This is a genomic window from Pseudomonas sp. PDM17, from assembly GCF_014851985.1.
Classification (GTDB): Bacteria; Pseudomonadota; Gammaproteobacteria; order Pseudomonadales; family Pseudomonadaceae; genus Pseudomonas.
Genome location: NZ_JACVAT010000004.1, coordinates 168,435 through 224,334 on the forward strand (window position 1 = coordinate 168,435; position 55,900 = coordinate 224,334).

Consider the following 55,900-nt stretch of genomic DNA (forward strand, 5'->3'; position numbering starts at 1 on the left):
GAGCTGGCGCGCCTGGGCAACGAGCTGCAACTGCAGGTGGGCCGCTTCCGTCTGTAAAGCGCCAGTCGCTCGGTGCGCCCGCGCCGACCGACAACGGCAGGACAGTTGTCATGCGCATGGCGTAGGATCGGTCACTCGCCAACCAGGGAGAGTGACCATGCGCCCGCTGACCATCGATATCGACGAACTGGCCTTCGCGCTCGATACCCAGGGTATCGATCACTACCTCGATCTGTTCAGTGGCCAGGTGCTGCTGATCCCCGAAGAAGACCCCGACCCGGAGCTGGCCGAGTTGCTGCACCGCGAGCCGGAGCGCCTGCTGCCCATCGAACCGCTGAGCAGTGGCCAGTCGCTGGAGCTGATGCGCGACTTCCTCCGCGAAGTGCCCGAACCCCACGCCTACTCCGCCCTGGCCAACGCTATCGAGGGGCGCAAGCCGTTCAAGGCCTTCCGCCATGTGCTGATGGGTTACCCGGAATTGCTGCAGGCCTGGTACGTCTACCAGGGCGAGCGCCTGCGCGAATGCGCGCTGGACTGGCTCGCCGACAACCAGATCCAGCCGGCGGGGCGCAGCTCCGGCGCTTACCTGTAGAGCCGCCTCAACCACCGGCGCAACCTGTAGGGCGCATAACGCCCAAGGCGTTATCCACCGTCAACACGGCGGATAACCCGTGCCGGGTTATCCGCCCTACGCGAACCACCAACAAAAACGCCGCCCCGAAGGGCGGCGTTCTCGTTTCCAGCCAGTAAGGATCAGCCTTTCGGCGCCTCGCTGGAGATCGGCCTGGCTTGCGCCGCCGTCGCCTGCCAGCCGCCGCCGAGGGCCTTGTACAGGTTGACCTCGCTGGTCAGCTGGTTGAGGCGGTCGGTGATCAGCTGCTGCTGGGCACTGAACAGCGAGCGCTGCGCGTCGAGCACGGTGAGGTAGTTGTCCACACCGGTGCGGTAGCGCTTGTCGGCCAGGCGGTAGTACTCGCTGGTGGCGTCCACCAGCGAGCGCTGCGCCTGCAGTTGCTCGTTGAAGGTGCCGCGCGCGGCGAGGCCGTCGGCGACCTCGGAGAAGGCCGTCTGAATGGCTTTCTCGTACTGCGCCACGTTGATGTCCTTCTGCACCTTGGCCAGGTCCAGGCTCGCCTGCAGGCTGCCGGCGTTGAAGATCGGCAAGGTGATCGAGGGCTTGAACAGCCAGCTGCCGGAGCCGCCGTCGAACAGGCCGGACAGGTCCGGGCTGAGGCTGCCGGCGTTGGCGGTGAGGCTGATGTTCGGGAAGAACGCCGCCCGCGCCGCGCCGATATTGGCGTTGGCCGCCTTGAGCTGGTGCTCCGCCTGGAGGATGTCCGGGCGGCGCTGCAGCAGGTCGGAAGGCAGGCCCGCCGGCACGGTGGCCAGCAGCTCGTCGGACAGCTGGCGGCCCTGGGGCAGGTCGCCCGGCAGACCGGAACCCAGCAGCAGGACCAGCGCGTTCTGGTCCTGCGCGACCAGACGGGTGTACTGCGCCAGGGTCGCCCGCGCGCTTTCCACCGAGGTCTGCGACTGGCGCAGGTCCAGGGCCGAGGCGACGCCCACTTCGTAGCTGCGCTTGGTCAGGTCGTAGCTCTTCTGGTAGGTGGCCAGGGTGTTGCGGGTCAGCTCCAGCTGGGCCTGGTCGGCGCGCAGCGTCAGGTAGGCGTTGGCAACGTTGGCCACCAGGCTGGTCTGGGTGCTGCGGCGGGCCTCTTCGCTGGCGAAGTAGGTTTCCAGCGCCTGGTCACGCAGGGCGCGCAGGCGGCCGAACAGGTCGAGCTCCCAGGAAGTCACGCCCAGGGTCGCGCCGTACTGGCTGCTGATCATCGAGCTGCCGGTGGTCGACAGGTCGGCCGGCAGGCGCTGGCGCGAGCCGGTGATGCCGGCGTCCACCGCCGGGAACAGGTCGGCCCGCTGGATGCGGTACTGCGCCCGGTAGGCTTCGATGTTCAGCGCGGCGACGCGCAGGTCACGGTTGTTTTCCAGCGACACTTCGACCAGTCGCTGCAGTTGCGGGTCCTTGAAGAACTCGCGCCAGCCGATGTCGGCGCCGGCGGTAGCCGGCTGCCCCGCATCGTAGGCATCGCCCTGCGGATAAGCCGCGGCCACGGGCGCCTCGGGGCGCTCGTAGTCGGGGATCAGCGAGCAGCCGGACAACACGCCGGCTGCTATGGCGAGGGACAGTAAGGACTTTCTCATATCAATGCCCCTTCTCGGTGGATTCCTGTTCCTTGGACGCGGCGTCCTTGAACAGGGTACTGACCACCACGTAGAACAACGGCACCCAGAAGATCGCGAGGACGGTCGCGGTGACCATGCCGCCGATCACGCCGGTACCGATCGCATGCTGGCTGCCGGAGCCGGCGCCAGTGGAAATCGCCAGCGGCACCACGCCGAGGATGAACGCCAGGGAGGTCATGACGATCGGGCGCAGACGCATCCGGCAGGCCTCGATGGCCGCCTCGACGATGCCCTTGCCCTGCTCGTGCAGCTCCTTGGCGAACTCGACGATCAGGATCGCGTTCTTCGCCGACAGGCCGATGGTCGTCAACAGACCCACCTGGAAGAACACATCGTTGGACAAGCCGCGCATGGACGTCGCCAGCAGCGCACCGATGACGCCCAGCGGCACCACCAGCATCACCGAGAACGGAATCGACCAGCTCTCGTACAGCGCCGCCAGGCAGAGGAACACCACGATCAGCGACAGGGCATAGAGCGCGGGAGCCTGCGAGCCGGACAGGCGTTCCTCGTAGGACAGACCGGTCCAGGCATAGCCGACGCCCTTGGGCAGTTGCTTGACGATGTCCTCGACCGCCGCCATGGCCTCACCGGTGGAACGGCCCGGGGCCGGTTCACCGAGGACTTCCATGGCCGGCACGCCGTTGTAGCGCGCCAGCTTCGGCGAGCCATAGCTCCACTCGCCGGTAGCGAAGGCGCTGAACGGCACCATCTCGCCGGAGCTGTTGCGCACGTACCACTTGTCCAGGTCTTCCGGGCTCATCCGCGCGTTCGGGCGGCCTTGCAGGTAGACCTTCTTCACCCGACCACGGTCGATGAAGTCGTTGACGTAGTTCGAACCCCAGGCGATGGAGATGGTGCTGTTGATGTCCGCCAGGGAGACGCCCAGCGCACTGGCCTTCTCGTCGTCGATCAGCAGCTTGTACTGCGGCTCGTCGTTCAGGCCGTTGGGACGCACGCGCTGCAGTACCGGGTTCTGTGCGGCAAGACCAAGGAACTGGTTGCGCGCCTGCATCAGCACTTCGTGGCCGACGCCGGCCTGGTCCTGGAGGAAGATGTCGAAGCCCACGGCGTTACCCAGTTCGAGTACTGCCGGCGGGGCGAAGGCGAACACCATCGCGTCCTTGAAGCTGAAGAAGTGCTGCTGCGCGCGCTGGGCCAGCGCGAACACGCTGTTCTCCGCGCCCGGACGCTCTTCCCAGGGCTTGAGCATGATGAACGCCATGCCCGAGCTCTGGCCACGGCCGGCGAAGTTGAAGCCGGTCACGGTGAACACCGAGTTCACCGAGCTGCTTTCCTTGTCCAGCAGGTACTCGCGCATGGAGTCCACCACCACCTGGGTACGCTCGGCGGACGAACCGGCCGGGGTCTGCACCTGGGCGAACAGCACGCCCTGGTCCTCGTCGGGGAGGAACGCAGTGGGGATGCGGGTGAACAGGAAGACCATGCCGCCGAGGATCAGCACGTACATCAGCAGGTACGGCACGCGGTGCTTGAGGATCGAGGTGACGCCACGCTCGTAGCCGTGGGTGGTGGAGAGGAACGCACGGTTGAACCAGCCGAAGAAGCCGCGCTTGTGCTCGCCGTGGTCGCCCTTCTCGATGGGCTTGAGCATGGTGGCGCAGAGCGCCGGGGTCAGCACCAGGGCCACCAGCACCGACAGGGCCATGGCCGAGACGATGGTGATGGAGAACTGGCGGTAGATCACCCCGGTGGAACCGCCGAAGAAGGCCATCGGCAGGAATACCGCCGAGAGCACCAGGGCAATACCCACCAGCGCGCCCTGGATCTGGCCCATGGACTTGCGCGCCGCCTCGCGGGGCGACAGGCCTTCCTCGGCCATCACCCGCTCGACGTTTTCCACCACCACGATGGCGTCGTCCACCAACAGGCCGATCGCCAGCACCATGCCGAACATGGTCAGGGTGTTGATCGAGAAGCCGAAGGCGGCGAGTACGCCGAAGGTGCCCAGCAGGACCACCGGCACGGCGATCGTCGGGATCAGCGTGGCGCGGAAGTTCTGCAGGAACAGGTACATCACCAGGAACACCAGCAGGATCGCTTCGCCCAGGGTCTTCACCACCTCATGGATCGAGGCGGAAACCACCGGGGTGGTGTCGTACGGGTAGACGATCTTCATGCCCTGCGGGAAGAACGGCTCCAGCGTGGCCAGGGTGGCGCGGATCGACTTGGCGGTGTCCAGCGCGTTGGCGCCGGTGGCCAGCTTGATCGCGATACCCGAGGCCGGCTTGCCGTTGAACTGAGCATTGATGCTGTAGTCCTGGCCGCCCAGGGCGACATCGGCGACGTCCTTCAGGCGAACCTGGGAGCCGTCGGCGTTGACCTTGAGCAGGATGTCCTTGAACTGCTCGGCGCTCTGCAGGCGGGTCTTGCCGATGATCGTGGCGTTGAGCTGCTGCCCCTTCACCGCAGGCAGGCCGCCGAGCTGGCCGGAGGAGATCTGCACGTTCTGCGCCTGGATCGCCGTTTTCACGTCGCCTGGGGTCATCTGGAAGCTGTTGAGCTTCGCCGGGTCCAGCCAGATGCGCATGGCGTACTGCGAACCGAACACCTGGAAGTCGCCCACGCCAGCGGTCCGCGACAGCGGGTCCTGGATGTTGGAGACGATGTAGTTCGACAGGTCTTCCTTGGTCATGCTGCCGTCTTCGGAGACAACGCCGACCACCATCAGGAAGTTCTTCACCGCCTTGGTCACGCGGATGCCCTGCTGCTGCACTTCCTGCGGCAGGAGCGGCGTGGCCAGCTGCAGCTTGTTCTGCACCTGAACCTGGGCGATGTCAGGGCTGGTGCCCTGGTCGAAGGTCACGGTGATGGTCATGCTGCCATCGGAGTTGGACTCCGAGGAGATGTAGCGCAGATGGTCGAGACCGTTCATCTGCTGCTCGATGACCTGCACCACGGTGTCCTGCACCGTTTCGGCGGAGGCGCCCGGGTAGCTCACCTGGATGGCGATGGCCGGTGGCGCAATGGCCGGGTACTGGTTCACCGGCAACTTGAGGATCGACAGACCGCCCGCCAGCATGATCACCAGGGCGATCACCCAGGCGAAGATGGGCCGGTCAATGAAAAACTTCGACATTACGAATCCCCTTGATTAACCCTGCTTGGCCGGTTGAGCGGCGGCGGGCTTGTCGGCGGCACCAGCGGTGGGCGCCACGTTCTTCGCGGGTACGGCCTTGGCCTGGGCGCCCGGCTGGACATACTGCAGGCCTTCGGTGATCAGGCGGTCGCCGGCCTTCAGGCCATCGCTGACCAGCCAGTAGGCACCGACGGTGCGGTCGGCCTTGATGGTGCGCAGCTCGACCTTGTCCTGGGCATTGAGCACCAGCGCGGTCGCCATGCCACGGAAGTCACGGGTCACGCCTTGCTGCGGCGCCAGGATGGCCTGCTTCTTGATGCCCTCTTCCAGCTGCGCATGGACGAACATGCCCGGCAGCAGCTCCTTGTTCGGGTTGGGGAAGATGGCGCGCACGGTCACCGAGCCGGTGCCCTGGTCAACCGAGACCTCGGAGAACTCCAGCTTGCCCTCGACGGGGTATTCGGAACCGTCTTCCAGGTACAGCTTGACCTTGGCGGCGTTGTCACCGGCCTTCTCCAGCTGCCCGGCGGCCAGCTCGCGGCGCAGGCGGATCAGCGAAGTGGAGGACTGGGTGACGTCGACATAGATTGGGTCCAGCTGCTGCACGGTGGCCAGTGCGGTGCTCTGGCCGTTCTGCACCAAGGCGCCTTCGGTCACGCTGGAGCGGCCGATACGGCCGGAGATCGGCGAGTAGACCTTGGTGTAGCGCACGTTGATCTGGGCGCTGTCGACGGTGGCCTTGGCCTGCAGGTAGGCGGCCTGAGCGTCGGCATACTGCTGCTTGCTCACCGCCTCGTCCTTGACCAGCTCCTTGTAGCGTTCGGCCTGCTGCTGGGTGGATACCAGGTTGGCCTGGGCGCTCTGCAGCGTCGCCTGATAGGTGGCCGGGTCGATCTGGTACAGCTGCTGGCCTTCCTTGACGTCGCTACCTTCCTTGAACAGACGCTTGAGGATGATGCCGTTCACCTGCGGGCGAACTTCGGCAATGCGATACGCGGTAGTACGGCCCGGCAGTTCGGTGCTCAGGGTGACTTCCTGCGGCTGCAGGGTCACTACACCGACCTCGGGGATCTGCTTCTCCTGCGGGGCCTGGGCTTTGTCGCAGCCGGCAAGAGTGGCCATGGCGACGAGCAGGGCCGGGACCAGGGCGCGCATGGCTGGCTTTCGTTGCATATCGTTGTCCTCGTGAGCAAAGCATCCGGTTTGGCTGTGGGCTTGCCGGTCCGGAAAAGCTGGCAAAAATACTTACATTCAGCTGTGTTTGTAAACGTCCGAAAGCCCTGAGGGAAACCTACTGAAACGTTTTAGCCTTTGGCTGATAACGCAGTAGGTTTCCCGCAAGGCAGTCGCGGCGATGAACAAAGTTGATAACATCAACTAAAATACGAAAAAATGGTTGAGCCGATCAACCTGATTTACACAAGACTTACCGTGACCGAGCCGATGACCCACAACGTGAATCCCGACCTGCCACAGACCCTGATGAAAGTCCTCGACCACCTGCGCGAGAGCCTCCAGGACCAACTGTGCGCGGAGGGCATCGACCTCACGCCGCCGGACATCCGCCTGCTCGAGCTGATCGGCGCCGATGCTGGCCAGAGCCTGCAGAGCCTCGGCCGCAAGATGTGCCGCGACAAGGCACTGGTGACCCGCAAGATCCGTGAGATGGAGACGCTGGGTCTGGTGCGTCGCGAGCGCAACCCGGGTGACCAGCGCAGCTTCCAGCTGTTCCTGACCGAGGCCGGGAGCCGTGTCGACGAGCGCACCCAGGCCATCCTCGCACGGACCCATGACAGTCTGTTCGCGCCGCTGGACGACGAGGAGCAACGCACCCTCACCCAGCTCCTGCGGCAATGCCTGCAGGGTCACGCGGACTGACAGCACAAACGAAAACGCCGGCAATCGCCGGCGTTTTCGCAATCCTGCGTCTTACTGACGCACCCCTTCTACCGACAGGGTCAGCTCGACTTCCTGGGAAGCCGGGCCAAGATCGCGCTGGATGTTGAAGTCTTTCAGCTTGAGGGTGGTGGTGCCGAGGAAGCCGGCACGGTAGCCGCCCCACGGGTCATCGCCCTGGCCGATCAGTTCAGCCTTGATGGTGACCGGCTTGGTCACGCCGTTCAGGGTCAGGTTGCCAGTGATCTCGGCATTCTTGCCATCGGCCTTCACGCCGGTGGATTCGAAGGTCGCGGTCGGGTTCTTCGAGACGTTCAGGAAGTCCGCGCTGCGCAGGTGCTTGTCACGCTCGGCGTGGTTGGAGTTCACGCTGTTGGTGTTGATGGTCACCTTGACCTTGTCGGCGGACGGGTTCTTCTCGTCGAAGGTGAAGGCACCGTCGAAGTCGTCGAAGCGGCCATACAGCCAGCTGTAACCCAGGTGCTTGATGCGGAACTCGATGAAGGCGTGCTGGCCTTCCTTGTCGATCTTGTAGTCCGCGGCCATGGCCTGGCCAGCGGAGAACAGGGCGGTACCCAGCGCCAGAGCGGCGAACGTCTTCTTCAGCATTGAAGCAATCTCCCTTTGAGGTGAGGTGTTATTTCGCGGCACGACCGAGCATGCGGACCAGGGTCTCATCACGGTCGAAGAAATGGTGTTTGAACGCCGCCAGGGCGTGCAGCACGGCCAGTACAACCAGGGTCCAGGCCAGGTACAGGTGAATGGCGCCGGCGATGTCGGCCTGGTCGGTGATGCCGCTCAGGGTGGCGGGCACGTCGAACCAGCCGAACACGCTGATGGGTTTGCCTTCGGCGGTGGAGATCAGGTAGCCGGCGATGATCACCGCGAACAGCAGCGCGTAGAGCGCCAGGTGGCCGAGCCTGGTGGCCAGGCGGGTCATCTGGCCGTGGTTGGCCGGGGTCGGTGGCGCCGGGCTGATGAAGCGCCAGAGCACGCGCACGATCAGGGCGATGGCCAGGAGGATGCCGATGCTTTTGTGGATTTCCGGAGCGCGGTGGTACCAGGTGTCGTAGTAGTCCAGCTCGCGCATCCACAGGCCCAGGCCGAACAGGCCGAAGACCACCAGCGCACTGCCCCAGTGCAGGAACAGGCTGACCAGTCCGTAGCGAGCGGGGGAATTACGCCATTGCATCGATCGACATCCTTGAAAACGGGAATTCAAGACTAGCGGTTAATCCATCGAAGAAAAGCAGAAAAATCTGCTTTGAAACATCGACTGACAAGATAGGTCCGAGTCTGAAACGCCCGTCCCAGAGCCAGAAACGACAATGCCGGCTTTCGCCGGCATTGTCTGGGTGGAGCAGGTTCGATCAGAACGGCAGCCAGGACATGATGCCCTTCTTCTCGCTCTTGGCATCAGCCGGCTTGTCGCTGGCGGCCGGCTTGTTGTCGGCCACCAGGGAGGCGCCTTCGAGCACCGGCGTCTTGCCGGCGTAGAGGTCGCGGACCTGGCTGGCGGCACGCTTGCCGCTGCGCAGGGCGCCTTCGATGGTGCCCGGGTAGAGTGCATCGGTGTGCTCGCCGGCGAAGGCCACGCGGGACACCGGGGTCTCCCACACACGCCAGAAGCGGCTGATCTGGCCCGGACCGAAGGCCAGGTAGGAACCGCCAGTGCCGGCGTCGGTGCTGTAGCGACGCATTTCATAGCCGTCGTAGGCACCGCGCATCTTCGGGTAGTACTTGTTCATGCGGATCAGCACCTGCTCGGAGAGCTGGCGGTCGCCGAAGGCCTGCATCACGCGGGCGTTGTCGCCGGACAGGTTGATCAGCACGTTGGCGCCGCCCTTGGTCGCGGGCTCGACCCAGATCATGCCCAGGCCCTGGTCGCTGTAGATCTCGCCGGACAGGCGCGACTTGTCGTCCCACACCGGGCGCTTGAACTTCATCAGGATCTGGTCGCGCCAGCCGTAGTTGGTGCCCTTGAGGGCCGCCAGCTGCTTCTCGTTCAGGCCCGGAGTCAGGGTGATGCTGCCCAGAGCGCGCAGCGGCACGGCCAGCACCAGGTAGTCAGCGGTGTAGCCGGTGGGGCCGACCTTCACGGTCACGCCGTCCTTGTCCTGGCTGATCGAGGTGACCTTGGCGTTGGTCTTGATGGTCTTGATCTGCTTGACGAAAGCCTGGGCCAGCACCTGGCTGCCGCCGGGCAGACGCGACGCGCGCAGGTCGCGGTCGTCGACGCCACGGTACACACGGCCCTGCTGGGCGAGGTAGAGCAGCGACAGGCGCGACGGTTCGTCGTAGTGCGAACGGATGCGCTGGTTGACCAGCAGGCGCGCGGTCGGCGACAGATTCAGCTTGTCCAGCCAGCGCGCGGCGGTGAGCTGGTCGAGGGCGAACAGGGTCTTGTTCGCCAGCGGGTTGAGCGGGTCGTCGATGGAGGCGGACAGCTCGTTCAGGGACTTCTCGAAGCGCTCGAGGTCCGCGGCGACGGCCGGCATCTTGGTCTTCAGGTCGGCGCTGGTGTAGTAGACGCCGTCGATCAGGTAGCTCGGGGTACGGACGAATTCCGGCGCCGGCACCGAATTCACCTTCAGGGTTTCCAGGTAGCCGTTGAGGGTCGGCTGGACCTTCTTGTTGCCGATCCACTCGCTGGTGGCCAGGCCCGAACGACCGCCCACCTGCGGCTTGGCTTCCAGCAGGGTGACCTGCCAGCCCGCCTGCTGCAGCTCGTAGGCTGCGGAAAGACCGGCGAGACCGCCGCCGACCACGATGGCGGTCGGTTGTTTGTCCTTGCCCAGCGCCACTGCGCTGAACACCCCCAGAGCAAGCAACGCGGCAGTGCGCAGCCATCCCATTTTCATCGCCAGACTTCCCCGAATTGGTGCAAAGGCGCGAAGCATACGTGAGCGCCCGAATGCCGAATAGCTGTGTTGGTCGGCTGCCCACGGCATGTGTCGTAGGACGTGTCCTTGTTCATCTCAGGTGCATTGAATAGGCTTGCCCGATCCGGGCGAGTCGACCGTCTGACGAGCCATTATTTCAAGGAGCAGACCATGGGCCTGAACGCCGAGTGGATGCAGCGCGATCTCGAGGTGCTGTGGCACCCCTGCACCCAGATGAAAGACCACGAGCGCCTGCCGGTGATCCCGATCCGCCGCGGCGAGGGTATCTGGCTGGAGGACTTCGAAGGCAAGCGCTACATGGACGCGGTCAGCTCCTGGTGGGTCAACGTCTTTGGCCACGCCAACCCGCGCATCAACCAGCGCATCAAGGACCAGGTGGACCAGCTGGAGCACGTGATCCTCGCCGGTTTCAGCCACCAGCCGGTGATCGAGCTGTCCGAGCGCCTGCTGCGCCTGGCACCGACCGGCTTCTCCCGGGTGTTCTACGCCGACAGCGGCTCGGCCGGCATCGAAGTGGCGCTGAAGATGAGCTACCACTACTGGCACAACCTCGGCCAGCCGGAAAAGAAGCGCTTCATCACCCTGACCAACAGCTACCACGGCGAAACCGTGGCGGCGATGTCGGTGGGCGACGTCGCGCTGTTCACCGAGACCTACAAGTCGCTGCTGATGGACACCATCAAGGTGCCGACCCCCGACTGCTACCTGCGCCCCGAAGGCGTGAGCTGGGAAGAACACTCACGGACGATGTTCGCCGCCATGGAGCAGGCGCTGGAGCAGCACCATAAAGAAGTCGCGGCGGTGATCGTCGAGCCGCTGGTGCAGGGCGCTGGCGGCATGCGCATGTACCACCCGGTCTACCTCAAGCTGCTGCGCGAGGCCTGCGACCGCTACGGCGTTCACCTGATCCACGACGAGATCGCCGTCGGCTTCGGCCGCACCGGTACGATGTTCGCCTGCGAGCAGGCCGGCATCACCCCCGACTTCCTCGTGCTGTCCAAGGCGCTGACCGGCGGCTACCTGGCGATGAGCGCGGTGCTTACCACCGACAAGGTCTACCAGGCCTTCTACGACGACTACGCCACCCTGCGCGCCTTCCTCCACTCGCACACCTACACCGGCAACCCGCTGGCCTGCGCCGCCGCCCTGGCGACCCTGGACATCTTCGAGCAGGACAACATCATCGAGGCCAACAAGGCCCTGGCGGCACGCATGGCCAGCGCCACCGCGCACCTGGCCGACCACCCGCACGTCTCGGAAATCCGCCAGACCGGCATGATCCTCGCCATCGAGATGGTCCAGGACAAGGCCAGCAGGACGCCCTACCCGTGGCAGGAGCGTCGCGGCCTGAAGGTCTTCCAGCACGGCCTGGAGCGCGGAGCGCTGCTGCGCCCGCTGGGCAGCGTGGTGTACTTCCTGCCGCCGTACATCATCACCCCCGAGCAGATCGACTTCCTCGCCGAGGTCGCCAGCGAAGGCATCGATATCGCCACCCGCGACAGCGTGAGCGTGGCGGTCAGCGAACGCTTCCCCGAGCATCGCGATCCGGGCTGAAAGCGGCGGCAGGCTTCAGGCCATAGGCTGCAGGCGATACACTAGCCAGCCTGTAGCCCTTAGCCTGCCGCCTGTAGCCCAAAAAATGCGCCTCTCCCGCTTCTTCATCGACGCCCCGCTCTCCCTCGGCCAGCACGAGCTGCCCGAAGCCCAGGCCCACTACATCGGCCGCGTGCTCCGGCACTCGGCCGGCGACGCCGTGCAGCTGTTCGACGGCTCCGGCCACGAATACCTGGGCGAACTGATCGAGGTCGGCAAGAAGAACGTCCGCGTGGAACTGCGCGAATCCTTTGCCGGCCAGGCCGAATCGCCGCTGCACATCCATCTGGGCCAGGGCCTGTCCCGCGGCGAGCGCATGGACTGGGCGATCCAGAAGGCCACCGAACTGGGCGCCAGCGAGATCACCCCGATCGTCAGCGAGCGCTGCGAAGTGCGCCTGAAGGACGAACGCGCCGACAAGCGCATGGCCCACTGGCGCCAAGTGGCGATCAGCGCCTGCGAGCAATGCGGCCGCTCGGTGCTGCCGGTGCTCAATGCGCCGATCACCCTCGCCGACTGGCTGGAGAGCTGCCAAGCACAGCTCAAGCTGGTGCTGCACCCGGTGGCCGAACCGCTGACCAGTCATGACAAGCCCTCCAGCCTGGCCTTCCTGATAGGCCCGGAAGGCGGCTTGAGCGATGCGGAGGTGGAGCAGGCCAAGAGCGCCGGATTCCACGCTGCCCGCCTCGGCCCGCGCGTATTGCGCACCGAGACTGCTCCGGTGGTTGCGCTGAGCGTAGCGCAGCAGCTTTGGGGGGATTTCTAACGGCTTCGGCGACTCAGACACCCCGCAACGCCAACCCCGCCAGCACCAGCAGTACCACCCCGCACAGCGCATGGCTGACCCGATGCCAGCGCGGTGAAGCGTTGCGCCGCAGCCAGTCCACCAGTGCCGCGCAGAGGAAGCAGCAGAGCACCGAGGCGGTCATGAAGCCGGCGAAGAACACCAGCGAATCGGCCAGCGACGGCACGCCGTCCACCAGCCCGGCCATGGCACCTCCCAGCGCGCCCCAGTAGACGATGTTCTTCGGGTTCGACAACGACAGCATGGCCCCGGATGCGAAAGCCCCGGCATTGTGTTCGCCGCTGTCGCCCTCCTCCGCCAGGCCGACCTGGCGAGCATCCAGCAGGCTCTGCACACCCAGCCAGGCCAGATAGGCCGCGCTGGCCAGGGTCAGCGGCAGGCGCAAGGTCTCGTGGCCCAGCAGCAGCGCCAGTCCGGTGAGGCCGATCAGCGCCCACACCGCGTCACCGATCAGGGAGCCGAACTGCACCAGCAGCGCCGGGCGGAAGCCGCCCTTCAGGCCACGGCGCAGGGTTTCGGCGAGGACCGCGCCGGGGGACAGGCAGAAGACGATGCCGAACAGCAGCGCGGCGAAGAACAGGGTCATGGATCAGCTCTCGAACCAGTAGGCGATGACGCGATTCTGCCTGGGCAGCGGCGGCGGGACTTGAACCGGATTGCTCAGCGCAGGGCGCGCTGGAAGTTGCCCGGCGACACACCATAAGCCGCGCGGAAGTGCCGGTTCAGGTGACTCTGGTCGGCGAAGCCCAGTTCGTGCGCCACTTCAGTGGCCGGCAGCCCCGTGCGCAGCAAGGCCTGGGCGCGCCGGGTGCGCAGTTGCATGGCCCACTGCCGCGGGCTCAGGCCGACCTGTTTCTGGAAGCTGCGCAGCAGGTGGAAGCGTGACAGGCCGAGGTGGGCGGCCATTTCGTCGAGGCTGGGTTGTCGCGCAAGGTCGGCGGCCAGCCAGTCCTGCAGGTCGGCAATCCGGCCGCCATTCTCCAGACTTTCCTGCGGCAGGCGCACGCCCATGGCGCGGGCGATCTTGGCCAGCAGCAGCGTCAGGCGTTCCTCGCCACGCTGGCGAACGAAGGCATCATCGCCCAGCACGCCCTCGACGGCGTCGGCCAGGGCAGCGGCCAGGGCGGGAAGGCGGTCAGTGGGCCGCTCGAACTCCAGGCGCTGCAGGCCGAGCATCGTGGCCAGCTGCTCAGGCGCGATGTAGAGGCTGACGAACTGCCAAGGCTGGCCTTCGTCAACACCGCCGCCCTGAATCTGGCCGGGGTTGTAGGTGGTGATGGCGCCGGGGCCGGCGTCGAAGCTACGGCCATCCAGCCATACGCTTTCCTCGCCGCGCAGGTTGGCGCTGATGACGAATTCGTCGTGGCTGTGGCGTTCGAAACGGTGGCCGCCGAGGGTGGCGCCGGCGACCTCGAAGCCGGGTTGGTCCCCCAGCTGGGCAAGGCGCAGGCCACCGGTCATGGCGGGCTCAGATCAGGCCGGAGTCGGCCAGCTTCTGCTCCAGCGCGGCCAGGTCGGGGATGCGCGCCTGGGCATCGCCCAGGTCCACCGCGTCCAGCTCCAGCGGCGCCAGCGGCACGTCGGCGCGCTTGAGATCACTGCCAACTTTCACCGAACGTGGGATGCCCTGCACCAGCAGGGCGAAGAATTTCACGTTGGGTCGCCCGCCCAGGGCGTTGACCACGATCACCCGCGCGCCGGGGCTGACTTCGGCCTGGCCGTCGGAGGCCGCCTCGAAGGACAGTAGCGGCAGGCGCAGGTCGCGCCAGGCCACCTGGCCCAGGTACCAGGACGGCAGGCCGTCCACCGGGTGCGGGGCACGGTAGGTGATCAGCTCGGCCACCGCCACGTTGGGCAACAGCAGGTTGCGGTCGGCCAGCGGCACCAGCAGCGCGGTCAGGCTGCTGGGGGCGGCGTTGGCCGCGGTAGCATTGGCAACCGCGCTATTGGCAACGCCGGCATTGGCGACGGGGAGATCACTCATCGGGCCTTATCTCACTGGGTGACTGCGCCGACGCATTGTTCGGCAAGGTGATTGACCAGCGCCGCCGCGAGCTCGCGCGGGTCGCCGGTGAAGAGGCTGTAGCCGCCTTCGCGCAGGCTGTCGGGCATGCTGGAGCAGGCGCAGCTATCGGCGCGCTGGGTCCAGATCGGCGCGCCCTGGCGGCGCACGTAGGCCGCGGCGGCGCTGCCGTCGCTGCACATGCCGCTGAACACGATCACGCCGCAACGCTCACCGTACTGCTGGGCGAGGTTGAGCATCATCTGGTCAATGGACGGGCTGTAGGGCTCGGGCCAGCTGCGATCTTCCACGCGCATGCGTGCCGAGTCATCGAAGCCCAGTTCGCGGGAGATAGGCACCACCACGACTTCGCCGCAACGCACCGGGTCGCCGTCGCGCACGGAGTTGACGTGCCACTGGCTGTGGCGGCCGACCGCTTGCGGCAGGTTGGCCTCGAAGGCAGCGTCGATGTGCTGGGCATACAGGAAGCCCACCGGCAGGCCGCCGGGCAGCGCATCGAGGAAGGTCTTCACCGCCGCCGGACCACCCAGCGAGGCGGCCAGCAGCCAGACCTGCGCGGCCGGTTCGCCGGCCTTGAGCGGGGAGGCCGCAAGGTCATCGGGCAGCGCTACGCGGGTCGGACGCTGCGCTTCGTCGAGCAGCGCAGCCAGGCTACGGCCGACGCCGGCGCTGGGATCGCCCACCAGCTTGCGCAGCTTGGAGACCAGCCGGCGTTCCCAGCGTGGGTAATGTTCGGAATGCCGCTCCGGCGCGTGGCCTTCGCCGAACAGCACGGGCACCCGCGACTGTTCCAGCAGGTTGTCCACCAGCGGTGAATCTTCCTGCTGCGCCAGGTCCACCAGCCACAGGTCGGTCTCACAGGCGTCCAGCTGCTCGCTTTCAAGGCGCGCCGGGTCGGCGTTGAGCACCACCTGGTAGCCGTGTCCGGCCAGGGCCTGCGCCAGCACGTGGCGCTGCAGCGAGGTATCGGCGATCACCGCAATCCGCGGCGTGCTCTGCTCAGACATGGGCCTTCACCAGCTTGTGGATATTCTCCAGCAGCTCGGATTCCTGGTACGGCTTGCCCAGGTACTGGTTGACGCCGATGGCCAGGGCACGGTCGCGGTGCTTCTCGCCGGTACGGGAGGTAATCATGATGATCGGCAGGTCCTTCAGCTGTTCATCGTGGCGCACCAGGGTGGCCACCTCGAAGCCGTCCATGCGCGGCATCTCGATGTCCAGCAGCATGATGTCCGGCTTGTGTTCCTGCAGTTGGGCGATGGCGTCCACCCCGTCCTTGGCGGTGAGCACGTTCATGCCGTTGCGCTCGAGCAGGCGGCTGGTGACCTTGCGCACGGTGACCGAGTCGTCCACCACCATGACCAGGGTCGGGCGCTGGTGCTCGATCTCCGCGGCGGCCGGGCCAGCCAGCTGGCGGCGCGGGGCGTGCTGGACATGCTGCGCATGGAGCACACGGATGGTCGCCAGCAGGTCGAGAATCACCACCACGCGACCGTCACCCAGGATGGTCGCACCGGAGATGCCGCTGACGCCGGCGAACTGCGCACCAAGGCTCTTCACCACGATCTCGCGCGAGCCCGCCAGGGCATCCACCTGCACTGCCACGGCGTGGTCCGCCGAGCGCACGAGGATCACCGGCAGCGGCAGCGACTGCCCGACCAGCTTGGGATGCTGGCCATTGTTGAGCAGGTCGCCCAGGTACTTCAGTTCATAGCTCTGGCCCGCGTATTCGAAGCTCGGCGCGGCGCCGGTCTCGTCGGCGGCAGCCTGCTCGTAGAGGGCTTCCAGCTCGTACGGGGAGACCCGCACGATACCTTCGATGGTGTTCAGCGGCAGAGCGTAGAGGTCTTCGCCGGAGAGCACCATCAGCGCGCGGTTCACCGACACGGTGAACGGCAGGCGAATGTCGAAGCGGGTGCCTTCGCCGATGCTGGAGTGGATGCTCATGGAGCCGCCGAGCTGCTTCACCTCGGAGTTCACCACATCCATGCCCACGCCACGGCCGGAAATCTGCGTGACCTTCTCGGCGGTACTGAAGCCAGCTTCGAGGATGAACTGCAGCACCTCGTGGTCGTTCAGCTCGCTGTCGTCGGTCATCAGGCCACGCTCGATGGCCTTGCGGCGAACTGCTTCGAGGCGGATGCCGGCACCGTCGTCGGCGAGGGTCAGGAGGATGTCGCCACCCTCGCGGCCCAGGGTCAGGCGGATGGTGCCCTGCTCGGCCTTGCCGGCAATGCGGCGCGCCTCGCCAGACTCGATGCCGTGGTCAACCGCGTTGCGCAGCATGTGCTCCAGCGGCGCGACGATGCGTTCGAGCACGGTACGGTCCATTTCGCCTTCGGCGTTGCTGACCACGAACTCGACTTGCTTGCCCAGCTCGCTCGCCACCTGACGGACGATCCGGCGCAGGCGTGGCACCAGGCGGTCGAAGGGCACCATGCGGGTGCGCATCAGGCCTTCCTGCAGCTCGGTGTTGACCCGCGCCTGTTGCAGCAGCAGCGTCTCGGCGTCGCGGTTCTTGGCGGCCAGGGTTTCCTTGAGGTCGAACAAGTCGGAAGCGGACTCGAACAGTGCGCGCGAAAGCTGCTGCAGCTGCGAGTAGCGGTCCATTTCCAGCGGGTCGAATTCTTCGTAGCCGGCGCGCTCGGCGTCGGCCTGGTGGCGCGAGAGGATCTGCGCCTGGGTTTCGGTATCGAGACGGCGCAGCTGGTCGCGGACCCGCTCGATGGTGGCGTCCATCTCGCCCAGTGTCGAACCGACGTCGCTCACCTGCTGCTCGACGCGACCACGGAAGATCGAGGTCTCACCGGCGAGGTTGACCAGGCCTTCGAGCAGTTGTGCGGGCACCTTCACCAGTTCCTGCGGCGCACGACGCGCGGCGGCTTCCTGGGCAGCTTCCTGGGCACGGCGGACGAAGGGCAGCACCACCGGCGCATCGATGCGCTGCGGCACGGCTGCGGCCATGATGGCTTCCGGCAAGGCTGGCAGGTTCACCGGAGCCGGTTGTTCGGCAACCGGTTCCTCGGCGATGTCTTCAGGCTGGCTTTCGGCGCTCTCGACCTCACCCAGGTGCAGGCGCAGCTGATCGACTTCGGCCTGCAGGCCTTCGAAGCCGGACTGCGCGTCCATCAGCAGGCTTTCCGGCCACGGCGCGCCCTGCTGCTGGGCTTCACCCAGGTGCTGTTCGAGGTCGTGGGCCAGGTCGCCCAGGCTGGTCTGGCCAGCCAGGCGCGCACCGCCCTTGAGGGTGTGGAGAATGCGCAGCAGCTCGTCGAGCGCACCGTTCTCGCGCTCGGCGTCCCAGCGGCCCAGGGCCTGTTCCATGGCTTCGAGCAGGTCGTCGGCCTCTTCCAGGAAGATATCCAGGATGTCGGCTTCCGGGCCTTCCGGCACGGCATGGGTGGAGCTGATCGCGTGCAGGCTGACGCTGCTGGGGATGCTCAGTTGTTCTTCGGGGTTGGCACGAAATCGGTGGATCGCGTCGATCAGCGATTCACCTCCCGGAATCCGGCGATGCTGCTGGACCGCTTCGAGCATCTCGGCGAGACGGTCGTGGCAGCGCTGCAGCAGCTCGAAGAGTGTCGGGCTCGCGCGCAGACGTCCGCCGCAGAGGCCTTCGTAGAGGAATTCCAGTTCGTGGGAGAGATCGCCGATGGGGCGGATCTCGGCCATCCGCGCGCCGCCCTTGAGGGTGTGCAGGTCGCGTTGCAGCGCTTCCAGCTCGACGCTGTTGTCGGGGTTTTCCATCCAGCGGTGCAGGGCACCGGAGGAGCTTTCGAGGATGTCGAAACCTTCCTCGAGGAAGATTTCCACCAGTTCCTGGTCGCGGTCTTCGTTCAGCTCGTACTCGCTGTCCTGTACGCCCGAGGCTTCAGGAACAGCAGCTTCCGGCTCGGCCGGCTGCACTCCGGCGACCTCGGTTTCGGCAGCTTCGAGGAAGGCCTGCAGGTCGAGGTCCTGCGCCGTGACTTCCAGCTCCGGCTCGCTGCTCTCGAGATCGATGCTTTCGAGATCGCTGGCCTCAGCCTCAGTTGCTTCGAGCTCGTCGGCCACTTCGGCTTCCGGCGCCACCTCGGCGGGCAGCTCCAGCTCGATGGCGTCTTCGATGACTGGCGGCAGCTCGAGGGTTTCGTCCTGCTCGGCCACGGCGTTCTGCTGCGCGGCCACGGCCTGCGGCAGGCTCAGGCCGGCGGCCGGGTTCTGGCGGAAGGTGCGGATGGTCTGCACCAGATCGGCCGGATCGGTCAGCGCCTGGCCGGCCTGCAACTGGTCGAGCTGGGTCGCCAGACGGTCGTGGCAGGTACGCAGCAGGTCACCTAGCGGCTGGCTGTGCTGGAAACGATGATCCAGCAGGCCTTCGTAAAGCGATTCGAGTTCGTGGGACAGGTCGCCGATCTCGCGGATTTCCGCCATGCGCGCGCCACCCTTGAGGGTGTGCAGGTCGCGCTGCAAGGTCGAGAGCGCGGCGAGGCCTTCGGGCGAGGCCAGCCACTGGTCCAGCGCCTGGCCGGCGTTATCCAGAATATCGACGGCCTCTTCAAGGAAGATCGCCACCATTTCCTCGTCCAGCGCCCGCGGCGGTTGCTGCGGGGCGGGATGGGCATGCGGGGTCTCGGCGGTGATGACGTCATCGTCGTCATCATCGGCGGCGCCGCGCGGGGCGCCATCATTGGCGTTGCGCGGCGACCAGCTCAGGCCGTCGGGCAGGTTGTCGTCGTCCACCGGGCGGCTGTCGAGCAGGAACTCCTCGTCCTCGGCCGGGAAGTCCTCGGCGGTGAGGCTTTCCAGGTCGACGAACTCGATGTCGGTGGCGTCCTGCAGGTCGTTCGCAGGCTCTTGCGGTGCGGCGACCGGGGCGTCCAGCAAACGATGCAGCGCTTCGACCTGTTCCGGGCGGGCGCTGACCTGCAGGGCCGCAGCCACCTGGTCCATCATGCCGATCAGCGCCTCGTGGGCGGTTTCGGCGGCGGAGAAGAAGGCATCGCCGGTTTCCAGGCGACCCTGGCGCACGGCGCCGTAGACCGCCAGCAGCGCATCGGCGAGTTCCGCCATCTGCGGCAGCTCGGCCATCTGCGCGCCACGGCTGAGGGTTTCCAGCTCGTCGTAGAGGGCGCCCAGCTCCTGACGCTCCTGCGGGTGTTCACGCCAGCGGCGCAGCAGGTCCTCGGCGTCGAGCAGAATGTCCATGCCCTCGGCGAGGAACATGCCGATCATCTGCGGGTCGTTGCCGCTGCCCTCGCCGCTTTCACCGCGACGCTTGGCCTCGGCGGCCTCCAGGCGTTCCTGGTGGATCTGCGCGATGCGCGCCAGCAGCTCCGGGCTGCCCTCGATGGGCGCCAGCGGGCGGCCTTCGACGAGCTGGTCGAGACCGACACGGAACAGGCCTTCGGCGGCGTGCAGCAGCTCGGCCTCGCGCAGGTCGACCTGCAACAGGTTGGTCTTGAATTCCTTCACCAGCCGCTCCAGCGGCGTGGCGATTTCGGCGATCGGCAGGATGCCGGCCATGTGCGCGCTGCCCTTGAGCGTGTGCAGGGCGCGCTGCAGGTCGTCGGTCACCGGCTGCGGCAGCTGTTGCGCGCAATCGGCGAGGAAGCCGACCAGAGTTTCCAGATGGGCTTCCGCTTCATTGCGGAAGATCTCCAGCAACTGCGGGTCGAGGCTCTCGTCGAGCCCCTCATTGGCTGCCTGCGCGGCAATCTCTTCGACTTCAGCCAGCTCGGGGGTGATGTCCTCGTCCTGCGGGGCCGATTCCGGCAACCCGCCACCCGGCGGCGGTACCGGCTGCCCCTTGGCCAATGCGTGGGCGGTGGCGGCCAGACGGTCGACATCGTCACGCTGGCGCTGGGCGCTGGCGGCGTACTCGTCGACCAGCTCGGGCATCAGCGCGACCACGTCCTGCACCACCTGCAGCACGGCAGGCGAGGCGGCGATGCTGCGGTCGAGCACGCGGTTGAGCAGGTTCTCGATGGACCAGGCCAGCTCGCCGATCACCAGCGCGCGGACCATCCGGCCACTGCCCTTGAGGGTGTGGAAGGCGCGGCGGATTTCGGTCAGCGAGTCGCGATCATCGGTGCTGGCCAGCCAGGTCGGCAGGTGCTCACCGATGGTTTCCAGAACTTCACCGGCTTCTTCGATGAAGACCTCGCGCAGCTCTTCGTCGATCGGTTCTTCGTCGGCGGGCGGCGGCAGCAGGCTGGGCGGCACGTCCTGGGCAGGCGGGTTGATCGCCTGGACCGGCGCAGCCATGACTTCGGCCAGGGACAGCGGCTTGGCCGGTGCCTCGGCGACCGGCTCGGGCTCGGCCGGCGGGCTGGGCAGTTCGACTTCCGGCAGGTCCAGGTCGGCGATGTTCTCGTCGCTCCAGGCTTCGGCCTGGAGGGCAGGAGTTTCAGCTTCGGCCAGCGACTCCAGCGTTTCCAGCTGCAGCGGCGCGTCGAGGCTGAGGTCGACGCCGGCGTCCAGCGCGGTCGGCTCGCTCAGTTCGCCCAAGGTCCAGTTGTCATCGCTGACCAGCGCGACTTGCGCGGTGGACGGCTCATCAGTGGCCGGTTGGGCGTCGAAGCTCAGGTCGTCCAGGGAGTCCAGGGTCGCCAGCGGCGCGGGTTCGAGTGCTTCCAGGCTGGCGAAGTTTTCGTCCAGTTCCAGGGAAGGCGCAGGCGACTCGGCAGCCGGCTGGGTCAGGTCGACGCTGAACCAGTCTTCCTCGGCAGGCTTCTCGCCAGCCGGGGTGAGCGTTTCCATGTCCCAGCTCAGCTCGTCTACCGGGGCCGGAGCGGCCTCCAGCGACGGCAGGCTGGCGAAGTCTTCGACCAGCTCCGGGGTTGCCGGGGTTTCGCTCGGCGCGGTGGACAGGTCCAGGGCTTCCCAGGACTGCTCGGCAACGACGGCCTCCGCCGGAGCCGGCTCGTCGAAGCGCGGCGCCTCGGCCAGCGGGGCGGCTTCGTCCAGGTTCCAGCTCAGCTCATCGGCCAGCGGTTGGCTGGGAGCTTCATCCAGCGTTTCGAGGCTGAACTCGATGCTGTCGGCCTTGTGGCTGTCGTCCAGCGACCAGCCTTCGTCGGCCAGGGTGGTGTCGGTGAGCGGTGCAGCCGGCTCCAGCTCGATGTCCCAGCTGAGGCTTTCCGGCTCCAAAGTGGCGGTCGGCGCGCTCGGTTCGGTAGCGGCGGCCAGCGGCTCGACCTCGTCCAGGGTCCAGGCGCCCAGTTCCGCGGACGGTTCAGCGGCCTGCAGGCCGGAGTCCAGTTCCAGGGATTCGAAGGTGAAGCTGGATTCGGCTTCGCTGGCAGTCCGGGCTTCGGGCTCCGCCGGGAGGTCGACGTCGGCCAGCAGCGCAGGCTCTTCTGCGGCAGCAGGCTCAGCGAGCGGCTCCAGGGGTTCGAACGTGAAGCTCTCTGCGTTTTCAGCGACGGGTTGCGGCGCGTCAAAGTCGGCCAGGTCGAGGATCGGTTCTTCGACCGGGGCTGGCTGTTCAACGGGGGCCCGTTCTTCCGGAGGAGCGAGCTCTTCCAGAGAAGCCATGGAGGAAGGCTGCTCGAACGACGGCTCCTCGAGCGCGGCGGTCTCGAAGCCGGACGACTCGAAGCTGTCGGCGATTTCCACCGGCGCGGCCAGTTCCGGGACTTCCTCCACCGGCACCGCTTCGGTCGGCTCGGCCAGCGGCTGGGCGGCCAGCACGTCGATCTCGTCGAGTGGGTTGTCCAGCGGAGCAGGCGCGAAGGCGCTCGGCTCGGCGTCGAGGATCGACGGGCGCGGCTTGAGCGAGTAGCCCAGGCTGTCCAGGCTCTCCTCGGCCACATCGAGGATCATGTCGCCCTGGGTGTTGTGGTCTTCCGACAGGCGCTCGAGGTAGTACTCGACGCTGGTGATGGCGTCGGCCAGGGTGTCCAGGCTGTGCCAGTCCGGCACGGCCTGGCGCACCAGCAGTTGTTCCTGGATGTAGCGATTGCAGTTTTCCAGCAGTTTCGCCGCACGTTCCTGGGAGATCATCGCCAGACCGCCGCGAACCTGCGTCAGCAGCTCCGGCACGCGGGCCAGGTGCTCGTGGTTCCACTGCGAGGCGATGAACTCGATGATCGCGTCCTTGGCCAGTTCCAGGCCGTTGCGCGCTTCCTTGATCACCACCTGGTGGATCTGCTCGACGTCAGTGGTCGGCAGGACGTTCTCTTCGCGGCCCGGCTCTTCGCTCGGGCCGACCATGCCGGCCAGGGTGGCCTCGACATACAGCAGCGCACCGGCGACATCCATCAGGGTGGCGTCGTTGGGCTGGCGCTGGCCGTGGGCGAGCGCGCTGACCACATCGATCTGGTCGAGGATGACCTTGCGCGGCTGGCCGAAGCCCAGCACGGCGAGGGTGTCGGCGATCTGCTTGAGCGGCGCCAGCAGGCTGCCCAGCTCGTTCACGCCGCTGCGGTCGCTGCGCACGAAGAGGTCAAGGCTGTCCTTGACCCGCACCAGCTCCTCGCACAGCGCACCAACGACGGAACGCATGGCGTCGCGGTCGGGGCCGGCGAGACGGGCGCGCTCCTCGTCCACCAGGGCAGCGCCCGGCAGGGCATCGTCCAGGCGGTACTCGTCTTTCACCGCACGCACGCGCGGCGACTGGTCCGACGCCTTGGCCACGTAGAACAGCAGGTTCTTGATCAGCTCGTCCGGCGCCGGCTGGTTCATGGCGTCGGCGCCCTGGTCGACCAGGCGCTTGAATTCGCGATCAACCTGGCGCAGCAGGTTACGCACCGAGGTGCCGTTGGCGATGCTGCCGTTGGCCAGGCCTTCGATCATCGCCGAGGCGATCACCCACAGGCGGCCCAGCGGGGCGTCCTTGCACAGGGATTCGAGGCGGGCGAAGACGCGCGCCAGGTAGCCCAGGTTGGTCGGCAGGTCCTGGTTGCGGATGACGCCGACCAGGGCGACCTGCAGCATCTGCCGCAGCTTGCGCAGCAGCGCCGGCAGTTCGGCGGTGCGCAGGCGCGCCAAGGCGTCCACCGGCAATACCGGGGATTCGCGGGACAGATCGGGGGAGAACAGGCTGGTTTCCGACAGCAGCTTCTCGCCACGGGCGGTGCGCAGGTCGTTGAGCAGCGGCAGGACCACCAGCGGCAGGTCGCGGCGGGCGCTCTGAATGCGCTCAAGGTACGCCGGCAGTTGCAGGATGGCCTGCATCAGCACTTCCAGCGCTTCGCTCTGGCTGGAGGTCGTGCCGTCGATCAGCGCCTGGGTCAGGTACTCCATTTCTTCGGCGAGCAGGGCTGCGCCGTAGAACTCCACCATCTGCAGAGTGCCGCGCACCTGGTGGATATAGGCCAGGCAAAAGCCCATCCGCGTCGGGTCCTGGGGATTCTCGACGTAGGATTCGAGGGCTTGCCGCGCCTGCTTGAGCGTTTCGGCAATCTCGCCTTTTACCCATTCCAGGGCGACATAATCGTGCCGATCACCCATAGCCACTCCACTCATGTGTCTGTGTCATCCCTTCCGGGTAAAGGCCAGAACGCGCTCATCGGCGACCGGTTCGAGCAGCGGGTGGTGCCAATCGGCAACCTCGCCCACTCCGATCACCAGCAGTCCCCCAGGCGCCAGCCGCTCGGCCAGGCGATTGAGGATTTCCCGCCGCCGCCAGCGGCGGAAATAGATCAGCAGGTTCTGGCAAAAAATCACGTCCATGCCGGACATTGGCGCCTTGGCCAGTTCCAGCACATTCAGCCGCGCGCAACAGACGCGCCCGGCGAGATCGGGTATCACACGGTATCGACCGTCATCCTGCGCGCTGAAGTAGCGCATGGCCAGTTCCGGGTCGATATCCGCAAGCTTGCGTGCCGCATACGTGGCCTCGCGTGCCCGGTTGAGGGCGCTGAGGCTGATGTCGGTGCCGGTCACGCCATACAGCGGCGCAAGACCTGCATCTTCCAGTACCTTGGCGGCCACCATGGCGAGGGAGTAGGGCTCCTCGCCGCTGGAACAGCCGACGCTCCACAAGGCCAGCGGCCGGCTCGGGCCGACCTGTTCGAGGCGCTGGAGCAGGTAGCTTTCCAGCACGTCGAAAGATGCCTTGTGGCGAAAGAAACGGGTTTCCTGAACGGTGAGGCGGTCCAGCAGGTTCGACCACTCGACGGCGCCGCGCGGGCCATCGGTGACCTGGCGGTAATAGGTGCCGTAGTCGGCGATACCCAGTTCGCGCATCCGCGCGCCCAGGCTGGTCTGCAGGAAGGCACGGCGTTGCTCGTTGACAACAACGCCGGTGCGGTCTTCCAACAGTGCCTGCCAGTCGCGGAAGTCCGCGGCCGACATGTCGGCCAACGGCTGCAACGACCAGACGCCACTTGCCTGCATGTCGCGCCCCTCGCTCAAGATTGTCGTGCGCTACCCGGCTACGAGCCGCGCACCTCCTCTGCTCAGGCCTGTTCGGCGGTGTCCGGCAGTTTGAAGCCGGATACGGAGTGGCGCATCTCGCCGGCCATCTTGGCCAGGTTACCAATGCTGCGCGCGGTGGCGGTGGTACCGGCAGAGGTCTGCGAGGTGATCTCCTGGATCACGTTCATGGTGTTGGAAATGTGGCCGGCGGAGGAGGCCTGCTGACGGGCGGCGTTGGAGATGTTCTGGATCAACGCTGCCAGGGTCTTGGATACCTTCTCGATCTCTTCCAGGGACACACCGGCGTCCTGCGCCAGGCGGGCACCACGGACCACCTCGGAGGTGGTCTGTTCCATCGAGATCACCGCTTCGTTGGTGTCGGTCTGAATGGTCTTCACCAGCGCCTCGATCTGCTTGGTCGCAGCGGAGGAGCGTTCCGCCAGGCGCTGTACTTCGTCCGCTACCACGGCGAAGCCACGGCCCGCGTCGCCCGCCATGGACGCCTGGATCGCTGCGTTCAGGGCGAGGATGTTGGTCTGGTCGGCAATGTCGTTGATGAGGCTTACGATGTCACCGATCTCCTGGGACGATTCACCGAGGCGTTTGATCCGCTTCGAGGTGTCCTGGATCTGCTCACGGATGTTGTCCATGCCGGTGATGGTGTTGTGCACCACTTCGTTGCCCTTGTTGGCGATGGCTACGGAACGTTCCGCTACCGCCGAGGACTCGGAGGCGTTCGCCGATACCTGGTCAATGGACACGGCCATTTCGTTGATCGCGGCGGAGGCGCCGGCGATTTCCTGGGCCTGGTGCTCGGAAGCCTCGGCCAGGTGCATGGCGGTGGCCTGGGTTTCCTGGGCGGCGGCGGCCACCTGCACGGCTGTCAGGTTGATGGTTTCCACCAGCTCGCGGAGCTGGTCGATGGAGTAGTTGATGGAGTCCGCGATCGCACCGGTGAAGTCCTCGGTTACCGTCGCGGCCACCGTCAGGTCACCGTCGGCGAGGTCGGCGATTTCGTCGAGCAGTCGCAGAATCGCCGCCTGGTTACGTTCGTTCTTCTCGGCGGTCTCGGCCAGTCGGCGGTTGGTTTCACGCACCATCACCAGGCCGATGAGGATGATCGCGCCCAGGGCGATGATGCCCAGCATGGCGCTGGCGACCTGGTTGAAGACACGGCCTTCGGTCAGGTTCTCGAAGCCGCTGGCCAGGCTGGAGGCCTTGTCCAGCAGGGTCTGCGAGCCACCGAAGATGGTGTTGGCGGCTTCACGGACCTGGAACAGTTCCGGGGAGGTCTCGAGGATCTCGTCCACCGAGCCGGAAACGAATTCGAAGAGCTCGGCGATCTCGTTGAGGCGGTCCACCGCTTCTGCGTTGGTCACCTTGGAGATGCTCATCGCCGCGTTGCCTTCCTTCATGCCCTTGAGTACGCGGCCGAAGAGGCTGGCGTCACGGCCGAAGCTGTCGGCGGCCTGCACGGAGTTCTCGTCACCGGCGAGCACCTTGTTCACCGAGCCGAGGATACGTTCGGCCAGCAGCGACTGGCGCTGGGCTACCGCAACCTGGTCGGCCGGGGCGCCGTTTTCCAGCAGGATGTCGACGACCTCTTCGTACTCCACCTGCAGCTGCGGGATGGTTTCGGCGAGGGTCGCGGCTACCTGGTGCAGGGACAGTACGGTCTGTTCGCTGGCGAGGATGGAGTCGGCGTTCTTGCGCAGGGTGTCCCAGTCCTTCTGTACATCCGCCATCTGCGGTTGTACCGAATCCGGGCTCGGCGGCAGGCCGGTGCTCTCGTCACCCTTGGAGAGGATGTTCCAGCGCTTCTCGAAGTCGTTGCGTGCTTCTTTCAGCAGCTTGAACGCCTCCGCCTTGCCCGCCGCGGCTTCCGTGGCGTTCTTGGCGATACGCTGGGACAGCACGCGCAGTTCGCCGGCATGGCCGATGTACTGTTTGTCGTGGTTCGCCTGGGTGTTGAGGTAAGCGAAGTTGGCGAACAGCAAGACGATCGCCACGATCAGGACCACGAAGAGTCCGAGGATCAGCGAGCTGCTACGCGCACCCGAAAAAAGACTGCCTGCCTTTATATTTTTCATATTCGGCCCCCGCCTGGACCCACCACGATTACGGTTTCCATGTCACAACAAGGGCCGGCAATGCCGGCCCAACCGGTCAAACTCTAGCTGGCGACGTCCAGGAACCCCGGGTGCTGAGCCAGCGCATGCGGACTGAACACGAGCCAGGGTTGCTCCCGATGGAAGACGCCATGGATAAAGGGCTGCAGGACCGCTTCCAGCGGCGGCAACTGCTCGGAGAAGGTGTCCACCGGGAAGTGCTGCATGCCGAACACCTCATCGACGATGAGGCCGGCGAAGACTTCCTGGTATTCCACGACGAGCACGCGCCGTTGCTTGCGCAGAGGCGAAAGCTCCGCGCCGAGGAAACCGCACAGGTCCATGATCGGCAACAGGCGGCCGCGCACGTTGGCGACCCCCTTCACCCAGTCACGGACACCGGGCAGCAGTGTGTAGCGCGGTTCATGAAGAACCTCGCCGACCTCCCCCATGGGCGCCACGAACAGGCGCCCAGCCATGCGAAAGCCGATGCCGTTCCAGCTCTGCACCACCTCGCGCTGCGCGGGCAGACCCGCGGCCAGCTGACGACAGCGCTGATCGATCTGGACGAGAACCTCGAAAGGACTCTGGACTTCCGCCATGCCGGCCCTGGCCTTCTCTAATAATTATGTTTTGTACGTACTGGACAGCTGTATCAGCCGGCCAGTACCGAATTGATGGTCTTGAGCAGTGTTTCTTCGTCCACCGGCTTGGTCAGGTAGTCGCGAGCGCCCTGGCGCTTGCCCCAGACCTTGTCGGTCTCCTGGTCCTTGGTGGTGACGATGATCACCGGAATCGCGCTGGTTTCCGGGTCCTTGGACAGCTGACGGGTCGCCTGGAAGCCGTTCAGGCCGGGCATGACGATGTCCATCAGGACGACGTCGGGCTTTTCCTGGCGAGCCAGGGCCACGCCATCGGCGCCATTTTCGGCCTTGAGTACCTGATGCGAGTGCTTTTCCAGCATCGCGGTCAGCTTGTACATCTCGGTCGGCGAGTCATCAACAATCAGAATTCGAGCCATTGTGGTCCCCATACGGAATAGGCGTCACCGGCGCTTGCGCCGGACTTCAGGAAGCGTGCTCCACCGGGGTGAAGTCGGGCACATGGGTCTTGATCGCGCCGAGCAGTTCTTCCTTGCTGAAGGGCTTGGTGAGGTACTGATCGGAACCGACGATGCGACCCTTGGCCTTGTCGAACAGGCCGTCCTTGGAGGACAGCATGATCACCGGCGTGGATTTGAATGCACTGTTGTTCTTGATCAGGGCGCAGGTCTGATAGCCATCCAGGCGCGGCATCATGATGTCGACGAAGATGATGCTGGGATGGGTATCGGCGATCTTGGCCAGCGCGTCGAAGCCGTCGATGGCTGTAATGACATCGCAGCCGACTTTCTTCAGCAGGGTTTCAGCCGTGCGACGAATCGTCTTGGAATCGTCGATCACCATTACTTTCAAACCGTCGGAATGCTGTTCCATGTTCGCCCTTACCATCTCGGTGAGTCGTTTTTCCGCTTTTTATTTCAGTGCGCAAGCGCCCTGCCACCGTCGGGCTGCGACCCAATCGTGGGAACCTTTTACCACAATCGTCAGAATCTTTACCACGCCCAGCAAATTCAGGCCATAAGACCCCGAACGCGCAGGCTTTTTCCTTGACCGAGCGCACATCCAGCGCCACCCTGAGCGTCCATTTTCAGCCTTTGCGGCGCGGCCTCGAGTCGCAGCCCCAAGCCGACGAATTCCCCCAGGAGGACATCCCATGAGCGTACGCCTCGGGATCGTGATGGACCCCATCGCGCAGATCAGTTTCAAGAAGGACAGCTCGCTGGCCATGTTGCTGGCCGCCCAGGCCCGTGGCTGGCAGCTCTTCTATATGGAACAGCAGGATCTTTACCAGAAAGAGAACGTCGCCCGCGGTCGCATGCGTCCGCTCAAGGTGTTCTACGATCCGGCCCACTGGTTCGAACTGGAAGACGAAGTCGACCAGCCGCTGTCGGACCTGGACGTGATCCTGATGCGCAAGGACCCGCCCTTCGACAACGAGTTCGTCTACTCCACCTATCTGCTGGAACAGGCTGAAACCGCCGGTACGCTCGTCGTCAACAAGCCGCAGAGCCTGCGTGACTGCAACGAGAAGTACTTCGCCACGCTGTTCCCGCAGTGCGCGCCGCCGACGGTGGTGAGCCGCCGGTCCGACATTCTCCGCGAATTCGCCGCGGAGCATCGTGACATCATTCTCAAACCCCTGGATGGCATGGGCGGATCGATGATCTTCCGCCACCGCGAGGGCGACCCGAACCTCTCGGTGATCCTCGAGACCCTGACCCGCCACGGCCAGGAGCAGGTCATGGCGCAGCGCTACCTGCCGGCCATCAAGGATGGCGACAAGCGCATCCTGATGATCGACGGCGAGCCGGTGGAATACTGCCTGGCGCGCATTCCCGCCCAGGGCGAGACCCGTGGCAACCTCGCCGCCGGCGGCCGTGGCGTGGCCCAGCCGCTGACCGAACGCGACCGCTGGATCGCCGCCCAGGTCGGCCCGGAACTGCGCAAGCGCGGCTTGCTGTTCGTCGGCCTGGACGTGATCGGCGAGAACCTCACCGAGATCAACGTCACCAGCCCGACCTGCATCCGCGAGATCGATGCGGCCTACGACACGCGCATCGGCGAGAGACTGATGGCAGTCATCGACGAAAAGCTCAAGGCGCGCAGTGCGTCATAGACTTTTATAAGCCTCGTCGGCAGACTTCCGCCCCACCCTGGCCCGTGCGATCCGCAATGAACGCTGCAACCCATCAAGACTTCCCTGTGTCCTCCGGCGTGCGTCCGGCGGACCGTCTGGGTTTCACCCTGTTCATTGCGGCCATCCTGCACGTCGCCGTGCTGCTGGGCGTGGGCTTCACCATGCCCTCGCCCAGCCAGCTGAGCAAGACGCTGGAAATCACCTTGGCCAGCTTCAAGAGCGACAAGGCGCCGGAAAAGGCCGATTACCTCGCCCAGATGAACCAGCAGGGCAGCGGCACCCTGGAGCACAAGGCGGTCCCCAAGACCACCGAGCAGGCGCCGTTCCAGGACACCGAAGTCAAGAAAGTGTCTCCGCCGACCACCCCTCGCCAGGCCAAGAGCCCGGAAGCGCCCAAGGCCGCCGTTGCCACCCGCACGCCGCGCCCGGACAAGGTGCAGACCAAGCAGCAGACACCCAAGGCCGAGACCGTCGCCAAGCCGGCGCCACAGTTCGACTCCGCCCAGCTCTCGGCGGAAATCTCCAGCCTCGAAGCCGACCTCGCCCGCGACCAGCAGGCCTACGCCAAGCGCCCGCGCATCCACCGCCTGAGCGCCGCCTCGACCATGCGCGACAAGGGCGCCTGGTACAAGGAAGAGTGGCGCAAGAAGATCGAACGCATCGGCAACCTCAACTACCCCGACGAAGCCCGTCGCCAGCGCATCTACGGCAGTCTGCGGCTGCTGGTGTCGATCAACCGTGACGGCTCGCTCTATGAGGTGCAGGTCCTGGAATCCTCCGGGCAGCCGACGCTCGACCAGGCCGCCCAGCGCATCGTGCGCCTGGCCGCACCCTTCGCGCCCTTCTCCGGCGACCTGAACGACATCGACCGCCTGGAAATCATCCGCACCTGGCGCTTCGAGCGCGGCGACCGCCTGTCCAGCAACTGAGCCAGCGCGCCCGAAGCGTCTACTGACGCTTTCAAGTCTTGTCCCTTTGGCCCCCAGGCCTGAAACTAGCCGGCATGAAAAGCACAGCCGCCAGCTACCTCAAGCACCATTTTCTGATCGCCATGCCGCACATGGCGGACTCCAATTTCGCCCAGACGGTGACCTACCTCGTGGAACACAACGAGCAGGGCGCCATGGGCCTGATCATCAATCGGCCCAGCGGCCTGAGCCTCGCCGACGTGCTCGAACAACTGCGTCCGGACGAACTGCCGCCGGTGCGTTGCCAGGGCGTGACCATCTATAACGGTGGCCCGGTGCAGACTGACCGCGGCTTCGTCCTGCACCCCGCCGGGCGTAGCTACCAGGCCACCCTGGAGCTGGGCGAGCTGTCGCTGTCCACCTCCCAGGACGTGCTGTTCGCCATCGCCGACGGCAGCGGCCCCGCGCAACACCTGATCACCCTCGGTTATGCAGGCTGGGAAGCCGGCCAGCTGGAAGCCGAACTCGCCGACAACGCCTGGCTGACCTGCCCCGCCGACCCGGCGGTGCTCTTCGAGGTGCCGGCCGAGCAGCGTCTCTCGGCGGCCGCCGAGCGCCTGGGGGTCAACCTCAGCCTGCTCACCGCCCAGGCCGGGCACGCCTGATGACCAGCAAACCCCTGCGCTTACTCCTGGGTTTCGACTACGGCACCAAGCAGATCGGCGTCGCCGTTGGCCAGGCTATCACCGGCCAGGCCCGCGAACTGTGCGTGCTCAAAGCACAGAACGGCGTGCCGGACTGGAACCGCGTCGAAGCCCTGATCAAGGAATGGCAGCCCGACGCCATCGTCGTCGGCCTGCCGCTGAACATGGACGGCACCCCCAGCGACATGAGCGAGCGCGCCGAGAAATTCGCCCGCCGCCTGCACGGCCGCTACAACCTGCCGGTACACACCCACGACGAACGCCTGACCACCTACGCCGCCAAGGGCGAGCGCCTGGCCCAGGGCCAGCGCGACGGTTACCGCGAACGCCCGGTGGACGCCCTGGCCGCCGCCCTGCTGCTGGAGGGCTGGCTGGCCGACAACGCCCCCGCCTGACCCGAGGCCGGCTCCCTTGACCTGAAGCAGCGCCAGGGGAGCGAAAGCCACTAAGCTTGCCGGACCACTCCTTCCCGGAACGGTCCGCCCCGATGGCCGCCCGCGCCGGGTGGCCTCGCCAACCGAACCGGAGACGTCATGACCCTGCCCAGCCCCGCCGAACTCATCCCCCGCATGGCTACCGACCTGCGCAACTACCTCGCGCAGCGCGGGATCGACTCACCGCGCTTCGTCGGCATCCACACCGGCGGCATCTGGGTTGCCCAGGAACTGCTCAAGGCACTGGGCAGCGACGAGATCCTCGGCATCCTCGACGTGTCCTTCTACCGCGACGATTTCAGCCGCAGCGGCCTGCACCCGCAGGTCCGTCCGTCGGAACTGCCCTTCGAGATCGACGGCCAGCACCTGGTGCTGGTGGACGACGTGCTGATGAGCGGCCGGACCATCCGCGCCGCGCTCAACGAGCTGTTCGACTACGGTCGCCCGGCCAGCGTGACCCTGGTCAGCCTGGTCGATTTGAACAAGCGCGAGCTACCCATTCGCCCGGATATCGTCGGCGAAACCCTGTCCCTGGCACCCAACGAGCGGGTAAAATTGCGCGGTCCCGCACCACTCGTCCTCGAGCGCACGCTTCTCAGCACCGCGCTGTAACTCCGCGCGCCCGGACCTCCACCCCCAACTTTCAGGGCCTGCCACATGCCGACCGACGCCAAGCGCCCGCTGCAGCTCAACGACCTGGGCCAGCTGCGCCACTTCCTCTCGCTCGACGGGTTGTCCCGCGAACTGCTGACTGAAATCCTCGATACTGCCGATTCCTTCCTCGAAGTCGGCGCCCGCGCGGTGAAGAAAGTCCCGCTGCTGCGCGGCAAGACCGTGTGCAACGTGTTCTTCGAGAACTCCACGCGCACCCGCACCACCTTCGAACTGGCCGCCCAGCGCCTGTCCGCCGACGTCATCTCGCTGAACGTGTCGACCTCCTCGACCAGCAAGGGCGAGACGCTCACCGACACCCTGCGCAACCTTGAGGCCATGGCCGCCGACATGTTCGTCGTGCGCCACAGCGACTCGGGCGCCGCGCACTTCATCGCCGAGCACGTCAGCCCCAACGTCGCCGTGATCAACGGCGGCGACGGCCGTCACGGCCACCCGACCCAGGGCATGCTCGACATGCTCACCATCCGCCGCCACAAGGGCAGCTTCAAAAACCTCTCGGTGGCCATCGTCGGCGACATCCTGCACTCGCGGGTGGCGCGCTCCGACATGCTGGCGCTGAAGACCCTCGGCTGCCCGGACATCCGCGTCATTGCCCCGCGCACCCTGCTGCCGGTGGGCCTGGAAGACCAGTACGGAGTGAAGGTGTTCACCGACGCCAACGAAGGCCTGAAGGGTGTCGACGTGGTGATCATGCTGCGCCTGCAGCGCGAGCGCATGGCCGGCGGCCTGCTGCCCAGCGAAGGCGAGTTCTTCAAGCTCTACGGCCTGACCCAGAAGCGCCTGCAGCTGGCCAAGCCCGACGCCATCGTCATGCACCCCGGCCCGATCAACCGTGGCGTGGAGATCGATTCCGCCGTGGCCGACGGTGAACAGTCGGTGATCCTCAACCAGGTCACCTACGGCATTGCCATCCGCATGGCCGTGCTGTCCATGGCCATGAGCGGCCAGAACGCCCAACGCCAGCTGGAACAGGAGGACGCGCAATGACCGTCAGTATTCGTGGCGCCCACCTGATCGACCCGGCCAGCGGCCTGGACAAGGTCTGCGACCTGCACATCGAGGCCGGCCGCATCGTCGCCATCGGCGACGCACCCGAAGGCTTCCGCGCCGCCCAGGAAATCGACGCCGCCGGCCTGACCGCCGCGCCCGGCCTGGTGGACCTGAGCGTCGCCCTGCGCGAGCCGGGCTACAGCCGCAAGGGCAGCATCGAAAGCGAAACCCGCGCCGCCGCTGCCGGTGGCGTCACCAGCCTGTGTTTCCCGCCGCAGACCAAGCCAGTACTGGACACCTCCGCCGTCGCCGAGCTGATCCTCGACCGCGCCCGCGAAGCCGGCAACGCCAAGGTCTTCCCCATCGGTGCGCTGACCAAAGGGCTCGCCGGTGAGCAACTGTCCGAGCTGGTCGCCCTGCGCGACGCCGGCTGCGTGGCCTTCACCAACGGCCTGGCGCCGATGGCGAGCAACCGTGTGCTGCTGCGTTCGCTGGAATACGCGGCGACCTTCGACCTGACTGTGGTGTTCACCTCCCAGGACGCCGAACTGGCGGCCGACGGCATCGCCCACGAAGGCCCGACCGCCAGCTTCCGCGGCCTGGCCGGCATCCCGGAAACCGCCGAGACCGTGGCCCTGGCCCGCAACCTGCTGCTGGTGGAGCAGTCCGGCGTGCGTGCGCACTTCAGCCAGCTGACCAGCGCTCGTGGCGTCGAGATGATCGCCCAGGCCCAGGCCCGTGGCCTGCCGGTCACCGCCGATGTGGCGCTGTACCAGCTGATCCTCACCGACGAGGCACTGGCGGACTTCTCCAGCCTGTACCACGTGCAACCGCCGCTGCGCTCGCGCAAGGACCGCGACGCCCTGCGCGAAGCGGTGAAGAGCGGCGTGATCCAGGCCATCGCCAGCCACCACCAGCCCCACGAGGCGGACGCCAAGAACGCGCCGTTCGCCGCGACCGACCCGGGCATCAGCAGTGTCGAACTGCTGCTGCCGCTGGCCATGACCCTGGTGCAGGACGGCCTGCTCGACCTGCCGACCCTGCTCGCGCGCCTCTCCAGCGGCCCGGCCGCCGCCCTGCGCCTGCCGGCCGGCAAGCTGGCCATCGGCGCGGCAGCGGACGTGGTGCTGTTCGAAGCCGAGGGCCAGACCCTGGCCGGCGAGACCTGGCACTCCCGTGGCCAGAACTGCCCGTTCCTCGGCCACTGCCTGCCGGGCGTGGTGCGCTGCACCCTGGTGGACGGGCACATCGTCCACGCGGTCTAGCGCTCCGCCGTCCCATGAAAAAGCCCGCCAATCGGCGGGCTTTTTCTTTTCCTGTGGCTCCACAGCGAACATCAGCACCAACCGGCGAGCGTAGGAGCTTCAACGTAGGATGGGTGGAGCGGAGCGATACCCATGCTGTCGGTGCCGCGGTTGATGGGTATCGCTTCGCTCCACGCCATCCTACAAGTGCGCCACGTTTCAGATCATCGCCAGGGCCTTGGCGAGGTCAGCGCGCAGGTCTTCCACGTCCTCCACCCCCACCGACAGGCGAATCAGCGAATCGCCGATCCCCAGCGCCGCACGGTTCTCCGGTGGGATGCTGGCGTGGGTCATGATCGCCGGATGCTCGATCAGGCTTTCCACGCCGCCCAGGCTTTCCGCCAGGGCGAACAGTTGGACGTTCTCCAGGAAGCGCCGCGAGCCGGCGAGGTCGGTGTCCAGGTCCAGCGAGATCATCCCGCCGAAGCCCTTCATCTGCGTGCGCGCCAGCTCATGCTGCGGATGTGACGGCAGGCCGGGGTAATAGACGCGCTTCACCTGCGGTTGCTGTTCCAGCCATTTCGCCAGCTCCAGTGCGTTGGCGCAGTGGCGCTCCATGCGCAGGGCCAGGGTCTTCACCCCGCGCAGGGTGAGGAAGGCGTCGAACGGCCCGGCGATGGCGCCCACCGAGTTCTGCAAAAAGCCCAGGCGTTCGGCAAGGTCGGGGTTGTCGCCGACGATGGCGATGCCGCCGATGACGTCGGAGTGACCATTGAGGTACTTGGTGGTGGAGTGCACGACGATGTCGAAGCCCAGGTCCAGCGGACGCTGCACGTAGGGGCTGGCGAAGGTGTTGTCGGCCACGCAGAGGATGCCGCGCTCACGGCAGGTGCGGGCGATGGCGGCGAGATCGGTCAGGCGTAGCAGCGGGTTGCTTGGGGTTTCCACCCAGACCATGCGCGTCTTGTCGGTCAACGCCGCTTCCAGGGCACCGGGCTGGGCCAGGTCGGCGAAGTGGAAATCGTGCCCTGCGCTGCGCCGGCGCACCCGCTCGAACAGGCGGAAAGTGCCGCCGTAGAGGTCGTTGCCGGAGACGATGTGCGAGCCGGCGTCGAGCAGTTCCAGCACCGCCGAGATCGCCGCCAGTCCCGAGGCGAAGGCGAACGCCTTGCTGCCGCCCTCCAGGTCTGCCACGCAGCGCTCCAGCGCCCAGCGCGTGGGGTTGTGCGAGCGGCCGTAGTCGAGCCCCTTGTGCACGCCGGGGCTGTCCTGGCGGTAGGTGGAGTTGGCGTAGATCGGCGGCATGATCGCCCCGGTGGACGGGTCCGGCTCCTGCCCGGCGTGGATCACGCGGGTGGCGAAACCGAGGCGGTCGTCGTGCTGACTCATGGGAGGGTCCTCCGCAAGTGGTTGAGCAGGTCGAATCGTGTGATCAGGCCGTGGAAGCCCGAGGCGTCGGCAATGATGGCCACCAGACCGCGGCCGAGCACCGCTTCCAGTTCGCCGAGGCTGGCACCGGGGGCCAGGGTTTCCGGGGCGTCGCTCATGGCGCTGGAGACTTCGCAACGGTAGTGCGCCGGATCGTCATGCACGCCCATGAGGATGTCGGACTCATCGATCACGCCGACCAGGCGTTTGCCGTCGAGCACGGGAAGCTGGGAGATGTCCGCAAGGCGCATGCGCTGGAAGGCGGTGAGCAGGGTGTCGCCGGGGCCGACACTGACCACGCGGCCCTCCTCGAAGCGCCGCGCAATGATGTCGCGCAGGTCGCCGTAGCGCTTGCGGTGCAGCAGGCCCTGGTCGGTCATCCACTGGTCGTTGTAGATCTTCGACAGGTAGCGCGTGCCGGTGTCGCAGACCAGGCTGACCACGCGCTTGGGTTCCCTCTGCTCGCGGCAGAAGCGCAGCGCGGCGGCCAGCAGCGTGCCGGTGGAGGAACCGGCGGCGATGCCTTCATTGCGCAGCAGTTCGCGGGCGGTGGCGAAGCTTTCCTCGTCACTGATCGAGTAGGCGTGGCGCACGCTGGAGAGGTCGGCAATCGACGGTACGAAGTCTTCGCCGATGCCCTCGACCGCCCAGGAGCCGGGCGTGCCGATGGCGCCGGAGCGCGAGTACTCGGCCATGATCGAGCCCACCGGGTCGGCGAGGACCATTTCCAGCTCGGGCTGGACCTTCTGGAAGAAGCGCGTGAGACCGGTCAGCGTGCCGGCTGAGCCGACGCCGACTACCACGGCGTCGAGGTCGTGGCCGGTCTGCGCCCAGATTTCCGGGCCGGTGCCGGTCTCATGGGCCAGTGGGTTGGCGGGGTTGTTGAACTGGTCGGCGAAGAAGGCGTCGGGCAGGTCTTTCGCCAGCCGCGCCGCGACGTCCTGGTAATACTCGGGGTGGCCCTTGCCGACGTCGGAACGGGTGATGTGCACCTCGGCGCCCATGGCGCGCAGGTGCAGGACCTTCTCGGTGGACATCTTGTCCGGCACCACCAGCACCACCCGGTACCCCTTGGCGCGGCCCACCAGCGCCAGGCCCAGGCCGGTGTTGCCGGCGGTAGCTTCGACGATCACGCCGCCGGGCTTGAGCCGGCCGTCGCGCTCGGCGGCCTCGATCATGGCGACGCCGATGCGGTCCTTGATGGAGCCGCCGGGGTTCTGCGATTCGAGCTTGAGGAACAGGGTGCAGGGTCCGGTATCGAAGCGCGTCACGCGGACCATGGGGGTATTGCCGATCAGGTCGAGTACGGCAGGACGGGGTTCGTTGCTCATGGCAGCCACTCCTTCTGGGCGAGCCGGGGATCGCCCGGCGGCGCCTGCTACTGTCCTCCTGACCTTAGGCGGGAGGCACAGGTCGCGCCAGGCGGCGCGACGAAAGACGGCGGTCAGGAATGGCATTCACCTGCAGGAGCGAGCCGTTTTCCATAAAGGCACTAAGGGCGCGATCGCGTCCATGGGGCGCTCCTACAGGGAAAAGCGCGGCGTCAGATACGCTGCGGCCCGTTGCGTTCGGAAATCTGGCTGTTCAGCGTCCAGAAGTCATACAGCACGCCGATGAAGAACAGCCCGCCGGTGAACAGGTAAAGGATGCCGGTGAGCCATTTGCCCATGTACATGCGGTGCACGCCGAACACGCCGAGAAAAGTCAGCAGGATCCAGGCGACGTTGTAGTCCACGCCGCCGGAACGGTAGCGCTGGTCCGCTGCGTCATCCATGGAGGGAATGAGGAACAGGTCGATGATCCAGCCGATGAAGAACAGGCCGAGGGTGAAGAACCAGATCGTGCCGGTGATCGGCCGGCCGTAGTAGAAGCGGTGCGAGCCGGTGAAGCCGAAGATCCACAGCAGGTAGCCGATGACCTTGCTGTGGGTGTCAGGGTTGGCGGACATGCCTTTCTCCCGTTGCGTTACAAGGCATCCAGCATAAACGAAAAGCCCGCACGGGGCGGGCTTCTCAAGGAGCAGGATCAGCGGAAACGGCGGTTGGGATCGTCTTCGCTCATCTCCAGGGTCAGGCCCTGGGTCATGGTGGTCAGATGGTCGGCGTCGGTCTCCGAACCCAGCTTGATCATCAGGCGCAGGTCGTTCGCCGAGTCGGCGTAGGCCAGCGCATCTTCGTAGGTGATCTCGCCCTGGGTGTAGAGCTGGTACAGCGCCTGGTCGAAGGTCTGCATGCCCTGCTCGGTGGAGCGCTTCATCAGCGGCTTGAGCTCGTGGACCTCGCCCTTGCGGATCAGGTCGGCGGCCAGCGGGGTGTTCAGCAGCACCTCGATCACCGCACGGCGGCCCTTGCCGTCCGGGGTGGGCACCAGTTGCTGGGCAACGATGGCCTTGAGGTTCAGCGAGAGGTCCATCCACACCTGGCCATGCCGGTCGGCCGGGAAGAAGTGAATGATCCGCTCCAGCGCCTGGTTGGCGTTGTTGGCGTGCAGGGTCGCCAGGCACAGGTGGCCGGTTTCGGCGAAGGCCACGGCGTGGTCCATGGTCTCGCGCGAGCGCACCTCGCCGATCATGATCACGTCCGGCGCCTGGCGCAGGGTGTTCTTCAGGGCCACCTCGAAGGTATCGGTATCCAGGCCCACTTCACGCTGGGTGACGATGCAGCCCTGGTGCTGGTGGATGTACTCGATGGGGTCTTCGATGGAGATGATGTGGCCGGTGGAGTTCTTGTTGCGGTAGCCGATCATCGCCGCCAGCGAGGTGGACTTACCGGTACCGGTGGCACCAACGAAGATCACCAGACCGCGCTTGGTCATCGCCAGCTTCTTGAGGATTTCCGGCAGCTTCAGGTCATCGATGGTCGGGATGTTGGTCTCGATGCGGCGCAGCACCATGCCCACCAGGTTGCGCTGGTAGAACGCGCTGACACGGAAGCGACCGACGCCACGGGCGCTGATGGCGAAGTTGCACTCGTGGTTCTCGGCGAAGTCGCGGCGCTGCTGCTCGTTCATCACCGACAGCACGGTCTCGCGGGTCTGCTCCGGCGACAGCGCAGTCTTGGTGACCGGCAGCACCTTGCCGTTGACTTTCATCGAAGGCGGCACGCCCGCCGTGATGAACAGGTCGGAGGCTCCCTTTTCCACCATCAGGCGCAACAGCTTCTCGAATTCCATGATCTTTCTCGCCGAGTTCACGCTGACTACGACAGGGCTGTCGGATCACGAAGCGGGTGCGTGTGGCGCGCTCCGTGCGCCGGGCCGCAAAGGCCCGGTGGGATTAGAAGTTTTCCGGGATCTTGGCTTTTTCTTTCGCCGCGTCGCGGGTCACCAGGCCCTTGGCGACCAGGCCCTTGAGGCACATGTCGAGGGTCTGCATGCCGATCGCGCCGCCGGTCTGGATGGCGGAGTACATCTGCGCGACCTTGTCCTCGCGGATCAGGTTACGGATCGCCGGGGTACCGATCATGATCTCGTGGGCCGCGACCCGACCGCCGCCGATCTTCTTCAGCAGGGTCTGGGAAATCACCGCCTGCAGGGATTCGGAGAGCATGGAGCGGACCATGGATTTCTCCTCGGCGGGGAACACGTCGACGATACGGTCGATGGTCTTGGCCGCGGAGGTGGTGTGCAGGGTGCCGAAGACCAGGTGGCCGGTTTCCGCGGCGGTCAGCGCCAGGCGGATGGTCTCCAGGTCGCGCATCTCGCCCACCAGGATGATGTCCGGGTCCTCACGCAGGGCCGAACGCAGGGCCTCGTTGAAGCCGAGGGTGTCGCGGTGCACTTCGCGCTGGTTGACCAGGCACTTCTTCGATTCGTGGACGAACTCGATCGGGTCTTCGACGGTGAGGATGTGGCTGTACTTGGTGTTGTTCAGGTAGTCGAGCATCGCTGCCAGCGAGGTGGACTTGCCCGAACCGGTCGGGCCGGTCACCAGGACCAGGCCGCGCGGCACGTCGGAGACGCGCTTGAAGACTTCGCCCATCCCCAGGTCTTCCATGGTCAGTACCTTGGAGGGAATGGTCCGGAACACGGCGCCGGCGCCGCGGTTCTGGTTGAAGGCGTTGACCCGGAAGCGGGCGACGCCCGGCACTTCGAAGGAGAAGTCGGTTTCCAGGAACTCTTCGTAATCCTTGCGCTGCTTGTCGTTCATGATGTCGTAGATCAGCGCGTGAACCTGCTTGTGCTCGAGCGGCGGCAGGTTGATGCGGCGAACATCGCCGTCGACGCGGATCATCGGCGGCAGGCCGGCCGAGAGGTGCAGGTCCGAAGCGCCCTGCTTGGCGCTGAAGGCGAGCAGCTCGGTAATATCCATGGGACTCCCCAATCAAGAGCAAGCAGGTAGAATGCCGCAGAACACGCAGCAGCCGGGCGGAAAAGCGACGGTAATGTCCACGATAGCAGAGAATATTGCAAAGGTTCGCGTACGAATCCGTGAGGCGGAACAAGCGAAAAATCGCACGCCTGACTCGGTGCAGTTGCTTGCCGTGAGCAAGACCAAACCCGCCGCCGCGATCCGCGAAGCGTTTGCCTGCGGCTTGGCCGATTTTGGCGAGAACTACCTGCAGGAAGCGCTGCTCAAGCAGACCGAGCTGGCCGACCTGCCGCTGACCTGGCATTTCATCGGACCCATCCAGTCGAACAAGACCCGCCCCATCGCCGAGCACTTCGACTGGGTGCACTCGGTGGACCGCCTGAAGGTCGCCCAGCGCCTCTCCGAGCAGCGACCGGCGAACCTGCCGCCGCTGAACGTGCTGCTGCAGGTAAATGTCAGCGGCGAGGACAGCAAGTCCGGCTGCTCCCCTGCCGAGCTGCCCGCCCTCGCCCAGGCGGTTGCGCAACTGCCTCATCTGAAACTGCGCGGCCTGATGGCCATCCCCGAACCCACCGAGGACGTTGCCGCGCAGCACGCCGCGTTCGCTCGCCTGCGCGAGCTGATGCAAGCCCTGAATCTCGGCCTGGACACCCTGTCCATGGGCATGAGCCACGACCTCGAAGCCGCCATCGGCGAAGGCGCCACCTGGGTGCGGATCGGTACCGCCCTGTTCGGCGCCCGCGACTACGGCGCCTCCCACTGAATAAAGGAAGCGACTCCATGAGCAGCACTCGCATTGCCTTCATCGGCGCCGGCAACATGGCCGCCAGTCTCATCGGTGGCCTGCGCGCCAAGGGCGTCGCCGCGAGCGACATCCGCGCCAGCGATCCGGGCGCCGAGCAGCGCGCGAAGATTGCCGCCGAGCACGGCATCGAAGTGGTCGGCGACAACGCCAGCGCCGTGGCCGGTGCCGATGTGGTGGTCCTGGCGGTCAAGCCGCAGGTCATGAAGGACGTCTGCCTGGCGCTGGCACCGGCGCTAACCGAGAACGCGCTGATTGTCTCCATCGCCGCCGGTATCCCCTGCGCCAGCCTCGAACGCTGGCTGGGCGAGGCGAACGGCCAGCCGCGCGCCATCGTCCGCTGCATGCCCAACACCCCGGCGCTGGTCGGCCTGGGCGCCAGCGGCCTGTACCCCAACGCCAGCGTCAACGCCGCCCAGCGCGAGCAGGCGGAGCAACTGCTGAGCGCCGTGGGCATCGCCCTGTGGCTCGACGAGGAGCGCCAGATCGACGCGGTCACCGCCGTCTCCGGCAGCGGCCCGGCCTACTTCTTCCTGCTGATGGAAGCCATGACCGCCGCCGGCGAGAAGCTCGGCCTGTCCCGCGAAGTCGCCGGCCAGCTGGCCCGTCAGACCGCCCTGGGCGCCGCGCAGATGGCCACCACCAGCGATGTCGACCCGGCCGAACTGCGCCGCCGCGTGACCTCGCCCAAGGGCACCACCGAAGCCGCCATCACCACCTTCCAGGCCAACGGCTTCGAGGCACTGGTGGAGAAGGCAGTCGGCGCCGCCGACCATCGCTCCGCCGAGCTGGCCGAACAACTGGGCCGCTGATTGCGATGACGCACGCCGTCCGGCGACCAGGGAAGGTCGCACTGCCCCTCGCTGTCTGTGTCCTGCTGGCCAGCGCCGCCACCCAGGCGGCGCAATGCCCGGTTGCCCCGCCCATCGACGAGGCCGCGCGAACTGCCTATCAGGCCATGCAGCAAGCCATGACCAGCGGTTTCACCGACGATGCGGACAACACCGTCACGCCAGCGCTCAGCCAGGCCATCGAACACTATAAACAGACGCTGGCCGAAGCCTTCGACGCCCACCTCGCCTGCGCCCAGGCCGCGCCAGACCTCGATGCCCTGCAGGCCGACCTGCGCCAGCGCCTGTTGCCCGCGCCGAAGCCGGTCAGCGAAGACGAAGTGGCGCTGCCCGACCAGAATGAGATCGTCGTCAGCCTGAGCGGCAGCCCTACCCCGCTGCTGCTGGTCAGCGGCGGCTTCGCCATTCCCTGCGGCAGCGACAACGTCCTGCGTGGTTATCGCCGCGAAGGCGATGCCTGGGTGCGTGCGCTGGCCTGGCAGAGCGGTCCTTACCAAGACATCTCCGGCGCCTACGGCGACCTGTACCTGTACGAACGCCTGTCCAGCGGCGACATTGCACTGATGCACGGCACGCCCTGGTGCACTTCGCGCTGGAGCCACCTGGCAGTGGAAGTGATACGCCCGGCCACGGCCGACCAGGCCCAGCGCACCCTGCTGCACAACGAGCACGACTACGTCCGCGATGACCACGAAGTGAAACTCAAGGCCCGCCCCGACGGCTTCGAGTGGCGCGCCGATGTCGGCAGCCTGGACGGCGACCTGCTGACCCGACCGGGCATCTTCCGCTTCCGCCAGGACGGTGAAGCCTTCCAGCGCACCCAGCCCGCCGCGTCCAATGGCCGCGGCTTTGTGGATGAATGGTTGCGAGTGGACACCACGCTTGCCCGCGCCTGGGCCGACCCGGCCGGAGCCGACACGGCACTGACGGCGCGGGAAGAACTCATCGAGCTGAACAAGCGCACCGGCGTCACACTGACCTACACCGCCGTGCGCGCCTGCAAAAAAGACCCGGCGCGCTTCCAGGTGGACATCGAGCTGGACAGCCCGCAGCCCCTGGCCGAAGGCAACCAGCGCTATGTCAGCATCCGCCAGGAAGCCAACGGCTTTACCCTGCTGGGCCTGAGCCGAACCGCCGACCCAGCCTGCAACGGCCGCGACCTGATGGCCAGGCGGGGTTGAAATTGCACGTGACGAAACACACTTACACGCGACCGGCGACGATGAATTCCCTACAGTATGGCGTTACAGCGCCGTCGTTGACCGACCGCCCGATTCGCCCGGCCCTGCGCGCCGGCGCCCAACGTTCACCAAGGACCGCCCAATGACCGGACTTTCCACAGCCGCCATCTATGTGATCCAGACACTTGGCAGCCTGTACCTGCTGATCGTGCTGCTGCGCTTCATCCTGCAGCTGGTCCGCGCCGACTTCTACAACCCGCTCAGCCAGTTCATCGTGCGCGCCACCAAGCCGCTGCTGAACCCGTTGCGCCGCATCATTCCCGGCTTCGGCGGCATCGACTTCGCCTCGCTGGTGCTGGCGATCCTGGTCCAGCTGGTGCTGATGGTCATCACCCTGACCCTGATGGGCTACGGCGTCGGCGGCTACATCCTGCAACTGCTGGTGTGGTCGATCATCGCGGTCACCTCGCTGTTCCTGAAGGTATTCTTCTTCGCCCTGATCATCAGTGTGATCCTCTCCTGGGTCGCCCCGGGCAGCCACAACCCCGGCGCCCAACTGGTGAACCAGATCTGCGAGCCCTTCCTGGCGCCCTTCCGCAAGCTGCTGCCGAACCTCGGCGGCCTGGATATCTCGCCGATCTTCGCGTTCATCGCGCTGAAGCTGATCGACATGCTGGTGATCGGCAACCTGGCCGCGATGACCGGGATGCCGCAGATCCTTTCGCCCTTCATGTAAGCAGGCATGCCGTTCTATCACTGGGACGGCGAGGACCTGATCCTCGACTGCCACCTGCAGCCCAAGGCGAGCCGCGACGAGTTCGCCGGGCTGCATGGTGAGCGCCTGAAGATCCGCCTCACCGCGCCACCGGTCGAAGGCAAGGCCAACGCCCACCTGCTGGCGTTCCTCGGCAAGGCCTTCGGCGTACCGAAAAGCGCGGTGAAGCTGGAAAGCGGCGAGCTGAACCGCCAGAAGCGCGTGCGCATTCCCCGTCCGACGAAACTTCCGGCAGAACTCGGGATAGCCGCTCGGTAACCTTGGCCGACCTTACGCGTAGGAATGTGCTGTAGGCCAATTGCTATTCCTACGCCCCGACGCATAATCCACGCCATCCATTCCCCGCGCAGGACGCGCCAGCCCAAGGAACGCCCGGATGAGCATGGAACGTCTCAGTCAGCAGATCGATGCCTACGTCACCTGGAAGCGCGAGCTGGTCCGCGAGATCACCCGCTATCGCAGCTGGCTGGAGCGCGCCCGGCTGAATACCCCGGAAATCGAGAACCGCCTCGAACGTACCCTGCGCCTGCTGCGCGTCGACCACATCACCCTGGCCTTCGTCGGCGAGTACTCGCGCGGCAAGACCGAGCTGATCAACAGCCTGTTCTTCGCCGGGTTCGGCCGCCGCATGCTGCCGTCCCAGGCCGGGCGCACCACCATGTGCCCCACCGAGCTGTTCTTCGACCCGCGTTCGGAGCGCCCGTACATCCGTCTGCTGCCCATCGAGACCCGCGTCGCCGATGCCAGCGTGGCGCAGTTCAAGCGCATTCCGCGGCACTGGGTGAACATCCCGCTGGATACCTCGGACCCGGCGAACATGGCCGAGGCCTTCGCCCAGGTCGCCAAGACCAAGCCGCTGCCGGTGGAACAGGCGATCCAGCTGGGCTTCCACCCGGACATGCTCGAAGCCACCGACAAGCCCGGCATCGTGCTGGTGCCGGCGTGGCGTCACGCGCTGGTGAACTTCGACCACCCGCTGCTGCGCCAGGGTCTGCGCATCCTCGACACCCCCGGCCTCAACGCCCTGGGCAGCGAACCGGAGCTGACCCTGTCGATGCTGCCCAGCGCGCAGTCGATCCTCTTCCTGCTGGCCGCCGATACCGGCGTCAGCGCCTCCGACATGGCGATCTGGCAGGACCACGTGCGCCAACTCGGCGAGGACGGCCATACCACCCTTTACGCGGTGCTGAACAAGATCGACGTGCTCTGGGACGACCTGGCCGGCGAAGCCTTCGTGCAGAACGCCATCCGCCACATCCAGGACACCACCGCGCGCCAGCTGGGCATCGCCCGCGAGGACGTACTGCCACTGTCGGCCAAGCAGGCGCTGCTGGCCAAGGTCCGCGGCGACCGCGAATTGCTCGCGCGCAGCCAGATGGAGTCCCTGGAGGACCTGCTCTGCGAGCGCATCGTCGCGCAGAAGGAACGTCTGCTGGAAACCGCCGTGGTCGGCCAGGTGCTGGCACTGGTCAACAACAGCCAGCACAGCCTGCGCGTGCGCCTGGACAAGGTGAAGGAGCAACAGGCACTGCTCAACGACCAGCAGCAGGACAGCGGCCAGCTGCTATTCGAGCTGACCGCGCGGACCAAGGACGACCACAACCTGCACCACAAGCGCCTGCTCAGCCTGAAGACCAACCAGCGCCTGCTGCGCCACCAGGGCGAGCAGTTGCGCGAGGCAGTGCGCGCCGAGCGCCTGGAACAGCACCTGAAGAAGGTCCACGACAAGCTGCGCGGTAGCTGGACCACGGTCGGCATCCACCAGGCCATCCTGCAGTTCTTCCGTACCGTGGAAGGCGACCTGGTCGCCCTCGGCCACGAAGCGGAAACCGCCAACCGCATGGTCGCGGCCATCTACCAGCGGCACAACGAGGAAAACCCGCTCAACGCGCTGGACGCCCCGCAGTTCCGCGTCCAGCGCTACCTGCGCGACCTCGCCAAGCTGCAGGAGAAGGCCGATCGCTTCCGCCTGCACCTCAAGACCCTGCTCACCGAGCAGCGCCTGCTGACCCGACGCTTCTTCGCCACCGTCGCCCAGGAAGTCATCGGCCTGCACCAGCGCCTGCGCGAGGAAGCCGAGCAATGGGCCGCCGACGCCCTGATGCCGCTGATGCAATACAGCCTGGAACACAAGCAGATGCTGGAAACCCACATGCTGCGCCTCAAGGCCCTGGCCCAGGAAACCCAGCAGGCGCGGCAGCGCTCGCTGCTGCTGGGTCGCTATACCGAGGAGCTGGAACAGCAGCTCGCCGAGGCCACCGATATCCTCCGCCAGCTGCGCCGCCCGGCGCCGCTGCAGCGCCAGGCCAAGGTCGTTACCCTGCCCACCTCCCAGCGCGCCTGAACCCCGCGCGGCGCCCGCCCCCGACGCCTCCGAGCGCGCTTGCCGCAGGGGGCGGCGCTCTTTAGACTGGCCGTCCTTTTTTATTCATGAGCTGGGTCGATGCCAACAGTCTTCCCCGAAGATTCCGTCGGTCTGGTCACCCCCCAGACGCTGCAGTTCAACGAACCGCTGCCCCTGGCCTGCGGCAAGACCCTGCCCGAATACCAGCTGGTGATCGAGACCTACGGCGAGCTGAACGCCACGGCGAGCAACGCCGTGCTGATCTGTCACGCCCTCTCCGGCCATCACCACGCCGCCGGCTACCACAGCGAGGATGAGCGCAAGCCGGGCTGGTGGGACAGCTGCATCGGTCCGGGCAAGCCCATCGACACCCGCAAGTTCTTCGTCGTCGCGCTGAACAACCTGGGCGGCTGCAACGGCTCCACCGGGCCGACCAGCCTCAACCCCGCCACCGGCAAGACCTACGGCGCAGACTTCCCGGTGGTCACCGTGGAGGATTGGGTCAACAGCCAGGCACGCCTGGCCGACCGCCTCGGCATCCACAGCTGGGCCGCCATCGTCGGCGGCAGCCTGGGCGGCATGCAGGCGCTGCAGTGGACCATCAGCTACCCCGAGCGCGTGCGTCATTGCCTGTGCATCGCCAGCGCACCCAAACTGTCGGCGCAGAACATCGCCTTCAACGAAGTCGCGCGCCAGGCGATCCTCTCGGATCCGGAGTTCTTCGGCGGCCACTTCCAGGAGCACGACGTGATTCCCAAGCGCGGCCTGCGCCTGGCGCGGATGGTCGGGCACATCACCTACCTCTCCGATGACGCCATGGGCGCCAAGTTCGGCCGCGACATGAAGTCGGAGAAGCTCAACTACGACCTGCACAGCGTCGAGTTCCAGGTGGAAAGCTACCTGCGCTACCAGGGCGAGGAATTCTCCACCCGCTTCGACGCCAACACCTACCTGCTGATGACCAAGGCGCTGGACTACTTCGACCCGGCCGCCGCCAACGGCGACGACCTGGCACGGACCCTCGCGGGGGTGAAGGCGGACTTCTGCCTGATGTCCTTCACCACCGACTGGCGCTTCTCCCCGGCACGTTCACGGGAGATCGTCGACGCGCTGCTGGCGGCAAAGAAGAACGTCAGCTACCTGGAAATCGACGCACCGCAAGGCCATGACGCCTTCCTGATGCCGATTCCGCGCTACCTGCAAGCCTTCAGCGGTTACATGCACCGCATCAGCGTATAAGGACCACCATGCGCGCCGACCTGGAAATCATCCAAGACTGGATCCCCGCCGGCAGCCGCGTGCTCGACCTGGGCTGCGGCGATGGCGAGCTGCTCGCCTGGCTGCGCGACCACAAGCAGGTCGGCGGCTACGGCCTGGAGATCGACCCCGAAAAGATCGCCAAATGCATCGAACGCGGCGTCAACGTCATCGAACAGGACCTGGACAAGGGCCTGGGCAACTTTGCCAGCGACAGTTTCGACGTGGTGGTGATGACCCAGTCACTGCAGGCGCTGCGCTACCCGGACAAGGTGCTGGCGGAGATGCTGCGCGTGGGCAGGACCTGCATCATCACCTTCCCCAACTTCGGTCACTGGCGCTGCCGCTGGTACCTCGCGCGCAATGGCCGCATGCCGGTGTCGGAGTTCCTTCCGTACACTTGGTACAACACGCCGAACATCCACTTCTGTACCTTCCGCGACTTCGAGGCGCTCTGCCACGAGCAGCACGCGAAGGTACTGGACCGCCTGGCGGTAGACCACGAGCACCAGCATGGCTGGGCCTCGCGAATCTGGCCTAATCTGTTGGGTGAGATCGGCATCTACCGAATCAGCGGCGCTGGCGTGCAAGACCACCGCATCGCCGTCTGATCGCGGCTATCTGATAGAGCCCGGGAGAAACATCATGCGCCGCCTGCTTACCCTCCTCGCCTGCCTGGTCCTCTCCGTGCCCGCCTTCGCCGAACAGGTGAAGCGCCTGGGTGATCTGCAGGTGCATTACAGCGTGTTCAATTCCAGCTTCCTCCAGCCCAATGTCGCGCAAGCGGTGGGTGTGGTGCGCAGCAAGGCCCAGGGCGTGGTCAACATCGTGCCGCTGGACGCCAGCGGCAAGCCAGCCAACGTCACCGTCGCCGGCTCCGCGAAGAACCTGATGGGGCAGACCGTCCCCCTGACCTTCAAGCGCGTGGTCGAGGAAGGCGCCGTCTACAACCTGGCGCAGTTCCCCATCGAAGGCCGCGAAACCCTGACCTTCTCCATCCAGGTCCAGTCCGGAAACGAAGCCCCGCAAAGCTTCGATTTCATGCAGGAAATCTTCCCAGACGAATGATCAAGCTCGAACAACTGGTGCTGGCCAGTCACAACGCCGGCAAGCTCAAGGAACTCCAGGCCATGCTCGGAGCCCACGTAAAGGTGCGCTCAATCGGCGAGTTCAGCGACGTGGAGCCGGAAGAGACCGGCCTGTCGTTCGTCGAGAATGCCATCCTCAAGGCCCGCAACGCCGCGCGCATCTCCGGCCTGCCGGCGCTGGCCGACGACTCGGGCCTGGCGGTGGACTTCCTTGGCGGCGCGCCGGGCATCTACTCCGCGCGCTACGCCGACGGCAAGGGTGACGCGGCGAACAACGCCAAGCTGCTGGACGCCCTGAAGGACGTGCCGGACGAGCAACGCGGCGCCCAGTTCGTCAGCGTGCTGGCCCTGGTCCGCCACGCCGACGACCCGCTGCCGATCCTCTGCGAAGGCCTCTGGCACGGCAGCATCCTGCGCGAAGCCCGCGGCGAGCACGGCTTCGGCTACGACCCGCTGTTCTGGGTACCGGAGGCGGAGTGCTCCAGCGCCGAGCTGGCGCCCGAACGCAAGAACCAGATCAGCCACCGCGCCCGCGCGATGGCCCTGCTGAAGCAGCGGCTGGGTCTATGAGCCAGGCAGGAAGCCACGGGCTCGACGCAGGGCCGGTGGTTTCCGGCTTTCGCCTGCCACCGCTGTCCGCGTACGTGCACATCCCCTGGTGCGTACGCAAATGCCCCTATTGCGACTTCAACTCCCACGCCGCCGGCCCGGAGCTGCCCGAGGACGCCTACGTCGAGGCGCTGCTGGCAGACCTGACGGCCGATCGCGGCTACGTCCATGACCGCAAGCTGACCTCGATCTTCTTCGGCGGCGGCACGCCCAGCCTGTTCTCCGCCAAGGCACTGGGCCGCATCCTCGAAGGCCTGGAGCGGCAAGTCGGCTTCGAGAGCGATATCGAGATTACCCTGGAGGCCAACCCCGGCACCTTTGAACAGGCCAAGTTCGCCGACTACCGGGCGCTGGGCATCAACCGCCTGTCCATCGGCATCCAGAGTTTCCAGGCCGAGAAACTCAAGGCACTGGGCCGCATCCACGATGGCGACGAAGCAGTACGCGCCGCCGAAATGGCCCGCCGCGCCGGCTTCGACAACTTCAACCTGGACCTGATGCACGGCCTGCCGGAGCAGAGCGTCGCCGACGCCCTGGCCGACCTGCAGCAGGCCATCGACCTGGCGCCGACGCACCTGTCCTGGTACCAGCTGACGATGGAACCGAACACGGTATTCTGGAGCCAGCCGCCGGAGCTGCCCGAGGATGACCAGCTGTGGGAAATCCAGGAAGCCGGTCAGGCGCTGCTCGCCCAGGCGGGCTACGCCCAGTACGAAACCTCGGCCTATGCCCGTGACGGTAAGCGCGCGCGGCACAACCTGAACTACTGGACCTTCGGCGACTTCCTCGGCATCGGCGCCGGCGCCCACGCCAAGCTGAGCACGCCGCAAGGCCGCATCCTGCGCACCTGGAAGACCCGGCTGCCGAAGGATTACCTGAACCCGGACAAGCCCTTCCAGGCCGGCGAGCGCGACCTGGAAGCGGACGATCTGCCCTTCGAATTCATGATGAATGCCCTGCGCCTCACCGAGGGCGTGCCGGCGGCGACCTTCGCCGAGCGCACCGGCCTACCGCTGGCCGCCATCGAGGAAGCCTGCCGCCAGGCACGCCAGGACGGCCTGCTGTTGAACGACCCGCAGCGCCTGGCCCCGACCGAACGCGGCCAGCTGTTCCTCAACGACCTGCTGCAGCGCTTCCTGCCTTGAGAATGCGTCGGGCGACGCTGCCGTCGCCCGCCGTGTACACTCCCCGGCGACTCTGAATCCCAAGGAGCCCCAATGGACTTCGCGCTCGACCTGATTGCCAACGTCTCCCGCTGGTGCCGCGGCCACCTGTCCGACATCGCCCTGGCGATCATGGCGACCGTACTGGTGCTGTTCGGCCCGGCGATCAACGCCTGGGTACAGCAGCGCATCGGCAGCCTGAACTTCGTCTTCCGCACCCTGCTGTTCGTGCTGATCTGCGCCGTGGGCTACGGCCTGGCGATGGTCTTCGTCACCCCGTGGCTGGCCAAGGGCCTGGGCTACTTCAACAACTACACCCTGGCGCCCGTCCTGCTGCTAGTGTTCTTCGTGATTGGCATGATCGCCGACCGCAGTTGAGCTGCGTTCCTCCGGCGGTTGGCCACCCACCCGCCGGAGGACACATGAAGCCGATCAAGCATCTCTACCTGCACTTCTCCGATGGCCAGCGCCTGGCGCTGCGCTTCCCGCAACAGAGCGACGACCCCGCCGAAGTGGCCCGCGGCATCCGCAAGCAGATGGAGTCGCCGGTGATCAGCATCGAGGTGGACGGCGACCTGCTGATCATCCCGCGCACCAGCATCAAGTACCTGCAGATCAGCCCGGCGCCGATGCGCATGCCGGAGACCACAGTGCTGGGAGCCGAGCTGATCGAGTAGGTCCGGCGCCGGAATCGATGCTCTTCGCAGGAGCGCGCTTGCTCGCGAACCGCCCCAGCATCGGCGCCGCCAGGGAGAACGTTCGCGAGCCATAACGATGGCGTTCCCCCTAGACCCTACAACAGCCCACACCCACCAATATCTCGCGGATAGGCAAAGGCCGCCTCGCGGCGGCCTCTGCTGGACTCAGTTACCCTCGCGGCGCAACGCCTGCGGGGTGAAGTCGCGCGGCCCCAGCGGCACCTTGAAATCGTACATCGGCTCGTTGTTGTCCAGGCCGTCGACGAAGTAGCGCGCCCCTTCGAAGTCGTAGAGCGCTTCCAGGGTGCTGAGCACCATGGGCACGTCGTAGTAGTTGATCGGGTGCACTTCCTGGGCGCGGATCAGCTTGCCGTCGGCGTTGTAGATATCCGAGGCGAGGATCTGCCAGCTGTCTTCATCCAGGTAGAAGCGACGCTTGGCGAACGGATGGCCCATGCCCTTGCGCAGGGTCGCCTCGACCACCCAGACGCGGTGCGGCTCGTAGCGCAGCAGCTCGGGGTTGAGGGTCTTGGTCCTGAGGATGTCGGCGTAGGGGATGCCCTTCTGGTGCACCGCGTAGCTGTTGTACGGCACCAGCATCTCGCGCTTGCCCAGCAGCTGCCACTCGTAGTGGTCCGGCGCGCCGTTGTAGACGTCCACGGTATCGGCGGTGGCCAGGCCATTGGTGTCCGGCTGCAGGGTGTCGTAGGCCAGGCTCGGCAGGCGGCGCACGCGGCGCTCGCCGCTGTTGAAGCGCCAGGCCTTGCGGATCGACAGCACCTGATCGATGGTCTCCTGCACTACCAGCGCGGAACCGGCGAGCTTGGCCGGGGCGACGATGTTGTACTTGTAGTAGAACAGCGTGTTGTTCAGGTCCTGCGGGGTCATGCCCTCGCGACCGTAGTTGAAGTACACGTAGCGGTCGAGCTTGAGCAGGTTGTAACTGCCGCTGGCGAGCACGGCGGCCTGGTTGGTCACCATATGAATCTGCTCGCCACGGTAGCGCATGATGTGGTTCCAGATGGCTTCCAGGCCGGTCTTCGGCATCGGGAACGGCACACCGGCGGCGGCACCCTGCACGCCGTTACCGTCGGCGATCAGCTCGGCGTTCTCGGCATTGAAGCGCGTGGCGTCATAGATGCGCTGGGGCAGCGACGCACTGCGGCGGCTGGGGAAGACGCGCAGGTAGTAGTCCGGGTTCTCCTGCAGCAGGGCCTGGGTGCCCGGAGTGAGCAGCGCCTGGTACTGCGCAAGATTCTTGCTGTCGATCTTGTACTGCACGGCATCGGCAGCGTACGGATCGAGGTGGTGGGTGCCAGGCTGGTAGCCCGCCGGGGCGCTGGTGATGCCACCGGTCCACGCGGGGATGGTGCCATTGGCGTTGCCGGCCATTTCCGCCCCCATCGGTGTCAGGTCGCGGCCCAGTCGAGCGGCCTCGGTGGCATCGACTTTCGCCTGCGCCGGCAGGACCCACGCCCCCGCCATCAGCAGTACAGCAAGTTTCTTCAACACAGCAGACTCCTTTGCGACGGACTCCTGTCCATCACTCTTATTTTCGTCCGCGGCGGATGCCGCTTTTTATTCAGGAGGTGAGGGTGGCCTTTGCGGCCTGCCGGGTGGTCCCGGTCTATAGGCTGTTCATCCGTGAAAAAGGCCTGCTGCGCAGGCCTTTTTCCGCTGAATCAGTCGACACGCTCGAACTTCAGGTCCCAGACGCCATGCCCGAGTCGCTCCCCGCGACGTTCGAACTTGGTGACCGGGCGCTCTTCCGGGCGCGGCACATAGGTATTGTCCGCCGAAAGGTTGCGATAGCCGGGTGCGGCATTCATCACTTCCAGCATGTGCTCGGCATATTGCTCCCAGTCGGTGGCCATGTGCAGCACACCGCCGACCTTCAGCTTCTGCCGTACCAGCTCCGCCCAGGCCGGCTGCACGATGCGACGCTTGTGGTGACGCGACTTGTGCCACGGGTCCGGGAAGAACAACAGCAGGCGGTCGAGGCTGGCATCGGCCACGCAGTCGCGCAGGACTTCGATGGCGTCGCAGCTGTAAACGCGGATGTTGCTCAGGTCCTGGGTCAGCATGCCGTTGAGCAGTGCGCCGACGCCCGGACGGTGCACTTCTACGCCGATGAAGTCCTGCTCCGGCGCGGCAGCGGCCATCTCCAGGGTCGCGTGGCCCATGCCGAAACCGATCTCGAAGGTACGCGGCGCGTGGCGCCCGAATACCTGGTCGAAGTCCCGTGCACCGTCAGCCAGCTCCAGGCCGTACTTCGGCCAGCCCTGGTCGAGGCCGCGCTGCTGGCCTTCGGTCATGCGCCCGGCGCGCATCACGAAGCTCTTGATGGCGCGCATCGGGCGGTTGTCGGCGTCGGGCTGGTTCTCGGGCTGATTCTCGGGAATGTCACTCATGACTCGGACCTTGCGGGTAAATGCACGCGCGGGCCGGCTGCCCTCGGCATACCGGCCCGCGCGTCGGGATGGAAATGCTTAGTTGATCAGACCCGTCATCGGCGACGACGCGCTCGCATACAGCTTGCGCGGCATGCGGCCGGCCAGGTAGGCCAGGCGGCCGGCGACGATGGCGTGCTTCATGGCCTCAGCCATCATCACCGGGTTCTGCGCGTGGGCGATGGCGGTGTTCATCAGCACGGCCTCGCAACCCAGCTCCATGGCGATGGTGGCGTCGGAGGCGGTGCCCACGCCGGCATCCACCAGCACCGGAACGCTGGCTTCTTCGAGGATGATGCGCAGGTTGTAGGGGTTGCAGATGCCCAGGCCCGAGCCGATCAGGCCGGCCAGCGGCATCACTGCGATGCAGCCGATCTCGGCCAGCTGACGAGCGATGATCGGGTCGTCGCTGGTGTACACCATGACGTCGAAGCCGTCCTTGACCAGCACTTCGGCGGCCTTGAGGGTCTCCACGACATTGGGGAAGAGGGTCTTCTGGTCGGCCAGGACTTCCAGCTTGACCAGGTTGTGGCCATCGAGCAGCTCGCGGGCCAGGCGGCAGGTACGCACGGCCTCGACGGCGTCGTAGCAGCCGGCGGTGTTCGGCAGGATGGTGTAGCGATCCGGCGGGATCACGTCCAGCAGGTTCGGTTCGCCCGGGTTCTGGCCGATGTTGGTGCGGCGCACGGCAACAGTGACGATCTCGGCGCCCGAGGCCTCGATGGCGACACGGGTCTCCTCGAGGTCCTTGTACTTGCCGGTGCCGACCAGCAGGCGGGAATTGTAGGTACGGCCAGCCAGGGTGAAGGGCTTGTCGACCGGCAGGTTGGAGTTGGGTTGGCTCATCGGATCACTCCTGAAGGAAAGGCGGGCGGGGCCTGAAAGTCTGGGAGGCGGCTGCTAGCCGCCGCCGATGGCATGCACCACTTCCACCTGGTCGCCTTCGCTCAGGGCGGTGGCGGCGTGCTGGCTGCGCGGCACGATGTCCTGGTTGAGCTCGACCGCGACACGCTTGCCGGTGAGGTCGAGACGCTCGAGCAGATTGGCGACGCTGTGGCCGTCGGGCAGCTCGAAAGGTTCGCCATTCAACTGAATACGCATGGGCGGGACGGTCGTTGCTGGAGGGGTCGGCATTCTAGCCCGATCGCGCCGGATGACCAAGGTTCCGGAGTGCCGCACTCGGGCTTTTCTGACGCTCGGGTCAACCCAGCTGGAAGGCCGCTACCAGCAACAGCGCCCAGCCGATGAGGAAGAACAGCCCGCCGATCGGAGTGATGATACCCACGCCCAGGCCGGCCAGGGTCAGCAGGTAGAGGCTGCCGGAGAACAGCAGGATGCCGACGGTGAAGGCCCAGCCGGCGAGACTGATCAGGGTGCCGCCGATATGCGCGGTGAGCAGTGCCACGCCAAACAGCGCCAGGGCATGCAGCATCTGGTAATGCACGCCGGTCTGGAACACCGCCAGGTACTCCGGGGTGAGCTTGCTCTTCAGGCCGTGGGCAGCGAAGGCACCGAGGGCGACCCCGGTAAAACCGAAAAAGGCGGCGAGCATCAGGAAAGTACGCAGCATCGGAAAGCTCCAGACAGGTGAGTGCCGCTATAATGGCCCGCTCATCCGCCCAGTCAAAGCCTCGCATGCGCAACGTCCTCCGCCGCCTGTTCAAGATTGCGCTCTGGTTCGTCGCCATCAGCGTGGCGCTGGTCATCATTCTGCGCTGGGTACCGCCGCCGGGCACCATGGTGATGATCGAGCGTAAGGTCGAGTCCTGGTTCAACGGCCAGCCCATCGATCTGCAGCGCAGCTGGCGCTCCTGGGACGAGCTGCCGGACAGCCTCAAGCTCGCCGTGATCGCCAGCGAAGACCAGAAGTTCGCCGAGCACCACGGCTTCGACGTTCCGGCGATCCAGAAGGCCCTGGCGCACAACGAGCAGGGCGGCAGGGTCCGCGGCGGCAGCACCATCAGCCAGCAGGTGGCGAAGAACGTCTTCCTCTGGACCGGCCGCAGCTGGGTACGCAAGGGCTTCGAGGCCTGGTTCACCCTGCTGATCGAGACCTTCTGGTCCAAGCAGCGGATTCTCGAGGTCTACCTCAACAGCGTGGAATGGGATGCCGGCGTCTTCGGCGCCCAGGCCGCTGCCCAGCACCACTTTGGCGTCGACGCCAAGCGCCTTTCGCAACAGCAGGCCAGCCTGCTGGCGGCCGTGTTGCCCAACCCACGCAAGTGGAGCGCCGGC

Annotated in this window: 52 protein-coding genes (2 of these 52 only partly in view); 26 read left to right on the forward strand and 26 right to left on the reverse strand. The window is 66.1% G+C overall.

Annotation, left to right across the window (positions count from 1 at the left end; translation table 11 throughout):
* Positions 1 to 57: the final stretch of a methyl-accepting chemotaxis protein gene (locus tag IB256_RS30990; protein WP_412547966.1), read on the forward strand. Its footprint begins 648 nt before the window's first position; only the last 57 of its 705 coding nucleotides appear in the window; its start codon lies beyond the left edge, outside the window; its stop codon occupies positions 55 to 57.
* Positions 58 to 157: 100 nt separating this feature from the next.
* On the forward strand, positions 158 to 592 hold the full coding sequence (locus tag IB256_RS14985) for a UPF0158 family protein (protein WP_081519619.1): 435 nt from the start codon (positions 158 to 160) through the stop codon (positions 590 to 592).
* A gap of 161 nt (positions 593 to 753) precedes the next feature.
* On the opposite strand, the gene IB256_RS14990 is transcribed toward IB256_RS14985, so the two are convergent.
* From IB256_RS14990 to mexA, 3 genes are read right to left on the reverse strand one after another with little or no spacing between them, the layout of a single operon-like run.
* Positions 754 to 2,202 carry an AdeC/AdeK/OprM family multidrug efflux complex outer membrane factor gene (locus IB256_RS14990; protein ID WP_081519618.1) on the reverse strand — a complete coding sequence of 483 codons (1,449 nt, stop codon included), beginning with the start codon at positions 2,200 to 2,202 and terminating at the stop codon, positions 754 to 756.
* A gap of 1 nt (position 2,203) precedes the next feature.
* Entirely contained in the window at positions 2,204 to 5,344 is a 3,141-nt protein-coding gene (locus IB256_RS14995; protein WP_081519617.1) for an efflux RND transporter permease subunit, read from the reverse strand.
* A 15-nt stretch (positions 5,345 to 5,359) separates the two neighbouring features.
* Entirely contained in the window at positions 5,360 to 6,517 is a 1,158-nt protein-coding gene (mexA, locus tag IB256_RS15000; protein ID WP_192210396.1) for a multidrug efflux RND transporter periplasmic adaptor subunit MexA, read from the reverse strand.
* Positions 6,518 to 6,787: 270 nt separating this feature from the next.
* Here mexA and IB256_RS15005 point away from each other — a divergent pair, with 270 nt between their 5' ends.
* On the forward strand, positions 6,788 to 7,222 hold the full coding sequence (locus tag IB256_RS15005; RefSeq protein WP_151189772.1) for a MarR family winged helix-turn-helix transcriptional regulator: 435 nt from the start codon (positions 6,788 to 6,790) through the stop codon (positions 7,220 to 7,222).
* A 51-nt stretch (positions 7,223 to 7,273) separates the two neighbouring features.
* Here the strand turns inward: IB256_RS15005 and IB256_RS15010 are convergent, their stop codons facing one another.
* The 3 genes from IB256_RS15010 to IB256_RS15020 form a co-directional block, all read right to left on the reverse strand.
* Complete coding sequence (locus IB256_RS15010) at positions 7,274 to 7,849, reverse strand: YceI family protein (RefSeq protein WP_081519614.1); 576 nt, start codon at positions 7,847 to 7,849, stop codon at positions 7,274 to 7,276.
* A 28-nt stretch (positions 7,850 to 7,877) separates the two neighbouring features.
* Positions 7,878 to 8,432, reverse strand: coding sequence for a cytochrome b (locus IB256_RS15015; RefSeq protein ID WP_151189066.1), 555 nt, complete (start codon positions 8,430 to 8,432; stop codon positions 7,878 to 7,880).
* Positions 8,433 to 8,610: 178 nt separating this feature from the next.
* Entirely contained in the window at positions 8,611 to 10,101 is a 1,491-nt protein-coding gene (locus tag IB256_RS15020) for a flavin monoamine oxidase family protein (protein WP_192403102.1), read from the reverse strand.
* A 192-nt stretch (positions 10,102 to 10,293) separates the two neighbouring features.
* Between IB256_RS15020 and IB256_RS15025 the strand changes: the two genes are divergently transcribed.
* Both IB256_RS15025 and IB256_RS15030 read left to right on the forward strand, forming a co-directional pair.
* Positions 10,294 to 11,697, forward strand: coding sequence for an adenosylmethionine--8-amino-7-oxononanoate transaminase (locus IB256_RS15025; RefSeq protein ID WP_192403104.1), 1,404 nt, complete (start codon positions 10,294 to 10,296; stop codon positions 11,695 to 11,697).
* Positions 11,698 to 11,782: 85 nt separating this feature from the next.
* Entirely contained in the window at positions 11,783 to 12,502 is a 720-nt protein-coding gene (locus IB256_RS15030; protein WP_192403105.1) for a 16S rRNA (uracil(1498)-N(3))-methyltransferase, read from the forward strand.
* Between the two features lie 13 nt (positions 12,503 to 12,515).
* On the opposite strand, the gene IB256_RS15035 is transcribed toward IB256_RS15030, so the two are convergent.
* From IB256_RS15035 to pilG, 10 genes are all read right to left on the reverse strand, one after another.
* The gene (locus IB256_RS15035; protein WP_192293771.1) at positions 12,516 to 13,127 is read right to left on the reverse strand and encodes a LysE family transporter; all 612 of its coding nucleotides are present in this window, start codon (positions 13,125 to 13,127) and stop codon (positions 12,516 to 12,518) included.
* Between the two features lie 74 nt (positions 13,128 to 13,201).
* Positions 13,202 to 14,002, reverse strand: coding sequence for an AraC family transcriptional regulator (locus IB256_RS15040; protein ID WP_192403106.1), 801 nt, complete (start codon positions 14,000 to 14,002; stop codon positions 13,202 to 13,204).
* A 7-nt stretch (positions 14,003 to 14,009) separates the two neighbouring features.
* Positions 14,010 to 14,525, reverse strand: a complete 516-nt coding sequence (locus IB256_RS15045; RefSeq protein WP_225601778.1) for a chemotaxis protein CheW — start codon at positions 14,523 to 14,525, stop codon at positions 14,010 to 14,012.
* An 11-nt stretch (positions 14,526 to 14,536) separates the two neighbouring features.
* Positions 14,537 to 15,571 (reverse strand): chemotaxis protein CheB, encoded by a 1,035-nt coding sequence (locus tag IB256_RS15050; protein ID WP_192403107.1) that lies wholly within the window; start codon positions 15,569 to 15,571, stop codon positions 14,537 to 14,539.
* Entirely contained in the window at positions 15,564 to 23,999 is an 8,436-nt protein-coding gene (locus IB256_RS15055) for an Hpt domain-containing protein (RefSeq protein WP_192403108.1), read from the reverse strand. Before IB256_RS15055 ends, IB256_RS15050 begins: the two co-directional genes overlap by 8 nt.
* A 24-nt stretch (positions 24,000 to 24,023) precedes the next feature.
* Positions 24,024 to 24,887 (reverse strand): protein-glutamate O-methyltransferase, encoded by an 864-nt coding sequence (locus IB256_RS15060; RefSeq protein ID WP_192403554.1) that lies wholly within the window; start codon positions 24,885 to 24,887, stop codon positions 24,024 to 24,026.
* Positions 24,888 to 24,949: 62 nt separating this feature from the next.
* Positions 24,950 to 26,998 (reverse strand): methyl-accepting chemotaxis protein, encoded by a 2,049-nt coding sequence (locus IB256_RS15065; protein WP_192293778.1) that lies wholly within the window; start codon positions 26,996 to 26,998, stop codon positions 24,950 to 24,952.
* A gap of 83 nt (positions 26,999 to 27,081) precedes the next feature.
* On the reverse strand, positions 27,082 to 27,618 hold the full coding sequence (locus IB256_RS15070; protein WP_081519603.1) for a chemotaxis protein CheW: 537 nt from the start codon (positions 27,616 to 27,618) through the stop codon (positions 27,082 to 27,084).
* Positions 27,619 to 27,671: 53 nt separating this feature from the next.
* A complete protein-coding gene (pilH, locus tag IB256_RS15075) occupies positions 27,672 to 28,037 on the reverse strand; it encodes a twitching motility response regulator PilH (protein ID WP_024766237.1) in 366 nt (121 codons plus the stop codon).
* Positions 28,038 to 28,083: 46 nt separating this feature from the next.
* Positions 28,084 to 28,491 (reverse strand): twitching motility response regulator PilG, encoded by a 408-nt coding sequence (pilG, locus tag IB256_RS15080; protein WP_015475142.1) that lies wholly within the window; start codon positions 28,489 to 28,491, stop codon positions 28,084 to 28,086.
* A 280-nt stretch (positions 28,492 to 28,771) separates the two neighbouring features.
* Between pilG and gshB the strand changes: the two genes are divergently transcribed.
* The 7 genes from gshB (at position 28,772) to IB256_RS15115 (ending at position 34,731) form a co-directional block, all read left to right on the forward strand.
* Entirely contained in the window at positions 28,772 to 29,734 is a 963-nt protein-coding gene (gshB, locus tag IB256_RS15085; RefSeq protein WP_192293780.1) for a glutathione synthase, read from the forward strand.
* Between the two features lie 56 nt (positions 29,735 to 29,790).
* On the forward strand, positions 29,791 to 30,684 hold the full coding sequence (locus IB256_RS15090) for an energy transducer TonB (RefSeq protein ID WP_192293782.1): 894 nt from the start codon (positions 29,791 to 29,793) through the stop codon (positions 30,682 to 30,684).
* A gap of 74 nt (positions 30,685 to 30,758) precedes the next feature.
* Positions 30,759 to 31,328, forward strand: a complete 570-nt coding sequence (locus IB256_RS15095) for a YqgE/AlgH family protein (RefSeq protein WP_192403109.1) — start codon at positions 30,759 to 30,761, stop codon at positions 31,326 to 31,328.
* Positions 31,325 to 31,762, forward strand: coding sequence for a Holliday junction resolvase RuvX (gene ruvX, locus IB256_RS15100; RefSeq protein WP_138213113.1), 438 nt, complete (start codon positions 31,325 to 31,327; stop codon positions 31,760 to 31,762). Before IB256_RS15095 ends, ruvX begins: the two co-directional genes overlap by 4 nt.
* A 138-nt stretch (positions 31,763 to 31,900) precedes the next feature.
* Positions 31,901 to 32,413 carry a bifunctional pyr operon transcriptional regulator/uracil phosphoribosyltransferase PyrR gene (pyrR, locus tag IB256_RS15105; protein ID WP_081519598.1) on the forward strand — a complete coding sequence of 171 codons (513 nt, stop codon included), beginning with the start codon at positions 31,901 to 31,903 and terminating at the stop codon, positions 32,411 to 32,413.
* A 45-nt stretch (positions 32,414 to 32,458) separates the two neighbouring features.
* A complete protein-coding gene (locus IB256_RS15110; protein WP_192403110.1) occupies positions 32,459 to 33,463 on the forward strand; it encodes an aspartate carbamoyltransferase catalytic subunit in 1,005 nt (334 codons plus the stop codon).
* The gene (locus IB256_RS15115) at positions 33,460 to 34,731 is read left to right on the forward strand and encodes a dihydroorotase (RefSeq protein ID WP_192403111.1); all 1,272 of its coding nucleotides are present in this window, start codon (positions 33,460 to 33,462) and stop codon (positions 34,729 to 34,731) included. Before IB256_RS15110 ends, IB256_RS15115 begins: the two co-directional genes overlap by 4 nt.
* Before the next feature lie 198 nt (positions 34,732 to 34,929).
* Here IB256_RS15115 and IB256_RS15120 read toward each other — a convergent pair whose 3' ends face one another.
* The 5 genes from IB256_RS15120 to pilT all read right to left on the reverse strand — a co-directional run bounded on the left by IB256_RS15120 (position 34,930) and on the right by pilT (position 40,447).
* A complete protein-coding gene (locus tag IB256_RS15120; protein ID WP_192403112.1) occupies positions 34,930 to 36,099 on the reverse strand; it encodes a trans-sulfuration enzyme family protein in 1,170 nt (389 codons plus the stop codon).
* Entirely contained in the window at positions 36,096 to 37,469 is a 1,374-nt protein-coding gene (locus tag IB256_RS15125; RefSeq protein ID WP_192293792.1) for a pyridoxal-phosphate dependent enzyme, read from the reverse strand. Before IB256_RS15125 ends, IB256_RS15120 begins: the two co-directional genes overlap by 4 nt.
* A gap of 212 nt (positions 37,470 to 37,681) precedes the next feature.
* The gene (locus tag IB256_RS15130; RefSeq protein ID WP_017520120.1) at positions 37,682 to 38,086 is read right to left on the reverse strand and encodes an NINE protein; all 405 of its coding nucleotides are present in this window, start codon (positions 38,084 to 38,086) and stop codon (positions 37,682 to 37,684) included.
* Between the two features lie 77 nt (positions 38,087 to 38,163).
* Positions 38,164 to 39,309, reverse strand: a complete 1,146-nt coding sequence (pilU, locus tag IB256_RS15135; protein WP_081519592.1) for a type IV pilus ATPase PilU — start codon at positions 39,307 to 39,309, stop codon at positions 38,164 to 38,166.
* Between the two features lie 103 nt (positions 39,310 to 39,412).
* A complete protein-coding gene (pilT, locus tag IB256_RS15140; RefSeq protein WP_017520118.1) occupies positions 39,413 to 40,447 on the reverse strand; it encodes a type IV pilus twitching motility protein PilT in 1,035 nt (344 codons plus the stop codon).
* A 73-nt stretch (positions 40,448 to 40,520) separates the two neighbouring features.
* On the opposite strand from pilT, the gene IB256_RS15145 reads away from it, so the two are divergent.
* From IB256_RS15145 to IB256_RS15205, 13 genes are all read left to right on the forward strand, one after another.
* Positions 40,521 to 41,210, forward strand: a complete 690-nt coding sequence (locus tag IB256_RS15145; protein WP_138213118.1) for a YggS family pyridoxal phosphate-dependent enzyme — start codon at positions 40,521 to 40,523, stop codon at positions 41,208 to 41,210.
* 17 nt (positions 41,211 to 41,227) lie between these two features.
* A complete protein-coding gene (proC, locus tag IB256_RS15150) occupies positions 41,228 to 42,061 on the forward strand; it encodes a pyrroline-5-carboxylate reductase (RefSeq protein WP_192403114.1) in 834 nt (277 codons plus the stop codon).
* Positions 42,062 to 42,066: 5 nt separating this feature from the next.
* Complete coding sequence (locus tag IB256_RS15155) at positions 42,067 to 43,281, forward strand: hypothetical protein (protein ID WP_192403116.1); 1,215 nt, start codon at positions 42,067 to 42,069, stop codon at positions 43,279 to 43,281.
* A gap of 142 nt (positions 43,282 to 43,423) precedes the next feature.
* The gene (locus IB256_RS15160) at positions 43,424 to 44,017 is read left to right on the forward strand and encodes a YggT family protein (protein ID WP_138213120.1); all 594 of its coding nucleotides are present in this window, start codon (positions 43,424 to 43,426) and stop codon (positions 44,015 to 44,017) included.
* A gap of 6 nt (positions 44,018 to 44,023) precedes the next feature.
* A complete protein-coding gene (locus IB256_RS15165) occupies positions 44,024 to 44,314 on the forward strand; it encodes a DUF167 domain-containing protein (protein WP_138213121.1) in 291 nt (96 codons plus the stop codon).
* 118 nt (positions 44,315 to 44,432) lie between these two features.
* A complete protein-coding gene (locus IB256_RS15170) occupies positions 44,433 to 46,400 on the forward strand; it encodes a dynamin-like GTPase family protein (RefSeq protein WP_192293797.1) in 1,968 nt (655 codons plus the stop codon).
* Between the two features lie 99 nt (positions 46,401 to 46,499).
* The gene (gene metX, locus IB256_RS15175) at positions 46,500 to 47,639 is read left to right on the forward strand and encodes a homoserine O-succinyltransferase MetX (protein ID WP_081519586.1); all 1,140 of its coding nucleotides are present in this window, start codon (positions 46,500 to 46,502) and stop codon (positions 47,637 to 47,639) included.
* Positions 47,640 to 47,647: 8 nt separating this feature from the next.
* Positions 47,648 to 48,268, forward strand: coding sequence for a methionine biosynthesis protein MetW (gene metW, locus IB256_RS15180; RefSeq protein WP_192293799.1), 621 nt, complete (start codon positions 47,648 to 47,650; stop codon positions 48,266 to 48,268).
* 34 nt (positions 48,269 to 48,302) lie between these two features.
* Positions 48,303 to 48,725 carry a DUF4426 domain-containing protein gene (locus tag IB256_RS15185; RefSeq protein WP_192403118.1) on the forward strand — a complete coding sequence of 141 codons (423 nt, stop codon included), beginning with the start codon at positions 48,303 to 48,305 and terminating at the stop codon, positions 48,723 to 48,725.
* Positions 48,722 to 49,315: an RdgB/HAM1 family non-canonical purine NTP pyrophosphatase gene (rdgB, locus tag IB256_RS15190; protein WP_192210406.1), complete on the forward strand. Its 594-nt coding sequence runs from the start codon at positions 48,722 to 48,724 to the stop codon at positions 49,313 to 49,315. The genes IB256_RS15185 and rdgB overlap by 4 nt, the downstream gene beginning before the upstream one ends.
* A complete protein-coding gene (hemW, locus tag IB256_RS15195) occupies positions 49,312 to 50,499 on the forward strand; it encodes a radical SAM family heme chaperone HemW (RefSeq protein WP_192403120.1) in 1,188 nt (395 codons plus the stop codon). Before rdgB ends, hemW begins: the two co-directional genes overlap by 4 nt.
* A 72-nt stretch (positions 50,500 to 50,571) precedes the next feature.
* On the forward strand, positions 50,572 to 50,895 hold the full coding sequence (locus IB256_RS15200) for a DUF3392 domain-containing protein (RefSeq protein ID WP_017520106.1): 324 nt from the start codon (positions 50,572 to 50,574) through the stop codon (positions 50,893 to 50,895).
* Positions 50,896 to 50,939: 44 nt separating this feature from the next.
* Complete coding sequence (locus tag IB256_RS15205) at positions 50,940 to 51,194, forward strand: hypothetical protein (protein ID WP_017520105.1); 255 nt, start codon at positions 50,940 to 50,942, stop codon at positions 51,192 to 51,194.
* Positions 51,195 to 51,380: 186 nt separating this feature from the next.
* On the opposite strand, the gene IB256_RS15210 is transcribed toward IB256_RS15205, so the two are convergent.
* The 5 genes from IB256_RS15210 to IB256_RS15230 all read right to left on the reverse strand — a co-directional run bounded on the left by IB256_RS15210 (position 51,381) and on the right by IB256_RS15230 (position 55,235).
* The gene (locus IB256_RS15210; protein WP_192403122.1) at positions 51,381 to 52,727 is read right to left on the reverse strand and encodes a DUF1329 domain-containing protein; all 1,347 of its coding nucleotides are present in this window, start codon (positions 52,725 to 52,727) and stop codon (positions 51,381 to 51,383) included.
* A gap of 170 nt (positions 52,728 to 52,897) precedes the next feature.
* On the reverse strand, positions 52,898 to 53,569 hold the full coding sequence (trmB, locus tag IB256_RS15215; protein WP_225601809.1) for a tRNA (guanosine(46)-N7)-methyltransferase TrmB: 672 nt from the start codon (positions 53,567 to 53,569) through the stop codon (positions 52,898 to 52,900).
* A gap of 135 nt (positions 53,570 to 53,704) precedes the next feature.
* Positions 53,705 to 54,511, reverse strand: coding sequence for a thiazole synthase (locus tag IB256_RS15220; RefSeq protein WP_192403125.1), 807 nt, complete (start codon positions 54,509 to 54,511; stop codon positions 53,705 to 53,707).
* 54 nt (positions 54,512 to 54,565) lie between these two features.
* A complete protein-coding gene (gene thiS / locus IB256_RS15225) occupies positions 54,566 to 54,766 on the reverse strand; it encodes a sulfur carrier protein ThiS (protein WP_017520101.1) in 201 nt (66 codons plus the stop codon).
* Positions 54,767 to 54,866: 100 nt separating this feature from the next.
* A complete protein-coding gene (locus tag IB256_RS15230; protein ID WP_192403127.1) occupies positions 54,867 to 55,235 on the reverse strand; it encodes a DUF423 domain-containing protein in 369 nt (122 codons plus the stop codon).
* A 32-nt stretch (positions 55,236 to 55,267) separates the two neighbouring features.
* On the opposite strand from IB256_RS15230, the gene mtgA reads away from it, so the two are divergent.
* Positions 55,268 to 55,900, forward strand: partial view of a monofunctional biosynthetic peptidoglycan transglycosylase gene (gene mtgA, locus IB256_RS15235; protein WP_192293813.1) — the 5' portion only. It continues 90 nt past the right edge of the window; only the first 633 of its 723 coding nucleotides appear in the window; its start codon is at positions 55,268 to 55,270; the stop codon falls past the right edge of the window.

Excerpts from the sequence above, each read along its gene's own strand:
- IB256_RS15125 (WP_192293792.1), bottom strand. The coding sequence starts at position 37,469 with ATGAGCAACGAACCCCGTCCTGCCGTACTCGACCTGATCGGCAATACC.
- IB256_RS14995 (WP_081519617.1), bottom strand. The coding sequence starts at position 5,344 with ATGTCGAAGTTTTTCATTGACCGGCCCATCTTCGCCTGGGTGATCGCC.
- IB256_RS15200 (WP_017520106.1), top strand. The coding sequence starts at position 50,572 with ATGGACTTCGCGCTCGACCTGATTGCCAACGTCTCCCGCTGGTGCCGC.
- metW (WP_192293799.1), top strand. The coding sequence starts at position 47,648 with ATGCGCGCCGACCTGGAAATCATCCAAGACTGGATCCCCGCCGGCAGC.
- pilU (WP_081519592.1), bottom strand. The coding sequence starts at position 39,309 with ATGGAATTCGAGAAGCTGTTGCGCCTGATGGTGGAAAAGGGAGCCTCC.
- IB256_RS15095 (WP_192403109.1), top strand. The coding sequence starts at position 30,759 with ATGAAAAGCACAGCCGCCAGCTACCTCAAGCACCATTTTCTGATCGCC.
- IB256_RS15120 (WP_192403112.1), bottom strand. The coding sequence starts at position 36,099 with ATGAGTCAGCACGACGACCGCCTCGGTTTCGCCACCCGCGTGATCCAC.
- IB256_RS15050 (WP_192403107.1), bottom strand. The coding sequence starts at position 15,571 with ATGTCTGAGCAGAGCACGCCGCGGATTGCGGTGATCGCCGATACCTCG.
- pilG (WP_015475142.1), bottom strand. The coding sequence starts at position 28,491 with ATGGAACAGCATTCCGACGGTTTGAAAGTAATGGTGATCGACGATTCC.
- IB256_RS15060 (WP_192403554.1), bottom strand. The coding sequence starts at position 24,887 with ATGCAGGCAAGTGGCGTCTGGTCGTTGCAGCCGTTGGCCGACATGTCG.
- IB256_RS14985 (WP_081519619.1), top strand. The coding sequence starts at position 158 with ATGCGCCCGCTGACCATCGATATCGACGAACTGGCCTTCGCGCTCGAT.
- IB256_RS15220 (WP_192403125.1), bottom strand. The coding sequence starts at position 54,511 with ATGAGCCAACCCAACTCCAACCTGCCGGTCGACAAGCCCTTCACCCTG.
- IB256_RS15230 (WP_192403127.1), bottom strand. The coding sequence starts at position 55,235 with ATGCTGCGTACTTTCCTGATGCTCGCCGCCTTTTTCGGTTTTACCGGG.
- IB256_RS14990 (WP_081519618.1), bottom strand. The coding sequence starts at position 2,202 with ATGAGAAAGTCCTTACTGTCCCTCGCCATAGCAGCCGGCGTGTTGTCC.
- hemW (WP_192403120.1), top strand. The coding sequence starts at position 49,312 with ATGAGCCAGGCAGGAAGCCACGGGCTCGACGCAGGGCCGGTGGTTTCC.
- thiS (WP_017520101.1), bottom strand. The coding sequence starts at position 54,766 with ATGCGTATTCAGTTGAATGGCGAACCTTTCGAGCTGCCCGACGGCCAC.
- IB256_RS15005 (WP_151189772.1), top strand. The coding sequence starts at position 6,788 with ATGACCCACAACGTGAATCCCGACCTGCCACAGACCCTGATGAAAGTC.
- IB256_RS15040 (WP_192403106.1), bottom strand. The coding sequence starts at position 14,002 with ATGACCGGTGGCCTGCGCCTTGCCCAGCTGGGGGACCAACCCGGCTTC.
- gshB (WP_192293780.1), top strand. The coding sequence starts at position 28,772 with ATGAGCGTACGCCTCGGGATCGTGATGGACCCCATCGCGCAGATCAGT.
- mexA (WP_192210396.1), bottom strand. The coding sequence starts at position 6,517 with ATGCAACGAAAGCCAGCCATGCGCGCCCTGGTCCCGGCCCTGCTCGTC.
- IB256_RS15055 (WP_192403108.1), bottom strand. The coding sequence starts at position 23,999 with ATGGGTGATCGGCACGATTATGTCGCCCTGGAATGGGTAAAAGGCGAG.
- IB256_RS15160 (WP_138213120.1), top strand. The coding sequence starts at position 43,424 with ATGACCGGACTTTCCACAGCCGCCATCTATGTGATCCAGACACTTGGC.
- pyrR (WP_081519598.1), top strand. The coding sequence starts at position 31,901 with ATGACCCTGCCCAGCCCCGCCGAACTCATCCCCCGCATGGCTACCGAC.
- IB256_RS15070 (WP_081519603.1), bottom strand. The coding sequence starts at position 27,618 with ATGGCGGAAGTCCAGAGTCCTTTCGAGGTTCTCGTCCAGATCGATCAG.
- IB256_RS15155 (WP_192403116.1), top strand. The coding sequence starts at position 42,067 with ATGACGCACGCCGTCCGGCGACCAGGGAAGGTCGCACTGCCCCTCGCT.
- IB256_RS15020 (WP_192403102.1), bottom strand. The coding sequence starts at position 10,101 with ATGAAAATGGGATGGCTGCGCACTGCCGCGTTGCTTGCTCTGGGGGTG.
- IB256_RS15165 (WP_138213121.1), top strand. The coding sequence starts at position 44,024 with ATGCCGTTCTATCACTGGGACGGCGAGGACCTGATCCTCGACTGCCAC.
- IB256_RS15015 (WP_151189066.1), bottom strand. The coding sequence starts at position 8,432 with ATGCAATGGCGTAATTCCCCCGCTCGCTACGGACTGGTCAGCCTGTTC.
- proC (WP_192403114.1), top strand. The coding sequence starts at position 41,228 with ATGAGCAGCACTCGCATTGCCTTCATCGGCGCCGGCAACATGGCCGCC.
- rdgB (WP_192210406.1), top strand. The coding sequence starts at position 48,722 with ATGATCAAGCTCGAACAACTGGTGCTGGCCAGTCACAACGCCGGCAAG.
- IB256_RS15065 (WP_192293778.1), bottom strand. The coding sequence starts at position 26,998 with ATGAAAAATATAAAGGCAGGCAGTCTTTTTTCGGGTGCGCGTAGCAGC.
- pilH (WP_024766237.1), bottom strand. The coding sequence starts at position 28,037 with ATGGCTCGAATTCTGATTGTTGATGACTCGCCGACCGAGATGTACAAG.
- IB256_RS15030 (WP_192403105.1), top strand. The coding sequence starts at position 11,783 with ATGCGCCTCTCCCGCTTCTTCATCGACGCCCCGCTCTCCCTCGGCCAG.
- trmB (WP_225601809.1), bottom strand. The coding sequence starts at position 53,569 with ATGCGCGCCATCAAGAGCTTCGTGATGCGCGCCGGGCGCATGACCGAA.
- IB256_RS15025 (WP_192403104.1), top strand. The coding sequence starts at position 10,294 with ATGGGCCTGAACGCCGAGTGGATGCAGCGCGATCTCGAGGTGCTGTGG.
- IB256_RS15090 (WP_192293782.1), top strand. The coding sequence starts at position 29,791 with ATGAACGCTGCAACCCATCAAGACTTCCCTGTGTCCTCCGGCGTGCGT.
- IB256_RS15110 (WP_192403110.1), top strand. The coding sequence starts at position 32,459 with ATGCCGACCGACGCCAAGCGCCCGCTGCAGCTCAACGACCTGGGCCAG.
- IB256_RS15035 (WP_192293771.1), bottom strand. The coding sequence starts at position 13,127 with ATGACCCTGTTCTTCGCCGCGCTGCTGTTCGGCATCGTCTTCTGCCTG.
- IB256_RS15145 (WP_138213118.1), top strand. The coding sequence starts at position 40,521 with ATGTCCACGATAGCAGAGAATATTGCAAAGGTTCGCGTACGAATCCGT.
- IB256_RS15130 (WP_017520120.1), bottom strand. The coding sequence starts at position 38,086 with ATGTCCGCCAACCCTGACACCCACAGCAAGGTCATCGGCTACCTGCTG.
- IB256_RS15170 (WP_192293797.1), top strand. The coding sequence starts at position 44,433 with ATGAGCATGGAACGTCTCAGTCAGCAGATCGATGCCTACGTCACCTGG.
- IB256_RS15205 (WP_017520105.1), top strand. The coding sequence starts at position 50,940 with ATGAAGCCGATCAAGCATCTCTACCTGCACTTCTCCGATGGCCAGCGC.
- IB256_RS15185 (WP_192403118.1), top strand. The coding sequence starts at position 48,303 with ATGCGCCGCCTGCTTACCCTCCTCGCCTGCCTGGTCCTCTCCGTGCCC.
- metX (WP_081519586.1), top strand. The coding sequence starts at position 46,500 with ATGCCAACAGTCTTCCCCGAAGATTCCGTCGGTCTGGTCACCCCCCAG.
- pilT (WP_017520118.1), bottom strand. The coding sequence starts at position 40,447 with ATGGATATTACCGAGCTGCTCGCCTTCAGCGCCAAGCAGGGCGCTTCG.
- IB256_RS15115 (WP_192403111.1), top strand. The coding sequence starts at position 33,460 with ATGACCGTCAGTATTCGTGGCGCCCACCTGATCGACCCGGCCAGCGGC.
- IB256_RS15010 (WP_081519614.1), bottom strand. The coding sequence starts at position 7,849 with ATGCTGAAGAAGACGTTCGCCGCTCTGGCGCTGGGTACCGCCCTGTTC.
- IB256_RS15045 (WP_225601778.1), bottom strand. The coding sequence starts at position 14,525 with ATGAGTGATCTCCCCGTCGCCAATGCCGGCGTTGCCAATAGCGCGGTT.